This is a genomic window from Bacillus sp. AF23 (assembly GCF_020861455.1).
GTDB lineage: Bacteria > Bacillota > Bacilli > Bacillales > Bacillaceae > Bacillus > Bacillus halotolerans.
Map to the genome: position 1 here is coordinate 1 of NZ_JAJHVY010000029.1, position 55,605 is coordinate 55,605.

A 55,605-nucleotide genomic window follows, 5' to 3' on the forward strand; every position below is an offset into this window, starting at 1 on the left:
TAAAACTTGAATTAACAGGTACGTTTTGTCTTGTTTAGTTTTCAAAGATCATTTATGCCGCTTAACGAAGCAGCTTTATTACTATAACATTCAGCTTCTTTTAAGTCAACACTTTTTTTAAAAGGGTTAATGAAGCTTTTATTTGTTGTCAGCTGTTCATCAGCGACGAATAATAATATAACACGGATATTATCAAATGGTCAATAACTAATTTAATCAGTTTTAAAGAGACTTTTTATCAGTTATATTCATTTGGCCAGGCACATAAGATGTAACACAAGAATGATGGACAAGATAAGGAGGCATCATCAGTGAATCACTTCTATGTGTGGCACATAAAACGCGTTAAACAATTTATCATTATACTTATCGCCGCATTTGCTGCAGCCAGCTTTTTTTATATCCAAAGAGCTGTCCCGCTCCCTGTATTTTCGACTGATAGCGGACCGAAAGCCATTTATAAAGGAGAAACAGATTCAAAAGACATTGCTCTTACCTTTGATATCAGCTGGGGGGATGAAAAAGCCCAGCCTATTCTTAATACCCTGAAAGCCAACGGTATCAAAAACGCTACCTTTTTCCTTTCCGCTTCTTGGGCCGAGCGCCACCCGGACACGGTGGCTCGAATTGTAAAGGACGGCCATCAAATAGGGAGTATGGGTTATGCTTATAAAAACTATGCAAATCTAGAGGATAGTGAAATGAAAAAGGACATTAACCGTGCGAGGACTGCCTTTGAAAAATTAGGAATCAAAGACATACGGCTCCTAAGACCTCCTACTGGTCAGTTCAATAAAAATGTCCTATCAATCGCAAAGCAGTATAACTATACAGTCGTTCACTATAGTGTGAATTCCCATGACTGGACGAATCCAGGCGTTGAAAAAATCGTCGATAATGTAAACCGTCAAGTTTCAGGAGGAGACATTATTCTTTTACACGCCTCAGACTCAGCTAAACAAACAGAAGAGGCCCTGCCTGAGATTATCCATCATATGAGAGAAAAAGGTTTAAAAAATGTCAACGTGGGAGATCTCATTGCAAACACAGATGCTAAATCCGCCGAAGTAAAATAAATTATTTCGCTGCAAACTTCGGCAGCATCAGCAATTGAAAAGCATTACACGCCATTAACGGAAAGAGCATTAAGTAAAGCCAGTCCTCATCATTTACTCTGAGCGCAGGAAACCATTCCAATGCAGTGATCACAACCATTAAAAATAAAGATGACACAAACGTTTTCTTTGAGGACTGCTTTTGTTTTATATACGCGGTAAGCAAACCGAAGATCAATAAAAATAACGGCAGCCAAGCATAGCCAGCCATTGACTCTCCTCTATCTCCGAAAAATAAAAACCGCACGTACATTAAATCAAAAGCGACAAACAGGATGAAAAACAGCTGCAGTAAATTCCATAAAGATGAAGATCTTAATATTTCGAGTGCAAACCGGTGAACTGTTAAAAACACGAAAAAGCCCATTTGACTGATGACACTAAAAATCATGCCGACACCGATAAACCAAAATAAAACAGAGAGAATCTGGCCCGCTTCAAAATTCAGAAACAGCTCCTTATATCCCCCCCATTTTAAAGCAAAACCCACAACACTCGTTACAACCGCTCCGACAGCTAAAATAGAAAAGAAAAAACGAACTAAGCCACGGCTTTTCATTTCTTTATTCAACCCCTCAAAAATCGCAGATCACGATATTTTGTTATGTATAATTCCAACCGGATGAATCATATTAAAAGTAAGATAAGTATGTGAAAGGAGCTTAAGCATGTCAAAAGCCAAAATGCTATTGATGGGCTGTTTTTTGATATTATCTGTAACAGCTTGCGCTCCAAAAGACCAAGCAGCGGATATGGATTATGATCAGACCAAAAAAATGGTTGTTGATATATTAAAAACAGATGATGGAAAGAAAGCAATTAAGGAATTATTAAACGATGATGCGATGAATGAAGCACTGGTGATTGATCAGGATGCCATTAAAGGAACAATAGAAAAAACACTCACCTCTAAAAAAGGTGCGGATTTTTGGAAAAACATCTTTGAAGACACTGAATTTGCGGAAAGCTTTGCTAAAACCCTTCAAACAGAACATGAAAAAGTAATTAAAAAGCTGATGAAGGATCCGGATTACCAGAAAATGCTGATGAGTGTTATGCAGGACCCGGGAATGAATAAAAAATACAGCGAACTGGCAAAAAGCCAAGAATTCCGCAGTTATTTAGAACAAGTAATTACCGAAACACTTTCTAGTCCGCTTTACAAAAAACAGTTCGAAGATGAACTGAAAAAAGCAGCAGCAGAAACCGCTAAAGAAGGTGAGTAAAGGGAAGCCGGGATCAAAAAATCCCGGTTCGCCTTTTTTATATTTGCACTTCCATTTTTTCAACGACTTTTTTTGCAATGTCATGATATATTTCACCGATTGGATGGCTTTCGTCATAAACAGACGGAGCAAATTGGTCTTTATCCCAATCAGGCTGTTTTAACGGTATTCTGCCGAGCAAAGGCACTTTAAGCTCCTCAGCAAGTTTATCTCCGCCGCCTTTGCCAAAGACATATTCTCTTTCCCCAGTCTTTGCACTTTCATAATAAGCCATGTTCTCTATGACGCCAACGACCTCATGATCTGTTTTAATAGCCATAGACCCCGCTCTGGCCGCAACAAAGGCTGCAGTCGGGTGCGGCGTTGATACGATAATTTCTTTACTGCTCGGAAGCATCGTATGTACATCAAGTGCGACGTCCCCTGTTCCAGGCGGAAGATCGAGAACGATATAGTCTACTTCTCCCCATTCTACTTCGTGGAAAAAGTTGTTGAGCATCTTGCCCAGCATTGGCCCTCTCCAGACGACAGGAGCATTTTCTTCAACGAAGAAACCCATCGACATGACCTTTACACCGAAGCGTTCAACAGGAAGCAGTTTGTCTCCTTCAATTGTTGGACGCACTGTAATGCCCATCATATCCGGCACACTAAAGCCGTAGATATCCGCGTCAATTAAACCGACCTTTTTCCCAAGCCTAGCCAGAGAAATAGCAAGGTTCACTGACACAGTTGATTTGCCTACTCCGCCTTTTCCGCTCGCTACAGCAAGGAAAACCGGCGGGTTATCCATATTTAACAATGTTTTGTTCTCTGTTGACGGCGCCCGAAATTTTGCAACTGTTTCTTCAGGCAGCTCTTCAAATCGAAGGCCTACCGTCTCAGCGCCTGCCCCTTTTAAGACATTTACGATTTCTTGCTGAACCTGCATTTGTTCTGCTGTTCCGGTTTTTGCAAGAGCCACTTTTACACTGACATGCCGTTTTTCAGGCTTTATTTTTACTTCCTTAACGGCATCCAATTCTCCCAGAGGTCTTTGAAGAAAAGGTTCGCGCATTTCACCGACTAGTTTTCTTACTTCATCTTCTCTTATCATCGAACCTCACCCTTTTGTGTATTCGTTTACAAACATTATTATATCATACATAAACAGCGGGTGTCTTTTGCTTAGAACCATGAGAAAACCCTCCTTTACTCCGGAGGGTCGCCTTTTTCTGTAAAGTATCTCAATATTCCTTTATATATGGAAGATGCCACTTTGTCCTGATATTTCGGTTTCCCCAGCATCTTTGCTTCTCCAGGATTGGATAAAAAACCGACTTCCACAAGCGCACCTGGTTTTGTGACGTTTTGCATTAAGTAAATACCATGAATTCGCTTTGCTTTTCGGGTTGTATTCTCCAGGTTTGTTCTCAACTCATCCTGAATGTATTTTGCAATTTTCTCGTTTTCCTCGTATTTTCCGTAATAAAAGCTTTGGGCTCCGCTCCATTTTTGTGACGGGATCGCATTAAGATGAATGCTAAGGTAGAGCTCAGCCTCTGAATTGTTAATTAAGTTCACTCGCTGTCTTAAGTCTTCCGCTTTTCGTTTACTATAGCCTCTTGTCCCTTCAGGAGCTAGATCGGTGTCACTTTCTCTAGTCATAATCACTAAGGCCCCTTGTTCCTGAAGATAATCCCTGACTCTGAAAGCCACTTCCAGGGTTATATCCTTCTCTAACAGCTTGCCGCCCACTGCCCCTCCATCCGGCCCGCCATGACCTGGATCAAGATAAATAATTTTCCCGCTTAAAGGCAGACTCCACGGATTCCAAGAATCGTTATTGCTGAATTGATACTTGAATAGAAACAGTAATACGATAAAGCCTAGCATAAAACTGAGCCATTTAAGCTTTTTCCTCATCCCTTCCCCTCCCGCTTGTCCGTTATTACATAAGTATGGGACAGGGTCGGGAAATATGATTAACGCATGCGAAGCTTACATTGTTTTTCTCTTTGGACAAACCCTTCTGTCCACCAGTCTTTGATGAATTTTCGCGCTGCTTCATATACTGTGTTTTTATCAAATGTTGCGTATTGCTCATGTGTCCAATGATAAAGATATTCAAAAAACTCCATACGAAGCTCTTCTTCTTCCCTTGCAGAGCGGGCACTAACACTTTGCATAGATTCTCCATAATACCCGAAAACCCCGAAACGCCCGCCTAACAAATAGGCTTCTATCGCAAAATCAATACAGCCTTCCGTAATAACGTCCCTTTCATCCTGCAAAAATGGGAATAATGGAGTAAGACATGCCTTTACAGACTGAATGATTTGTCTAAGTGAGAGTTCTTTGAGCAAGTTTTTTTCTAATTCAAAATCCTTTTGGCGTTTCACATCTATAAAAGACAGTACCTGTGCCATACAAATTCACTCTCCTTTTACCGGTTATTTTGAGGTTTGGGAGGTGAAACCATGCCCGAATTCGGTTGGAAATTCGCCCAAATGAAGGTGTCGATAACTTGAACATATTAAAATGAGTGTAAAAAAAGCAGCTTTCCACGGGGGTAAGAACGTACGTTTGTTCACAAGAGCAGAGGCAGCACAATAATAAAAGGCAGCTCCCTCTAATAGGTCGCTGCCTTCATACTTTAATGCTTCTTGTTGCAGAATATGTATTAATGTATTGATCCAATACAAAACCGCCTTTATCTTCGTAAAAACCAGTGACAATAAAACCGGCATCGAGCTGTCCCTTAATTTGGTCTTCTAAGGAGTGCCCGAATTCCAGAGCTTCATTATTTTCAATCAGCTTTTTCACCTTATGTTGTGGAAGGTCTTCTGAGTCGGCGTATGGAATGGAGTGCTTTACTTTTAAAACGCCCTGCTCTTCTAATTCAATGTCAAACAGAAAAACAACTGGATTAACAAATCCTGAAATTAAAACGCCATTTCTTTTCAGCACGCGGTTCGCTTCTTTCCAAACCGGAAGGATATCTTCAACAAAAACATTGGAAACCGGATGTACGATGAAATCAAATGATTCATCTTCAAATTGACTGAGATCATCCATACTTCCTTTCACGGTGCGTATGGTCAAGCCGTCGCGATCAGCAACCATTCTGTCCTGTCCCAGCTGCTGTTCTGAGTTATCTAAAACGGTGACTTCCGCTCCGGCTGCCGCTAAAACCGGGGCCTGCTGTCCGCCTCCTGAAGCCAAACAAAGCACCTTCAGGCCTTTTACAGGAGGAAACCAATCCTTTGGCACACTTTTCATAGGGGTTAACCTTATATCCCAATTCCCTTTTTTCGCTTGTTCAATGACATGCCGCTCTACAGCAACAGTCCATTCATTGCCTGTCTCTACTTTTTGATCCCAGGCTTTGCTATTATGATCTACTAACGCATTCATGAATCGTTCTCCTTACTTTAGTGTTTAGAGTATAACAAATATTTCTAGATTGATACCGCTTTCCCTTTGCATATTCAAAAAAAATTCATAAAACCGCAATAAATTAACAAAGGAGATATGTGATTTTATTGCTAATGATTATAATATCACTTTTTCAAATCAAATTAATGGAAAAGCACTTGATGCCGGCCTTACGCTTTTCATTGCCCTAAGGCATTTGAACACTGATGTAAGACTCACTTCAGCACTAGACGTTTCTTTCTGCGATGCGAATTGGTATTTGAACGGTTCCGTGTTTCCAAAAACGAGTTGAAAATCCTTCAATTTGTGATAACAAACCATTTTAGCGATAAATGCGTATGCCATTTGCAAAGGACGTTTGAATGCAGCACGCAGAGGCGCACTATTAATCAAGATGTTGATACACCAACCATAGGGTTTAAATTCATTGTTCGTTTACAGGGGCTCAACATAGATCATTGAAGCACTTGAAAGGTGACACATTTTGGGCTGGTAGCCTGAAAAGCTTAAGCTATTCGGAACCTTGTGGGAAAGACCAGCTTTTAAAGACGGTCGTTTTATAAAACAAAAAACGGATGCCTGTTTAATCGCTTCTGCTTTAATTCTTAAAAGAAAATAAAAAAAGCCCCCAACCCATGGTTGAGAGCTTTGAAACGTAAAATTAACGTTTTGAGAACTGAGGTGCACGACGAGCGCCTTTAAGACCGTATTTTTTACGTTCTTTCATACGAGCGTCACGAGTCAGAAGACCTGCACGCTTAAGTGTTGCACGGTATTCTGGATCTGCTTCAAGCAAAGCACGAGCGATACCATGACGGATTGCTCCAGCTTGACCAGATAAGCCGCCTCCATGTACGTTTACTAAAACATCATAAGTGCCAGCTGTTTCAGTCAAAGTTAATGGTTGTTTGATATCTTCGATTAGAGCTGGAGATGGGATGTGCTCGCTGATTTCACGATTATTAACGACGATACGACCTTCTCCTGGAACTAAGCGCACACGCGCTACAGAACTTTTACGACGGCCAGTACCGTAATATTGAACCTGTGCCAAATTGGTAACCTCCTTTTTAATTAACCGCGAAGTTCGTAAACTTCAGGTTTTTGTGCTTCATGTGGATGCTCAGAACCACGGTATACGTTCAATTTTTTGAACATTTGACGACCTAGAGAACCTTTTGGAAGCATGCCTTTGATAGCAAGCTCAAGCATTTTCTCAGGGTAGTTTGTACGCATTTCAAGAGCAGTTCTTGATTTTAATCCGCCTGGATGTTGAGTGTGACGGTAGTAGATTTTGTCAGTTAACTTTTTACCAGTTAACTCGATTTTTTCAGCGTTGATGATGATCACATGATCTCCAGTATCAACGTGTGGTGTGTAAGTTGGTTTGTGTTTTCCGCGAAGGATAGCTGCAACTTCTGAAGAAAGACGGCCTAAAGTCTTGCCAGCAGCATCAACAACTAACCACTTGCGTTCAATAGTACTTGCGTTAGCCATAGGTGTTGTACGCATTGAATTTCCCTCCTAAATGATCTGTCATTTTCAATAAACTTCGATTACGTTCTATTTCACAACACAATAAGTTCCGGGGCTTATCGTGGGGTTGAAATACATACCATATGATATCTTATAACTTTATGCAGACTCTGTCAAGAAAATATTATACACCTGGTTTAGTTGTCATAGTAAACGTTCCATAAGTACAGTCCGTGTCCCGGTGCTGTGCGCCCTGCTGCTTCGCGGTTCTTCGCTTCCAGCATGGATTTCACATCATCGGGAGAAATTTTTCCAATACCTGCATCCAGCAAAGTACCCGCAATAATTCTGACCATATTATATAGGAAGCCGCTGCCTGTGATCCGCATTTGCAGGCCGCCATCAGTCTCAGTCCACTCGAGTTCGTAAATCGTTCTCACTTTGTCCTGCACTTCCGTTTTAGCCGCACAAAAGCTTGTAAAATCATGTGTTCCTAAAAGATGCTTTGCCGCTTCTCTCATGTTCTGCACATTGAGGCGATATGAAAAATGGTAAGCGTAATGCCGTTTAAATACGTCCGGGTATTTCTCCGTGTATACAAAGTAGCGATATTCCTTTTTAACTGCGCTAAATCGTGCATGGAACCCATCATCCGCAATTTCTGCCGTTTTGACTGCAATATCGTCCGGAAGCAGTGCATTTAAAGCATATGGCCATCTCTCAGCCGGAATAGAGAGCGGTGTATCAAAATGAATCACCTGTCCGGCTGCATGAACCCCGCTGTCCGTCCTTCCAGAGGAAACGACCGGAATTCTGTCTTTTGACTTATGCAGGACAGCCAGCGCCTTCTCCAGCTCATCCTGAACCGTTCTTTTACCCGGCTGTACTTGATATCCTTTAAACAAATGTCCGTCATAAGAAATCGTGCATTTCAGTCTCATAAAGCACCTCTAAGCCCTTAAGAAAAATAACAGAGCAGCCAATATGAACAAGCTGACGATGACAGAAGTATCCTTTGCCGTCCATACAAGCTTTCTGTATTTAGTGCGTCCCTCTCCGCCTTGATAGCCTCTTGCTTCCATTGCAACCGCAAGCTCTTCAGCACGCTTAAACGCGCTGACAAAGAGTGGGACTAGCAGCGGCACAATTGCCTTCACTCTGTCTTTAAGCGGTCCGCTTGTAAAATCCACGCCTCTCGCCATCTGAGCCTTCATAATCTTATCTGTCTCCTCCATCAAGGTTGGGATAAACCGTAAAGAGATCGACATCATAAGAGCCAGCTCATGAACAGGAAGCTTCAATTTTTTAAATGGGTTGAGCAGCTGTTCCATCCCATCGGTAATCTCAATAGGTGTTGTTGTCAGCGTTAATAGAGTTGTCATTAAAATCAGATAGACGAACCTAAGGGAAATAAAAATCCCTTGTACCAAACCGCCCTCATAGATCTTGAAAAAGCCAAGTTCAAAAATGACTGGCCCTTCATGTGTCATGATAATATGAAGCAGGAACGTAAAAAGAACAATCCAGATGATCGGCTTTAGCCCTTTCATCAAAAAGGAAAAAGGAACTCTAGTTAAGGAAACAACGCCTGCTGTAAATAAACCAAGCAGCGCATATGTCTGCACATTATTGGCCAGGAAAACGATACAGACAAACAAAAAGATCGTAACCAATTTTGTTCTTGGGTCAAGCCGGTGCACAAGTGAAGAACCCGGTACATACTTGCCGATAATCATGCTGTCCATCATAAGGTTTTTCCCCCCTGAAAAAGAGCACGGATTTCAGCAGCGGCATCTTCTATTGTGAGCAGAGGTTCTTTAAATTTGACACCAAGTGCGGCTTCCAGCTGTCTTTGGAATTTAATCGTTTCTGGAAGATCCAGCCCCCAGCCGGCCATTTCTTCCCCTTTTGAGAACAGGTCTCGCGGACTGCCTGATGCCTGGATAGTTCCTTTATGCATCACGATCATTTTATCAGCATAGGCAGCCGCATCTTCCATGCTGTGGGTGACAAGAATTGTCGTCAGGTTTCCCCGTTGGTGGAGCTCATAAAACATATCCATGATCTCTTTTCGCCCTCTTGGATCCAGCCCTGCTGTCGGCTCATCGAGAACAAGCACTTCAGGATCCATTGCAAGCACCCCGGCAATTGCAACCCTGCGCATTTGTCCTCCGCTTAATTCAAAAGGTGATCTGTCCAGAAGCTCTTCAGATAAACCTACAAGCTTCAGCATCTCTCTCGCTTTTTGTTCAGCGTCTTCCTTTTTCACACCAAAGTTCATCGGTCCAAATGAAATATCTTTGAGAACTGTTTCTTCGAATAATTGATGTTCGGGAAATTGGAAAACGATTCCGACTTTTTTTCGGAGAGATTTAAGCTCTTTATTCTTTTTTCCTGCCTGTATAACGGTACTGCCTAATGAAATATGCCCCTTTGTAGGCTTCAGGAGACCATTCAGGTGCTGAAGAAGAGTGGATTTACCGGAGCCTGTATGCCCTATTACGGCCACATAGCTGCCTTCCTTAATCGATGCATTGATATCATACAGGGCAAGGCGCTCAAACGGCGTCTTTATCTGATAGCGATGCTCTACATCTTTGATTGTAATGTCCATAGCTCGTTCACCAGCCCTTCCTGAGTCAAATGATTTTCTTCCAAAGCCAGTCCATTTTCTCTTAAGAGCTGGCTGAGCTGGAATGAGAAGGGTAAATCAAGCCCGATTCGAACAAGTTCCTTATTCAATTTGAAAATTTCTTCAGGCGTACCCTCAGCATATTTCTTACCGCCATTCATGACAATGATTCTGTCAGCTTTTGCTGCCTCATTCAGATCATGTGTAATCGAGATGACAGTTGCCATGCCTTGCTCTTTTAAATGTCTTACCGTTTCAAGCACTTCTTCTCGCCCGATCGGGTCAAGCATGGATGTTGCTTCATCTAAGATAATAATATCAGGACGTGCGGCAATAATCCCTGCTATCGCAACTCTCTGCTTTTGGCCTCCGGAGAGATGGTGCGGCTCTTGATCAAGAAAATCCTGCATGTTGACCTGTTTGACAGCCCAATCTACTCTCTCAATCATTTCTTCCCGCGGTACACCATTGTTTTCTAAACCAAAAGCCACATCATCGCGAACTGTCGTTCCGACAAATTGGTTATCCGGATTTTGAAAGACCATTCCAATCTTCTTACGCACTTCCCACACTGACTCCTCTGTCAGTTGAATTCCAGCAACCTTTATGTCGCCTGATTCAGGAAGGATTAAACCATTCAATGCCCGGGCCAGTGTTGATTTCCCTGAACCGTTATGACCCACAATTGCAAGCCATTCACCCTCATACACCTGCAGGGAGACGCTATCTAGTGCTCGTCTTTCTGCGTCTTTCCGATATCGAAAAACGATATCCTCTACCGATATCAACTGATTTTGATTCACGGACAACCGGCCTCCTCTCAGCTCATACTCTGCTTGTCTCTCTATTGAAAAAGTTGCAGTATCTAAAAAAAGGGCATAGATCCAGTTAGAAACTGTCCCGCCCTTCTTTAGATACACAAAAATATGTGATTAAACCAATTCGATAATTGCCATTGGTGCTCCGTCACCACGGCGAGGACCAAGCTTCATAATACGTGTGTATCCACCTTGGCGCTCCTCGTAACGAGTTGCAATGTCAGAGAATAATTTTTGAAGTGCATCTTGGTTATTTTCTTCGTTAGCAACCTCGTTGCGGATGTATGCAGCAGCTTGACGGCGAGCGTGAAGATCACCGCGTTTGCCAAGCGTGATCATTTTTTCAACTACAGAGCGAAGTTCTTTCGCACGTGTTTCAGTTGTTTCGATTCTTTCGTTGATGATCAAATCAGTTGTAAGATCACGAAGCATAGCCTTACGCTGTGCACTCGTACGTCCTAGTTTTCTGTATGACATGTGATGTCCCCTCCTTTATTGGAATGCTTTTTCTGAATTATAAACACACGAAAATCCTAGTTCACAAGGGAAACTAGTCAATCGTCTTTGCGAAGTCCGAGTCCAAGTTCTTCTAGTTTCGCTTTCACTTCTTCAAGTGATTTACGTCCTAGATTACGAACTTTCATCATATCTTCTTCCGTCTTGTTCGCAAGCTCTTGAACCGTGTTGATACCCGCACGCTTTAAGCAGTTGTAAGAACGAACAGAAAGATCCAATTCTTCAATCGTCATTTCAAGAACTTTCTCTTTTTGATCTTCTTCTTTTTCAACCATGATTTCAGCATGCTGAGCTTCGTCAGTTAAACCAACGAATATATTAAGGTGTTCAGTTAAAATCTTTGAACCCAGCGCAATCGCTTCTTTAGGTCCAGTGCTTCCATCAGTCCAAACATCAAGTGTAAGTTTGTCATAGTTTGCAACCTGGCCTACACGAGTGTTCTCTACTTGATAAGATACACGAGAAACTGGCGTATAGATTGAATCGATCGGAATCACGCCGATAGGCTGATCGTCTCTTTTGTTTGCGTCAGCAGGCGTATACCCACGTCCTCTTTGAGCAGTAAGGCGAACTCGGAAACTCGCATTCTCACCAAGAGTCGCGATATGAAGATCAGGATTTAAGATCTCTACATCACTATCGTGTGTAATATCAGCTGCTGTTACAGTTCCATTACCCTGTACATCAATTTCTAGCGTCTTCTCTTCATCAGAGTAGATTTTCAATGCAAGCTTTTTAATGTTTAAGATAATCGTTGTAACATCTTCCACAACGCCTTCAATTGTCGAGAATTCGTGCAGTACACCATCTATCTGGATTGATGTTACAGCGGCACCAGGGAGTGAGGATAAGAGGATACGACGTAAGGAGTTACCCAGAGTTGTACCATATCCACGCTCAAGTGGCTCTACGACAAACTTACCAAATTTGGCATCGTCGCTGATTTCAACCGTTTCGATTTTTGGTTTTTCAATCTCGATCATTACTTAAAACCCTCCTTCAAAACGTCGAAACCTCGAATAGAATCATATGAGATTCCATCCGAAATTCCCCATTGTTTAGTCCCGTATGTGCTCAGGCAACGAGTCGGTGCATTCGTTTAATAAATAACTGTATCATAACCCATTATTGACAGGGACACAAAATCTATACAAACAAATTACACGCGGCGACGTTTTGGTGGACGGCATCCGTTATGAGGAACAGGAGTTACGTCTCTGATAGCAGTGACTTCTAATCCAGCAGCTTGAAGCGCACGGATAGCAGCTTCACGACCTGAACCAGGGCCTTTTACAGTAACCTCAAGAGTTTTAAGTCCATGTTCGATTGAACCTTTAGCAGCTGTTTCTGCAGCCATTTGTGCAGCAAAAGGAGTAGATTTACGAGAACCTCTGAATCCTAGAGCTCCGGCACTAGACCAAGAAAGAGCATTACCATGAGTGTCAGTGATCGTAACGATCGTGTTATTGAAAGTTGAACGAATATGAGCAATTCCAGACTCAATATTCTTTTTCACGCGACGTTTACGCGTGTTAGATTTACGAGCAGCAGCCATTGTTTAGGTACCTCCCTTACTTATTTTTTCTTGTTAGCTACAGTACGACGCGGACCTTTACGAGTACGCGCATTGTTTTTAGAGTTTTGTCCGCGAACAGGCAAACCTCTGCGATGACGGATTCCGCGGTAGCTTCCGATTTCGATCAGACGCTTAATGTTAAGAGAAACTTCACGGCGAAGGTCACCTTCTACTTTCAGTTTGTCAATAACATCACGGATTTTACCAAGTTCTTCTTCAGTAAGATCACGCACACGAGTATCTTCTGAAACACCAGCCTCTTTCAAGACTTGCTGAGCCGTTGTGCGGCCAATTCCGAAGACATATGTTAAAGAAATAACAACACGTTTGTCACGTGGGATATCTACACCAGCAATACGAGCCATTCTCTGGGCACCTCCTTATAAATTATCCTTGTTTTTGTTTATGCTTTGGATTTTCACAGATCACCATTACTTTTCCTTTTCTGCGAATAACTTTGCATTTTTCACAGATTGGTTTAACTGATGGTCTCACTTTCATGTGTTTCCAACCTCCTTCAGTTTCCGGAGTGCTTTATTTGTAACGGTACGTAATCCTGCCACGAGTTAAGTCATATGGAGATAATTCTACCGTAACTTTGTCTCCAGGTAAAATGCGAATGAAGTGCATGCGGATTTTACCAGATACGTGAGCCAAAACAGTGTGTCCATTTTCGAGTTCAACTTTGAACATCGCGTTTGGCAATGTTTCGACTATCGTACCTTCCACTTCAATTACATCGTCTTTCGCCATTCAAGTGTTCTCCCTTCTTCAAATCAGTAACTTGCTTTCTGACAAATTTCAAAAGAGAAAATCTCAGTTTTCCGTTTGTCACACGCCCTGTTTCGTTTATACTGTTCTGAACTTCCGGAGATACGCAATCATAAAGGGTTAAATGATTGATATTCTATTTCTTAGGAGAATGAAATGTACGCTTTTCTCCGTCTGCTATTAGTACATGATGATTACAATTCCACCGACAACGGCAAGATGAATTCGCTCCTGCCAATGTTAAACCGAACTTTCTGCCCTATCAAGCCGGAATTACATCTGCCTTCGGAATTAAGTCATCATCTAGACTTTTGTCAGTATATCAAAACCCGTTTCCGTAATCGCAATTGTATGTTCAAAATGAGCACACTTTTTCCCATCTACCGTTACAACCGTCCAGTTATCAGCCAAAGTTTTCACATAGCGGCTGCCAGCGTTCACCATAGGTTCAATAGCGAGAACCATGCCAGGTTTGAGTCGTGGTCCTTTGTTCGGCGGACCGTAATGAGGAATTTGCGGGTCCTCATGCAAGTCTTGACCAACACCATGTCCGACATACTCCCTAACAACTGAAAACTGCTCATTTTCGACATACGTTTGTATTGCGTGGGAAATATTCGACAAACGTTCACCTGGTTTTGCTTCCTGCAAGCCTTTATATAAAGATTCCTCTGTCACTTCCAGAAGTTTTTTATCATCATCACTGATGTTTCCTACCGGATATGTCCATGCAGAGTCACCATGATAACCATTTAATTTAGCACCGATATCAATACTGATGATGTCACCGTCACGCAGCACCCTGCTGCCAGGAATGCCGTGAACGAGCTCTTCATTCACTGATACGCAAATGCTCCCGCGAAACCCATTATACCCCTTAAAAGATGGGATTGCACCCTGCTTCTTAATAAAACGTTCGGCAATTTGATCCAATTCTTTTGTCGAGATTCCTGGTTTAATGTGCTTTTTTAACTCTTCGTGAGTCAAAGCCACGATTCGCCCTGCTTCCCGCATGATACCAAGTTCACGTGGGGTTTTACAGATAATCATTTTTTTAATCCTCCAAGAAGATCCTTCACATCTGCATAAACATCTTGAATGTCCTGCTGGCCATTCACGTTTACAAGATAACCTTTCTCAGAATAGAAATCGAGTAAAGGCTGAGTCTGCTTCATGTTTACCTCAAGCCGTTTAGAGACTGTTTCCTCATTATCATCTGCCCGTTGATAGAGTTCGCCTCCGTCTTTATCACAAACACCCGGCGTTTTCGGCGGATTAAAGACTAAATGATAGGTTGTGCCGCAAACACTGCAAATTCTGCGTCCAGTCAGACGTTCCATTAAAGAATCTTTATCAACTTTAATGTTAATGACATAATCAATCGGCTTGCCGTATTCTTCAAGAATTTCTTCAAGAGCTTCGGCTTGAGCGACTGTTCGCGGAAATCCGTCCAGAAGAAAACCTCTTTCACAATCATCTTTGCCAAGTCTTTCTTTGACAATTCCAATTGTGACTTCATCAGGTACGAGCTCACCCTTATCAATATAAGATTTTGCTTCGAGTCCGAGTGATGTTTCCTCTTTCATAGCAGCACGGAACATATCTCCTGTTGAGATGTGAGGTATTCCATAATCCTCAACAATTCGTTCGCCCTGTGTACCTTTACCGGCACCAGGAAGCCCCATTAAGACTAAGTTCATTCGGATTTCCCCCGTCCTCTCTTAATTAAGAGGGAATGGATAAATCCATTTCCTCTAGTTTTTCATAAATCCACGGTAGTTTCGTTTCACCAACTGGCTTTCTAGTTGTTTCATTGTCTCCAAGGCTACCCCGACAACAATTAACAAAGATGTTCCGCCAATTTGTGCACTTTGAGGCAATCCAGCGAATTGAATGAAAAAGATAGGAAGAATGGAAATCACGGCTAAGAATACAGCACCCACAAACGTAAGTCGATACAAAATGCTCGTAATTCTATCTTGAGTCATTTTCCCTGGACGAACCCCCGGGATATAGCCACCCTGTTTTTTAAGGTTATCAGCCATTTGTTCAGGATTAACCTGGACAAAAGCATAAAAGTACGTAAAGGCAATAATTAACGCAACATATATAGTCATCCCCACCGGATGTGTATTGTCAAAGTTGGCTTGAATCCACTTTGTCACATCGTTTGTTCCAAAGAATGACGCGATCGTACGCGGTGTTATTAAAAACGCAACCGCAAAGATTACTGGAATAACACCGGCTGGATTCACTTTCAATGGAAGGTGAGTAGACTGACCTCCGCCAGCAGGTGAACGACCTGTGCCTTTAGCATATTGAATCGCAATTTTCCGTACAGCTTGCTGAATGAAAATAACTCCAACAATAACTGCTAAAATCGCAATCACAAGAAGAGCGACTTTCACAATATGAATAAACAGCTGATCGTTGCTGCCGACAAATTGAGTCTCATATATTTGTCCAACCGTTTTCGGAATACTAGACACAATCCCCGCGAAGATAATGATCGATATTCCGTTGCCTACTCCATGAGATGTGATTTGTTCTCCAAGCCACATTAAAAAGGCAGTTCCGCCAGTGAGTACTAAAGCGATGATCAGATATGTGGATACGCCGGATTTTTCAATCAGCAATCCGTTAGCCAAATTGTTAAATCCGTATGACATACCCAACGCTTGGATAAATCCAAGGACAATCGTAAAGTATCTTGTGAACTGAGCCAATTTACGGCGGCCGACTTCACCCTGCTTAGACCACTCAGTAAACTTCGGCACAACATCCATCTGAAGCAGCTGGATGATGATTGAAGCTGTGATGTAAGGAGTAATCCCCATTGCGAAAATAGAGAATTGGTAAAGCGCACCGCCGCCAAATGTATTAAGAAGATCAAATACTCCCATTTGAGACTGTGCCTGTAACACATCAGCGTTAACATACGGCACAGGAATAAACGCACCTATGCGAAAGACGATAAGCATGAGTAAAGTGAATATGATTTTATTCCGGATATCACTCACACGCATAAAGTTGGAGATTGTTTTAAACAAGTTAGATCACCTCAGCTGTACCGCCAGCAGCTTCAACAGCTTCTTTCGCAGAAGCAGAGAATTTATTGGCTTTTACAGTTAATTTTTTCTCTAATTTACCGTTGCCAAGAATCTTTACTCCTGCATTAAGTTTGCTTATAACACCAGTCTCAAGAAGAAGTTCAGGAGTGACTTCCGTTCCTTCTGCAAAACCGTTCAATTTGTCTAGGTTGACTACAGCGTATTCCTTACGGTTAATGTTAGTAAAACCGCGTTTAGGAAGACGTTGGAATAAAGGCATTTGTCCCCCCTCGAACCCTGGGCGTACACCGCCGCCAGAACGAGCGTTTTGACCTTTGTGACCTTTACCAGCTGTTTTACCGTTGCCAGAACCAATACCACGACCTACGCGATTACGCGTTTTGCGTGAACCTTCTGAAGGTTTTAATTCATGAAGTTTCATTAGGACACCTCCTTATCCGATCAATTATTTTTATTGTTCTTTAACAGAAACTAAATGAGATACTTTATTAATCATACCACGAATCGCAGCGTTGTCTTCATGAACAACAGTTTGGTTTGTTTTCTTTAAACCAAGTGTTCTCACAGTAACGCGTTGATCTTCCGGGCGACCGATTACACTTCGTTTGAGGGTAATTTCTAATTTAGCCATTAATATTCCCTCCTTATCCTAACAGTTCTTCTACAGATTTTCCACGAAGCTTCGCAACCTCTTCAGCACGCTTAAGTTCACTTAAGCCTTGAAGTGTTGCACGAATCATGTTGATCGGTGTGTTAGAACCTAAAGACTTAGAAAGGATGTCAGCTACACCAGCAAGCTCAAGTACCGCACGTACAGGGCCTCCAGCGATAACTCCAGTACCTTCAGAAGCAGGTTTTAACAAGATGTTACCTGCACCGAAACGTCCGATGATTTCATGTGGAATTGTAGTTCCAACCATTGGTACTTCAATTAAATTCTTTTTCGCATCTTCAACAGCTTTGCGGATCGCTTCTGGTACTTCTTGTGCTTTACCAGTACCGAATCCTACGTGTCCGTTTTTGTCACCGACAACGACTAGAGCTGCGAAGCGGAAACGACGACCACCTTTAACAACTTTCGCTACGCGGTTAACCGTAACTAAGCGTTCTTCTAACTCTAATTTGCTTGGGTCAATACGACGCATAATCATGTGTCCCTCCTTCTTTTATTAAAATTTAAGTCCAGCTTCACGAGCGGCATCAGCCAAAGCTTTTACACGTCCATGGTATAAGTATCCGCCACGGTCAAATACTACGTCAGAAACGCCTTTTTCAGCAGCGCGTTTTGCAACTAATTCTCCAACTTTAGCAGCAGCTGAAGTATCTCCAGTGCTTTCAACGTTCAAGTCTTTATCGAGAGTAGATGCACTAGCAAGTGTTACACCATTTACATCATCGATGATTTGAGCGTAAATGTGCTTGTTTGAACGGAAAACGTTAAGACGCGGTCTTTCAGCAGTACCAGAAAGTTTAGCGCGAACACGAGCGTGTCTTTTAAGACGAGCAGCATTTTTGCTAGTTTTCGTAATCATCTAGGTCACTCCTTTCTTCACTTTAAGCGATCTTACTTAGCAGATTTACCTTCTTTACGGCGAACAACTTCACCTTCGTAGCGGATTCCTTTACCTTTGTAAGGCTCTGGAGAACGGACAGCGCGAATGTTAGCAGCAATAGCTCCTACACGTTCTTTGTCTGTACCTTTAACGACTACTTTAGTTTGAGAAGGAACTTCGATATCGATGCCTTCTTCAGGGACGATCTCAACAGGGTGAGAGTATCCAACGTTTAAAACAAGTTTATTTCCGGATTTAGACGCACGGTAACCGACACCGACTAATTCCAAACCTCTTTCAAATCCTTTAGATACGCCTTCCACCATGTTGCCAAGCAGACTGCGAGTCGTACCATGCAGGGCACGGTGCTCTTTTTGATCAGAAGGACGAGCGACTGTAAGCACATTGTCCTCTATTTTAATCTCCATATCAGGGTGAAACGTACGAGTTAATTCTCCTTTTGGTCCTTTCACAGCTACAGTATTGTTATCGTTTAACGTTACTGTAACATCAGAAGGAATCTCAAGTAGCTTCTTACCTACACGAGACATACCAAACACCTCCATTCATGTTAAACTTTTTACCAAACGTATGCTAATACTTCTCCACCAGCTTGTTTTGCACGGGCTTCTTTGTCCGTTAAAACGCCATGTGATGTAGAAAGAATTGCGATTCCTAGACCGTTAAGTACACGCGGTACTTCATTAGATTTAGCATAAACACGCAAACCAGGTTTGCTGATTCTTTTAAGACCAGTGATTACGCGCTCGTTATTTTGTCCGTATTTCAAGAAAACGCGGATGATACCTTGTTTACTGTCTTCTACGAACTCAACGTCACGAATGAAACCTTCACGCTTTAAAATTTCAGCAATTTCTCTTTTCAATTTAGAAGCAGGAATTTCAAGCTTCTCATGACGTACCATGTTTGCATTACGAATACGAGTCAGCATATCTGCAATTGGATCTGTCATAACCATTAATAATTACCTCCTTCCCTTTCTTGGGGATTACCAGCTGGCTTTTTTCACGCCAGGAATTTGTCCTTTATATGCAAGCTCACGGAAACAAATACGGCAAAGTTTAAATTTACGAATGACTGAATGCGGACGTCCGCAGCGTTCACAGCGAGTGTACTCTTGTACTTTAAACTTTGGTGTACGTTGTTGTTTCGCAATCATTGACTTCTTAGCCACGATTTCGCCTCCCTTTCATTGATTATTTCTGGAACGGCATACCTACTTGAGTTAATAGCTCACGAGCCTCTTCATCAGAATTAGCAGTCGTTACAATAACGATGTCCATTCCGCGAACCTTTGTTACTTTATCGTAGTCAATTTCAGGGAAGATTAACTGTTCTTTGATACCAAGTGTGTAGTTACCGCGACCGTCGAAAGATTTTTTAGAAACCCCGCGGAAGTCACGTACACGCGGTAAAGATACAGAAATAAGTTTATCAAGGAAATCATACATGCGCTCTCCGCGAAGAGTTACTTTCGCACCGATAGGCATTCCTTCACGAAGACGGAATCCAGCAATTGATTTCTTCGCACGAGTAACGACAGGTTTTTGACCTGCGATAAACGTTAATTCTTCAACAGCACTGTCGATTGCTTTTGCGTTTTGAACAGCGTCACCAACACCCATGTTGATTACGATTTTTTCAATTTTAGGCACTTGCATAACTGAGTCATAGTTGAACTTAGTCATTAAAGCAGGTGCAATTTCTTTATTGTACTTTTCTTTAAGGCGGTTCATGAGATAGACCTCCCTTCCTTTAATACTATTTATCTAGAACTTGCCCAGATTTTTTTGCTACACGAACTTTTTTGCCATCTTCCACTTTGTATCCTACGCGAGTCACTTCACCTGTTTTAGGATCGAGCGGCATAACGTTTGATACATGAATTGGCGCCTCTTGATTAGAAATACCGCCTTGAGGGTTAGCTTGAGTTGGTTTAGAGTGTTTCTTTACCATGTTAACACCTTCAACTAAAACGCGGTCCTTTTTAGGGAAAGCAGCAAGGATCGTTCCTTGTTTGCCTTTATCTTTACCAGAGATAACCATAACTTTATCGCCTTTTTTTACATGCATCCTGATCGCACCTCCTTGAATAAGGCATTTATTTCATTAGATAACTTCTGGAGCTAGAGAAACAATTTTCATAAAGTTGTTTTCACGCAATTCACGAGCAACTGGTCCGAAGATACGAGTTCCACGCGGGCTCTTGTCGTCACGGATGATAACACATGCATTCTCATCGAAGCTGATGTATGAACCGTCACTTCTGCGCGCTCCGCTTTTAGTGCGAACGATAACAGCTTTTACGACTTCACCTTTTTTGACAACGCCTCCTGGTGTTGCTTGTTTAACCGTGCAAACAATTACATCACCAATGTTAGCTGTTTTACGACCAGAACCACCAAGAACTTTAATAGTAAGTACTTCACGTGCGCCAGAGTTGTCAGCTACTTTTAAACGAGTCTCTTGTTGAATCATTATTTGTTACCTCCCTTCGGAAAAAAGAATTCCGAACTTTATTAGATAATAACAGCTTCTTCGACAACTTCAACTAGACGGAAACGCTTAGTTGCAGACAATGGACGAGTTTCCATGATCTTTACGATGTCACCGATTTTCGCTTGATTATTTTCATCATGTGCTTTGAATTTCTTTGAGTATTTTACGCGTTTACCGTAAAGTGAATGTTTCTTGTATGTTTCAACAACAACAGTGATGGTTTTATCCATTTTGTCAGAAACAACACGGCCTTGGTAAACTTTGCGTTGGTTACGTTCGCTCATGCTCACGACCTCCCCTCAGTGATTATTTATTAGCAGCAATTTCTCTTTCACGAATCACAGTTTTCATGCGCGCGATAGCTTTGCGCACTTCACGAATGCGAGCAGTATTTTCAAGTTGTCCTGTCGCTAATTGAAAGCGAAGATTGAAAAGTTCTTCTTTAAGAGACTTTACTTTTTGTTCAATTTCAGCAGTGGTAAGGTCACGAATTTCATTAGCTTTCATTTGATTCACCACCAATTTCTTCACGTTTTACGAACTTCGTTTTAATTGGCAATTTGTGAGATGCAAGACGAAGTGCTTCACGAGCAACCTCTTCAGACACACCAGAAATTTCAAATAAAACTTTGCCCGGTTTTACAACAGCTACCCAACCTTCTGGAGCCCCTTTACCGGATCCCATACGTACCTCAAGTGGTTTAGCAGTGTAAGGTTTAGAAGGGAAAATTTTGATCCAAACTTTACCGCCACGTTTCATGTAACGAGTCATCGCAATACGGGCAGCTTCGATTTGACGGTTAGTGATCCAAGAAGCTTCTAGAGCTTGGATACCGAACTCACCGAAATGTACTTCAGTACCGCCTTTCGCACGGCCACGCATTTTTCCGCGATGCTCTCTGCGATATTTAACGCGTTTAGGTAATAACATATTATTTTCCTCCTTCCTCAGTTTTCTTCTTAGTAGGAAGAACCTCTCCACGATAGATCCAGACTTTTACACCAAGCTTACCGTAAGTAGTGTCAGCTTCAGATGTTGCATAGTCAATGTCCGCACGTAATGTGTGCAATGGAACAGTTCCTTCACTGTAGTATTCAGAACGAGCGATATCCGCACCGCCAAGACGACCAGAAACCATTGTTTTCACACCTTGTGCTCCAGCACGCATTGTGCGTTGGATTTGTTGTTTCTGCGCACGGCGGAAAGAAACACGGTTTTCTAATTGACGAGCGATGTTGTCAGCAACTAGCTGTGCATCAAGATCTGCTCTTTTGATTTCAAGAATGTTAATGTGTACACGCTTGCCAGTAAGGCTGTTAAGGGCTTTACGAAGTGCTTCAACTTCAGAACCGCCTTTACCGATAACCATACCAGGCTTAGCTGTGTGGATCGTAATGTTAACACGATTTGCTGCGCGTTCGATTTCAACTTTAGAAACAGAAGCGTCAGAAAGTCGTTTGCTAATGTATTCACGAATTCTTAAATCTTCGTGCAGGAAGTCAGCGTAATCTTTACCAGCGTACCACTTAGATTCCCAATCACGAATGACTCCGATACGAAGACCGACTGGATTTACCTTTTGACCCACTACTTATCCCTCCTTCTTTTCTGATACAACGATTGTAATGTGGCTCGTACGTTTGTTGATTTGGCTCGCACGTCCCATAGCACGTGGGCGGAATCTTTTTAACGTAGGGCCTTCGTCAACGAATGCTTGAGAAATAACCAGGTTATTAGCGTCCATTTCATAGTTATGCTCAGCATTTGCAATAGCGGATTTTAATACTTTCTCGATAATTGGAGAAGCAGCTCTCGGTGTTAGGTTCAAGATTGACACTGCTTCACCTACTTGCTTGCCTCGAATCAGGTCCATTACTAGACGTGCTTTACGAGGAGCAATACGGACTGTTCTTGCAACAGCTTTAGCTTGCATTTAAAAGCCTCCTCTCTTAGCGTCTTGTTTTTTTGTCATCACTAGCATGGCCTTTGTACGTACGAGTTGGAGCGAATTCACCCAACTTATGCCCTACCATATCTTCAGAGATGAATACAGGCACGTGTTTACGTCCGTCATAGACTGCGATTGTGTGACCAATAAACTGTGGGAAAATAGTAGAACGACGAGACCAAGTTTTTACGACTTGTTTCTTGTCTGTTTCATTTAATTTCTCGATTTTTGTCATCAAGTGTCCATCGACAAATGGTCCTTTTTTCAAGCTGCGAGCCATTTTGGAACCTCCCTTCGTGATTGCACTACGGTCCGAAGTGAACCGTAGACAACCCCGTTATTTATTTTTGCGACGACGTACGATAAATTTATCAGATTTGTTCTTTTTCTTACGTGTCTTGAATCCAAGAGTTGGTTTGCCCCATGGAGACATTGGTGATTTACGTCCGATTGGCGCACGTCCTTCACCACCACCGTGTGGGTGATCGTTAGGGTTCATTACAGAACCACGAACTGTTGGACGGATGCCTTTCCAGCGAGAACGTCCAGCTTTACCAATGTTGATAAGTTCGTGCTGTTCGTTACCTACTTGACCGATAGAAGCACGGCAAGCAGAAAGAATCATGCGAACTTCTCCAGAGTTAAGACGTACAAGAACGTATTTACCTTCTTTACCAAGAACCTGAGCAGATGTACCAGCTGAACGTACAAGCTGTCCGCCTTTGCCAGGTTTTAATTCAATGTTATGCACAACTGTACCAACAGGGATGTTGATAAGTGGAAGTGCATTACCTACTTTGATGTCAGCTTCTGGACCTGACATGATTTCAGTACCCACTTGAATTCCTTTTGGAGCAAGAATGTAACGTTTTTCTCCGTCTGCATAGTTGATTAGAGCGATGTTAGCTGAACGGTTTGGATCGTATTCAACTGTAGCAACGCGTCCAGGTATACCATCTTTATCGCGTTTGAAGTCGATAACACGGTATTGGCGTTTATGTCCGCCACCTTGGTGACGTACAGTCAATTTACCTTGGTTGTTACGTCCGCCTTTTTTGTGAAGGGGAGCAAGCAAGGATTTTTCCGGCTTGTCAGTCGTGATTTCAGCAAAGTCTGAAGTTGTCATGCCACGACGTCCATTAGAGGTCGGTTTATACTTTTTAATCGCCATTTTGAATTTCCCTCCTTCTTTTTACAGATAATTAAGCTTCAAAAATTTCGATTTCTTTGCTGTCTGCAGTAAGTTTTACGATCGCTTTTCTGCGACGGCTAGTCATACCAGTATAGCGTCCGACACGTTTTGATTTACCTTTGTAGTTCATGATGTTGACTTTGTCAACCTTCACTCCAAAGATGCTTTCAACCGCGTCTTTCACTTCTGTTTTATTAGCTCTTACATCAACTTCAAAAGTATATTTCTTTTCAGCCATTAAATCAGCAGAACGTTCAGTAATGACGGGGCGCTTTAGAACATCACGAGGATCTTTCATTATGCAAGCACCTCCTCTACTTTTTCAACCGCTGCTTTTGTAATCAGAAGCTTCTCGTGGTTGACAACGTCTAAAACGTTGATTCCGTTAGCTTCAACTACAGTAACTCCAGGAATGTTGCGAGCAGATAAAGCTACTGCTTCGTTAGCATCTGCAGTTACGATTAAAGCTTTTTTCTCAACAGATAATCCTTTAAGGATAGCTGCCATTTCTTTTGTTTTAGCCGTATCAAGAGTAAGATCTTCAAGTACGATGATGTTGTTGTCGTTTACTTTAGAAGACAATACTGATTTGATTGCCAAGCGGCGAACTTTTTTAGGTAATTTATAAGAATAGCTGCGTGGTGTTGGGCCGAATACGACACCACCTCCGCGCCATTGCGGTGAACGGATAGAACCTTGACGGGCACGTCCAGTACCTTTTTGACGCCATGGTTTACGACCTCCGCCGCGTACTTCAGAACGATTTTTTACTTTGTGAGATCCTTGACGTAAGGAAGCTCTTTGCATAAGAATAGCGTCGAATACAACACTCTCATTTGGCTCGATACCAAATACAGAAGCGTTTAATTCGATGTCACCAGCAGTAGAACCGTTTTGGTTGTATAATGCTACTTTTGGCATGATCAATTTCCTCCTTTCCTAAGAGAGTTATTTAGATTTAACAGCACTTTTAACAGTGATTAAAGATTTTCTCGCACCAGGTACGTTACCTTTGATCAAAAGAAGATTGCGTTCCGCATCAACTTTTACAACTTCAAGGTTTTGAACAGTGATCTGCTCTCCGCCCATACGTCCAGGCAATAATTTACCTTTGAATACACGGTTAGGATCTACAGGTCCCATTGAACCAGGACGACGGTGGTAGCGTGAACCGTGAGACATAGGTCCGCGAGATTGTCCGTGGCGCTTGATCGCACCTTGGAAACCTTTACCTTTAGATACTCCTGTTACATCTACGATTTCTCCAGCAGAGAAAATTTCAACCTTGACTTCCTGACCAACTTCATACGCATCCATTTCCACTCCGCGTAATTCTTTTACGAAGCGCTTAGGAGCAGTTTCCGCTTTAGCAACGTGTCCTTGTTCAGGTTTGTTAGAAAGCTTTTCGCGCTTGTCGTCAAAACCAAGCTGGATTGCTTCGTAGCCGTCGTTTTCAGCTGTTTTCTTTTGAAGAACAACGTTCGGAGCAGCTTCAATAACAGTTACCGGAATAAGATCACCGTTTTCTGCGAATACTTGCGTCATACCAATTTTTCTTCCTAAGATTCCTTTGGTCATTCGTCACACCTCCTATTAAGATCATTCTATATTTTAGAATTAAAGTTTAATTTCGATATCGACACCAGATGGTAAGTCTAATCGCATGAGCGCATCAACAGTTTGTGGTGTTGGGTTCACAATGTCGATTAAACGTTTATGTGTACGCATTTCAAATTGCTCACGAGAATCTTTGTATTTGTGCACCGCACGAAGGATTGTGTAAACTGATTTTTCAGTTGGCAACGGAATCGGACCAGATACGCTGGCACCAGAACGTTTTGCCGTTTCAACAATCTTCTCTGCAGATTGATCAAGGATTCTATGATCATATGCTTTCAAACGAATACGAATTTTTTGTTTTGCCATTATTTTCCCTCCTTTTCGCCTACTTCACGTTAGACAGTTCTCCGTGAGAAAAACCTGAACACCTTGCCATGGCAAAGCGGCCGGGTGTGTCAGCAACCTCTCACTTCATCGCAGTCAAAGACCAACATACACCATTATACAGAAAATAGACGTATGTTGCAAGACTTATTTAGAATATGCATGATTTGCACACTTTTAGTATTATACAGGTGTTTTTCTTATTTATCAAGAATCGAGTGAATAAGGGAATTTTCTTCTATCATAAGTGGTACACTGCGTGTTTACTCAGAGTATTGGCAAATAATGAAGGCTCCTCGATATGCGGCGTGTGAGCGGAGTTTTTAAAATAATGCCAGCGTTTTTCAGGAGCATCCACAAACTGATAATACTGCTTCGATGTTTCAGCAGGAACAATCAAATCATGTCTCCCCGAAATAAAAAAGCTCGGTACTTTAATAGAAGAAACTGAATTAAATGCATCAAAACGAAATAAATCATCTGTTAAATACTTTGCGCTGAAGCGCTGTCCTCTGATGAAACGAGAGATGTTTTTTATTCCATACTCATTTCCAGCAAGTAACTGACACAATACTGTAAGAATGTGCCGGCGATGATGAGTGAATCCTCCCCTGCTCAGTTCAATACAGACTCGAAAGATGAAGTGCTGAATTTTCTTGTTCCAAGGTGGAGGGCCGAGTAAGCCTAAGGCTACTGAAAGAAAGCGATTTGTCTTGCGCAGAGAATCATAGGCCATTTTTTCTTCCAGCTGAGTATTAGTGACCTGACTGATTCCATAATAAGCGTGAAAAAGATCAGGCCTCTCTTGCAGTACATGAAGAGCCAGCAGCGAACCCCAAGAGTGACCTGCAAGGTACACTTTTGGTTTTGAGAAATGGTCTAAAAGCCATTCGGTTACTTGAATTGTATCTTTAATGATTTGACTGATTGTCATTGAACTCTGCGGAATCTGTTTAGTATAGGAAAGACCCGAACCCCTTTGATCCCAATTTACAACTGTAAAGTGCTGTTCCAGTTCCTTTTGATAGCTCCTGATAAATCCGATTTGGGATGCTCCGGGTCCACCATGTAAAAAAAGCAGCAATGGGTTTGCTTTATCATTTCCATTGATCATGAGCATTTGCTTCGTATTTTCGATCCAAAGTTTTTTCATGAAAGAAATTGATGTGTTTTCACTCATAACCCATAGCTCCTCAAATAAGATAAACCTTATTATACAAGCAAACAAAAAAGTACACAAAAAAACGAGACCCAATGGGTCTCGTTTTCAATATACTATTACTCAGTGATTGTAGAAACAACGCCTGAACCAACAGTACGTCCGCCTTCACGAATAGAGAAACGAGTTCCTTCTTCGATAGCGATTGTAGAGATAAGCTCAACGTTCATTTCAGTGTTGTCTCCAGGCATAACCATTTCTACGCCTTCTGGAAGATGGATGATACCAGTTACGTCAGTTGTACGGAAGTAGAACTGAGGACGGTAGTTAGAGAAGAATGGAGTATGACGTCCACCCTCTTCTTTAGAAAGAACGTAAACTTCAGCTTTGAATTTGCTGTGTGGAGTGATTGTACCTGGTTTAGCAAGTACTTGACCACGTTGGATATCTTCACGAGCTACACCGCGAAGAAGGGCTCCAATGTTGTCTCCAGCTTCAGCGTAATCAAGAAGCTTACGGAACATTTCAACACCAGTAACAGTTGTTTTGCTGTTTTCTTCTTGAAGACCGATGATTTCAACTTCGTCACCGACTTTAACTTGTCCACGCTCAACACGTCCAGTAGCAACTGTACCACGACCAGTGATTGAGAATACATCCTCAACTGGCATCATGAATGGTTTTTCAGTGTCACGTTCTGGAGTTGGGATGTACTCATCAACTGCATCCATAAGTTCGAAGATTTTAGCTTCGTACTCAGCATCTCCTTCAAGAGCTTTAAGAGCAGAACCTTTGATAACTGGTACATCATCACCAGGGAAGTCGTATTCGCTAAGAAGATCGCGAACTTCCATTTCAACTAGTTCAAGAAGCTCTTCGTCGTCTACCATGTCGCATTTGTTTAAGAATACAACGATGTATGGTACACCAACGTTTTTAGAAAGAAGGATGTGCTCACGAGTTTGTGGCATTGGGCCATCAGCAGCAGATACTACTAGGATAGCTCCGTCCATTTGCGCAGCACCAGTGATCATGTTTTTAACATAGTCAGCGTGTCCTGGGCAGTCAACGTGTGCATAGTGACGAGTTTCAGTTTCATACTCAACGTGTGCAGTAGAGATTGTGATACCGCGCTCACGTTCTTCTGGTGCACCATCAATTTGATCGTACGCCATAGCTGTACCTTTACCAGATTTCTTATGAAGTACTGTTGTGATAGCAGCAGTTAAAGTTGTTTTACCATGGTCAACGTGTCCAATTGTACCGATATTGGCATGTGATTTGGAACGGTCGAATTTTTCTTTAGCCATTCTAAAATCCTCCTTAAGAGCTTTTAATTAGTAATGTATAGAGTGATAGGAAGTGAAAGAAAGCTTTCACTTCCTCATCTTACAATAGTAGTTATACTTGAGTTAAGAGGCAAAATCAATTATTCGCCTTTATTTTTTTTGATAATTTCTTCAGCAATGCTCTTCGGCACTTCTTCGTAGTGATCCATGTGCATAGTGAACGTACCGCGACCTTGCGTGTTAGAACGAAGGGCAGTAGCGTAACCGAACATTTCAGCAAGAGGAACCATCGCACGAACAACTTGCGCGTTACCGCGAGCTTCCATACCTTCTACGCGTCCGCGACGAGAAGTAACATCACCCATGATGTCTCCCATGTATTCTTCAGGAATAACCACTTCTACTTTCATGATTGGTTCAAGAAGAACTGGGTTACATTTGCTGACTGCATTTTTCAATGCCATAGAAGCAGCAACTTTAAACGCCATTTCGTTTGAGTCAACATCATGGTAAGAGCCATCAAAAAGTTTTGCTTTAATGTCGATAAGCGGGAATCCAGCTAATACACCATTTTCAAGTGAATCTTCTAGACCTGCTTGAACAGCTGGGATGTATTCACGAGGAACAACCCCACCGACAATCGCATTTTCGAATTCAAAGCCAGCGCCTTCTTCGTTTGGTTCGAATTCAATCCAAACGTGACCGAACTGACCGCGTCCACCAGACTGACGTACGAATTTACCTTCAACTTTTGCACCGGAACGGAATGTTTCACGGTACGCAACTTGAGGAGCACCAACGTTAGCTTCTACTTTGAATTCACGCTTCATACGATCAACAATGATATCAAGGTGAAGCTCACCCATACCAGAGATGATTGTCTGACCAGTTTCCGGGTTTGTTTGAGTACGGAATGTTGGATCCTCTTCAGCAAGTTTTGCTAAAGCGATACCCATTTTATCTTGGTCAGCTTTTGATTTAGGCTCAATTGCAACGTCGATAACTGGTTCTGGGAATTCCATTGATTCAAGGATAACTAGATCCTTTTCATCACATAGAGTATCTCCAGTAGAAGTATCTTTTAGACCTACAGCAGCTGCGATATCGCCTGCATATACAGTAGCGATTTCTTCACGGCTGTTGGCGTGCATTTGAAGGATACGTCCAACACGCTCACGTTTGCCTTTAGTTGAGTTTTTCACGTATGAACCAGAATCAAGTGTTCCAGAGTACACACGGAAGAACGTCAGCTTACCAACGTAAGGGTCAGTCATAACTTTAAATGCTAGTGCAGAGAATGGCTCGTCATCAGAAGAATGACGCTCAATCTCTTCATTTGTATCAGGACGTATACCTTTGATTGCAGCAACGTCTGTTGGTGCAGGAAGGTAGTCAAGAACAGCATCAAGTACTAGTTGAACACCTTTGTTTTTGAAGGCAGAACCAACAAGAACTGGGTAGAATTCAACATTTAAAGTACCTTTACGGATACCTGCTTTTAACTCGTCAATAGTGATCTCTTCACCCTCAAGGTATTTGTCCATAAGATCTTCATCAAGCTCACATACAGCTTCAATGAGGCTGTTGCGAAGCTCTTCAGCTTGCTCTTTGTACTCTTCAGGGATTTCTTTCGCATCAGAACGAGTTCCAAGATCATCTTCGTAGAAATACGCAACGTTTTCTACTAGGTCAATGATACCTTCGAAGTTGTCTTCAGCACCGATCGGCAATTGAATTGCATGAGCGTTAGCTTGAAGACGATCTCTTAAAGTTCCTACAGAGTAAAGGAAGTCTGCACCGATTTTGTCCATTTTGTTGACGAAAACGATACGCGGTACTCCGTAAGTTGTTGCTTGACGCCAAACAGTTTCTGTTTGAGGCTCAACGCCAGACTGTGCGTCAAGTACAGCAACAGCACCATCAAGTACACGAAGAGAACGTTCAACTTCAACTGTGAAGTCTACGTGTCCTGGAGTATCGATGATGTTTACGCGGTATCCTTTCCACTGTGCAGTTGTCGCAGCGGAAGTGATTGTGATACCACGTTCTTGTTCCTGCTCCATCCAGTCCATTTGTGAAGCTCCTTCATGAGTTTCACCAATTTTGTGGATACGACCAGTATAGAACAAGATACGTTCTGTAGTAGTCGTTTTACCGGCATCAATGTGAGCCATGATCCCGATATTACGAGTTTTGTCTAAGGAGAACTCTCTTGCCATTGGGTAATTTCTCCTTCCTTATTGGGAAATTGTGTTTTTTAGTATATAAATCCTACCAACGATAGTGAGCAAATGCTTTGTTTGCTTCAGCCATCTTATGAGTATCTTCACGTTTCTTAACAGCAGCACCAGTGTTGTTAGCTGCGTCAAGGATTTCGTTAGCTAAACGCTCTTCCATCGTTTTTTCTCCGCGAAGACGAGCATAGTTAACTAACCAGCGAAGTCCAAGAGTAGTACGACGTTCAGGACGAACTTCTACAGGAACTTGGTAGTTCGCACCACCTACACGGCGTGCTTTTACTTCAAGTACAGGCATGATGTTTTTCAATGCTTGTTCGAAAACCTCCATTGCATCATTGCCAGTACGTTCTTTAATGATATCGAATGACTTGTATAGGATTGTTTGAGACTTACCTTTTTTACCGTCGATCATCATTTTGTTGATTAGACGAGATACAAGCTTAGAGTTGTAAATCGGATCAGGTAAAACGTCTCTTTTTGCTACAGGACCTTTACGTGGCATCTGAATATCCTCCCTTCATCAATTATACGTTTATACGTTTATTATTTTGCTTTAGGACGCTTAGTACCGTATTTAGAACGGCCTTGCGCACGGTTTTCAACTCCAGCAGTGTCAAGCGCACCACGAACGATGTGGTAACGTACCCCTGGTAAGTCTTTTACACGTCCGCCGCGGATAAGTACAACACTGTGCTCTTGCAGGTTGTGACCGATACCAGGAATGTAAGCAGTAACCTCAATTCCGTTAGTTAAACGAACACGAGCATATTTACGAAGTGCTGAGTTCGGTTTTTTCGGTGTCATTGTTCCAACACGAGTACATACCCCGCGTTTTTGTGGAGAAGATACATTAGTGTGCTCTTTTTTAAAGCTGTTGTATCCTTTGTTAAGTGCAGGAGACTTTGAGTTTTCTACTTTACTCACGCGTCCTTTGCGAATTAGCTGATTAATTGTAGGCATGTTTTGTTCCTCCCTTCATTACGTTTTATAACCCACATACCCAGGTGGTTCATCAATAGGCAAAAAACAATGTCTTTACACGAGAATAAATCTCACGCAAAAACAAAAAGTACGTTATAACATAATGGCAACAGCTGCTGCTCCTACTTCAATTCCGCAGGCTTTGCCGAGCTTTTTCATGGATTCAACCATTGAGACAGCAATCCCATTATCTTTCGCAAGTGTTATCACACCTGACGTAAGAATAGGATCCGCGTCTTTTGCAACGACTACTTCCTTTACTGAACCTCGTTTTAGAGCTTTCACTGTTTGCTTCGTACCAATAATAATTGATTTGGCCTGTGATACTTTATCATAAGACATAAACATATCCTCCAAAGTAACAGGTTTATTTCGAGCACCTTGGTTATATTATCATTCTAGGAGACGAATGTCAACAAGGTATGACATTTTTTAGTTTCTATCTTCTCATAGAGTGATTTTTTTATTTAAATATGACTGCTGAAAGACTGTTTTGCAGTCTCTCAGCAGCATGATATCAGTTATTCAACCGGAACCATGTCCTCAGTCGGCTGAACATTTGAAACAGGTTTTACTTTTCGGTATTTCATCATTCCAGTACCAGCCGGAACAAGCTTACCGATGATAACATTCTCTTTCAGACCGAGAAGTTCGTCACGCTTACCTTTGATCGCTGCGTCTGTAAGGACACGTGTTGTTTCCTGGAAGGAAGCAGCAGATAAGAATGAATCAGTTTCAAGAGAAGCTTTGGTAATACCGAGTAAGACAGGACGGCCTGTAGCAGGACGTTTGCCTTCCAGCAATACCTTTTTGTTCGCTTCAGTAAATTGGTGAATATCAAGTAATGAGCCAGGAAGCACATCAGTCTCACCAGCATCAATCACACGTACTTTGCGAAGCATTTGGCGAACCATTACTTCTACGTGTTTATCGCCGATTTCAACACCCTGCATACGGTAAACCTTTTGAACCTCATGAAGAAGATACTCTTGAACAGTAGTCAGGTCAGTCACTTTAAGAAGTTCTTTCGGATCGATTGAACCTTCTGTCAGCACTTGGCCTCGAGTAATTTTATCTCCTTCCGCTACTTTTAAGCGGGAGTTATATGGTGCCGTATAAGAGCGTGTTTCAACTGCGCCTTGAACCACAATTTCCTGCTGTTTGTCGCGAACTTCATTAATTTCAACGACTGTACCGTCGATTTCGGTAATTGTTGCCTGACCTTTTGGATTACGCGCTTCGAAAAGCTCTTGGATACGCGGAAGACCCTGTGTGATATCGTCTCCTGCAACCCCGCCTGTATGGAATGTACGCATTGTTAACTGTGTACCAGGCTCACCGATTGATTGGGCAGCGATGATTCCAACTGCTTCTCCGACTTCTACATCGGTACCAGTCGCAAGGTTTCGGCCATAGCATCGTTTACATACACCATGAGGCGTATTACATGTGAAGGCAGAACGGATCCACACTTCTTCAATGCCGGCTTCAACGATTTCAATCGCTTTATCTTCATCGATCAGTTCGTTTTCGTTTACAAGCACTTCACCTGTTTCAGGGTGTTTCACTTGTTTTCTTGCAAAACGGCCGATTAAGCGTTCTTCTAAGCGCTCAATGATTTCAGTGCCTTCTCTAAGCGGTTGAGCAAGGATTCCTCGGTCAGTTCCGCAATCAGTTTCACGGATGATAACATCCTGTGCAACGTCAACAAGACGGCGTGTAAGGTAACCTGAGTCAGCAGTTTTAAGGGCGGTATCGGCAAGACCTTTACGCGCACCGTGAGTGGAGATAAAGTACTCCAATACTGTCAGACCTTCACGGAAACTAGATTTGATCGGTAACTCAATGATACGTCCAGCCGGGTTGGCCATCAGACCGCGCATTCCGGCAAGCTGAGTAAAGTTAGACGCGTTACCACGGGCACCAGAGTCACTCATCATGTAGATCGGGTTGAGCTCATCAAGTGATTTCATCAGTTTGCCTTGGATAACGTCTTTTGCAGAACTCCAGATAGAGATAACTCTCTCATAACGTTCTTCTTCAGTGATCAGACCGCGGCGGAACTGCTTCATAACGTTATCAACTTTGCCTTGTGCTTCTTCAAGAATTTCTTGTTTATCATCGAGAACGACGATATCAGAAACCCCAACTGTAATACCAGCTTTTGTTGAATATCTGAAACCTAGGTTTTTCATGCGGTCAAGCATTTTAGACGTTTCCGTAATGTGGAATCGTTTAAAGATTTCCGCGATGATTTTACCCAGAATACCTTTTTTAAATGGTGCATTGATTGGCTGCTGTGCGATGGCAGCTTTTACATCGGCACCTTTTTCTAAGAAGAAACGGTCAGGTGTTTTCTCTTCAATGTTGCTCTTCGTTGGTTCATTCATGTAAGGGAATGATTCTGGAAGAATTTCATTGAAGACCAGTTTACCGACAGTTGTAATTAACAATTTTGAGCGCTGCTCTTCGGTAAATGTCACGTTCTTAAGGGAGTTCGCTGCAACAGCCACTCTCGTATGAAGGTGAACATATCCGTTTTGATAAGCAAGAAGCGCTTCATCCGTATTCTTGAAGACCATACCTTCACCGACAGCACCAGCACGCTCCAGAGTCAGGTAATAGTTACCCAGTACCATATCCTGAGACGGTGTAACAACCGGTTTACCATCTTTAGGGTTCAAGATGTTTTGAGCAGCAAGCATCAAGATGCGTGCTTCAGCTTGTGCTTCTGCAGATAATGGTACGTGAACCGCCATTTGGTCACCGTCAAAGTCAGCGTTATAAGCTGTACATACGAGCGGGTGAAGACGGATTGCGCGTCCTTCAACAAGTGTTGGTTCAAACGCTTGGATACCTAATCTGTGAAGCGTAGGGGCACGGTTCAGAAGGACCGGATGCTCCTTGATAACTGATTCTAGTACATCCCATACTTCAGGCTGTACGCGCTCAATTTTACGTTTCGCACTCTTAATGTTGTGAGCAAGACCCTTTTCAACAAGCTCTTTCATAACGAAAGGTTTGAAAAGTTCGAGCGCCATTTCCTTCGGTAATCCGCATTGGTACATTTTCAAATGAGGACCAACGACGATTACAGAACGTCCGGAGTAATCGACACGTTTACCAAGAAGGTTTTGACGGAAACGGCCTTGCTTCCCTTTCAGCATGTGAGAAAGAGATTTTAATGGTCTGTTACCAGGACCTGTTACAGGGCGTCCGCGACGGCCGTTGTCAATCAAAGCATCGACAGCCTCTTGAAGCATACGCTTTTCGTTTTGAACGATAATACTAGGCGCACCAAGGTCTAAAAGGCGTTTCAAACGATTGTTACGGTTGATAACACGACGATAAAGGTCGTTCAAATCAGAAGTCGCAAAACGTCCGCCATCAAGCTGAACCATCGGTCTGAGCTCAGGAGGAATAACAGGAAGCACATCAAGGATCATCCAAGAAGGCTTGTTTCCTGAGTTACGGAAGGCTTCCAAAACTTCAAGGCGTTTGATCGCACGAGTACGACGCTGTCCTTGAGATGTTTTCAGCTCTTCTTTTAACATATCAACTTCTTTTACAAGATCGATATCTTGAAGAAGTTTATGAATCGCTTCCGCACCCATAGATGCTTGGAACTTATTACCGTACTTATCAAGATACGCACGGTATTCCTTTTCTGATAGAAGCTGTTTCTTTTCAAGCGGTGTGTTTGCCGGATCAGTTACAACGTAAGAAGCAAAGTAAATAACTTCTTCCAGTGCACGAGGCGACATATCTAACACTAGACCCATACGGCTTGGGATACCTTTGAAATACCAAATGTGGGAAACTGGGGCAGCCAGTTCAATGTGCCCCATTCTCTCACGACGGACTTTAGCCCGTGTTACTTCAACTCCGCAGCGGTCACAAACTACGCCTTTATAACGAACTCGCTTGTACTTCCCGCAATGACATTCCCAGTCCTTAGTCGGTCCGAAAATGCGTTCGCAGAATAGACCGTCCTTTTCAGGTTTTAACGTACGATAGTTTATCGTTTCAGGCTTTTTCACTTCACCAAAAGACCATGAACGGATTTTATCCGGTGAAGCAAGACCGATGTTCATATACTCAAAATTGTTCACATCTAGCAAGGGGCCTACCTCCCTTTTTATCTTCGGATTAACCGATGTCACTTGCCTTTATAACTAGAGATTATTCTTTTGTTACTACATCGCGTTCAACGTCTGCAGATGCTGTTTCTTCCGGCTCTTCATCACCTGATAACGCCAGGCCGTCAGCTTGTTTTGCATCTTCTTCGTCTTCTAAATCTCTCATTTCTATTTCTTCTTCATCGCTAGAAAGGATTTTCACATCCATACCTAAACTTTGAAGTTCTTTAATTAATACTTTGAATGATTCCGGAACACCAGGTTCAGGAACGTTGTCGCCTTTAACGATGGCTTCGTATGTTTTCACACGTCCAACCACGTCATCAGACTTAACAGTCAGAATCTCTTGAAGAGTGTAAGCTGCACCGTAAGCTTCAAGTGCCCAAACCTCCATCTCACCAAAACGCTGTCCGCCAAATTGAGCTTTACCGCCAAGAGGCTGCTGCGTAACAAGTGAGTAAGGACCTGTAGAGCGTGCATGAAGTTTATCGTCAACCATGTGAGCCAGTTTAATCATGTACATGATGCCGACAGATACACGGTTATCAAACGGCTCTCCGGTACGTCCGTCGTAAAGAACGGTTTTAGCGTCACGAGACATTCCGGCTTCTTCAAGTGTTTCCCAAACATCCTCTTCACGCGCTCCGTCAAATACCGGTGACGCAATGTGGATGCCAAGGTAACGAGCGGCCATACCCATATGAAGCTCTAATACCTGCCCGATATTCATACGTGATGGTACGCCCAGCGGGTTAAGCATGATATCAATTGGTGTGCCGTCAGGAAGATAAGGCATATCCTCTTCAGGAAGAATCTTAGAGATAACACCTTTGTTACCGTGACGACCGGCCATTTTATCCCCTTCAGAAATTTTACGTTTCTGAACGATATATACGCGTACTAACTGGTTTACACCTGGAGGAAGTTCGTCTCCGTCCTCACGGTTGAAGACTTTAACATCGTGAATAATTCCGCCGCCGCCGTGAGGCACACGAAGAGAAGTATCACGAACCTCGCGGGCTTTTTCACCAAAGATAGCGTGAAGAAGGCGTTCTTCTGCAGTAAGTTCTGTTACACCCTTAGGCGTTACTTTACCAACAAGAAGATCTCCGTCTTTTACTTCTGCCCCGATACGGATAATTCCGCGGTCATCAAGATTGCGAAGCGCATCTTCACCGACGTTCGGAATATCGCGAGTGATTTCTTCAGGCCCGAGTTTAGTATCACGTGCTTCTGATTCATATTCTTCAATGTGAATAGATGTATAAACATCATCTTTCACAAGACGTTCACTCATGATGATGGCATCCTCATAGTTGTAGCCATCCCATGTCATGAAGCCGACCATTACGTTACGGCCAAGCGCAAGTTCACCAAGCTCCATAGAAGGACCGTCAGCAAGGATTTCTCCTTTTACCACTTCATCGCCGACACTTACGATCGGACGCTGGTTGTAGCAAGTACCTTGGTTAGAGCGGACAAATTTCAGCAAGCTGTATTTATCCAGGTTTCCTTTTACTTTTTGACCGGCTACTTCTTCATAGCGGCGAACCCAAACGTTTTTCGCTTCTACGCGTTCAACGATACCAGGGTGTTTACAAATCACAGCGGCACCAGAGTCTTTACCTGATACGTATTCCATACCAGTTCCTACAAATGGCGCTTCCGGCTGCATCAAAGGCACAGCCTGACGCTGCATGTTCGCTCCCATTAGGGCACGGTTCGAGTCATCGTTTTCCAAGAACGGGATACATGCTGTCGCAGCAGATACTACCTGCTTAGGCGATACATCCATGTAATCAACACGGTTTCTAGGAACAACAGTGTTCTCTCCGCGGAAACGGGCTACAATGCTGTCATCCACAAACGCACCTTCGTCATCGAGTCGTGCATTTGCCTGAGCGACAACGTAGTTATCTTCTTCATCAGCAGTTAAGTAATCAATTCTTGGCGTCACTTTTCCTGTTTCAGGATCAACGCGGCGATATGGCGTTTCAATAAAGCCAAAACGGTTTACTTTTGCATATGATGATAGTGAGTTGATCAAACCGATGTTCGGTCCCTCTGGCGTTTCAATCGGACACATACGGCCATAGTGGGAGTAGTGAACGTCACGCACTTCCATTCCGGCACGCTCACGTGTCAATCCGCCCGGTCCAAGAGCCGACAGACGGCGCTTATGTGTTAATTCAGCAAGCGGGTTCGTCTGGTCCATGAATTGAGATAGCTGAGAGCTTCCAAAGAACTCTTTAATGGACGCAATAACTGGACGAATATTGATCAGCTGCTGAGGTGTAATTGTATTCGTATCTTGAATTGACATTCTCTCACGAACCACACGCTCCATACGGCTTAAACCGATACGGAATTGGTTCTGGAGAAGTTCACCTACAGAACGTAAACGGCGGTTTCCAAGATGGTCAATATCATCTGTGTCGCCTACTCCGTGCAGCAAGTTGAAGAAGTAGCTGATAGAAGAAATGATATCAGCAGGTGTAATGTTTTTAATCTCTTCTTCAACGTAAGCATTGCCGATGACATTAATAACCTGTTCTCCTTCTTGATCAGTAGGAGCAAAGATTTTAATGGATTGAAGCGTTACTTCGTCCTCAACAACACCGCCGTTCGGATACAGCTTTCTGAAACCGATTCCGTTTTCTAAGTATGGCAGTACTTTATCAAGTGTTCTTCTATCAAGAATCTGACCTTTTTCAGCCAGGATTTCTCCTGTTTGAGGATCAACAAGCGTTTCAGCAAGTCTCTGATTAAAGAGGCGATTTTTAATATGAAGCTTTTTATTAATTTTATAGCGTCCTACATTGGCAAGATCGTATCGTTTCGGATCAAAGAAACGAGAATCAAGCAAGCTTTTCGCATTTTCCACTGTAGGCGGCTCTCCAGGACGGAGGCGCTCGTAGATTTCGAGCAGCGCTTTATCGCTGTTTTCTGTGTTATCTTTATCAAGCGTATTTCGCAGGTATTCGTTTTCTCCTACAAGATCAAGAATCTCTTGATCGGAGCCGAAGCCGAGAGCACGCAAAAGAACCGTAACCGGCAACTTACGTGTGCGATCAATGCGTACATAAACAACATCTTTCGCATCAGTTTCGTATTCTAACCATGCGCCACGGTTTGGAATGACAGTTGCGGTAAAACCTTTTTTACCGTTTTTGTCTACTTTACCACTGAAATATACACTTGGAGACCGAACAAGCTGGGAAACGATAACGCGTTCCGCACCGTTAATGATAAAAGTACCTGTATCTGTCATAATAGGGAAATCCCCCATGAAGACATCTTGGTCTTTTACCTCTCCAGTTTCTTTGTTAATTAAACGAACCTTCACTCTTAGCGGAGCTGAGTAAGTCACATCACGTTCTTTTGATTCCTCTACAGGATATTTAGGCTCCCCTAAACTGTAATCAATGAACTCAAGAGAGAGGTTACCAGTGAAATCCTCAATTGGCGATATGTCTTGAAACATCTCTCTAAGACCCTCATCAAGAAACCACTGATAAGAAGAGGTTTGAATTTCAATGAGATTTGGTAATTCTAACACTTCGCTAATGCGAGCATAGCTTCTGCGCTGGCGGTGTCGTCCATACTGAACTAGTTGACCTGTCAACTGATTCACCCCTCAAATCATGCGTATTATATGTGTAATAAGCATTTCTTCCAAACAAAGAAAGAAAACACTTTTACAAGACAAAAGAAAAAAGGGTTTCTAATTAAGAAAACCACATCCAAAAACAAATACCGATTTTATTAGCATTTCCATACTTGTATAATTTATACATAGATATTGACATTTCATCATATCAATCTAAATATATACATTGGCATTTTATAATATTAACATAGCCAAAATACCGAGTCAAACTTTTTTTGCTTTTATGATATAATAGCCTTTCTTTTTTTGAACGACAGAAACTTCTTCGAACAGTTCCTCAAGCTTTTCAATGGCAGAAGGCGCACCTTGTTTTTTCTGTATGACGATCCACAATTCACCTGAAGCTTTTAAGTGTTCAGCGCTTTTCTCAAAGATAGCATGGACAACTTTTTTTCCGGCTCGGATTGGGGGATTTGTAAGAATAGAAGCAAATGTTTGAGCAGAGTCAACGTTTGAAAACAAATCGCTTTGGTAAATCTCAGCGTTTGTTATTCCGTTTTGTTCTGCATTTTCATTTGATAACTCTACGGCTCTTTCATTAACATCAATCATGTGGATGGTCCGGTCTTTAAAGTCACTGGCCAGCGATAATCCAATCGGGCCATAGCCGCAGCCTACATCTAGAAAGCTGCCCTCAACTTCAGGCTCTTCAAAAGATTCGACCAGCAGGCGCGAGCCAAAATCGACTTCCTTTTTAGAAAAAACACCGCTGTCGCTGGTAAACGTAAACTCCTTGTTTCGAAGCCTAAAAGACCATGTTTGTTTGTTGCTTTTTACTGAAGGTTTTTCTGAATAATAGTGCTCACTCATTATTAGAACCTCCTTTTTTTCATAACTTAAAGAATGGCAAAGAAAAAGCCCGCCTCATAAAAGCGAGCTTCCCCTACAGGCAAGTAAAGATTACTTAACTTCTACAGAAGCGCCAACTTCTTCAAGTTTAGCTTTAAGCTCTTCAGCTTCTTCTTTAGCAATACCTTCTTTAAGTGGTTTTGGAGTGTTGTCAACAAGTTCTTTAGCTTCTTTCAAGCCAAGACCAGTGATTTCACGTACAACTTTGATAACTTTGATTTTTTGAGAACCTGCACCAGCAAGGATAAGGTCGAATTCGCTTTGCTCTTCAGCAGCTCCGCCTGCAGCAGCTCCGCCAGCTACAGCTACAGGAGCAGCAGCAGTTACGCCAAATTCTTCTTCGATTGCTTTTACTAGGTCGTTCAATTCAAGTACAGTTGCTTCTTTAACGGAAGCAATGATTTCTTCGATATTTAAAGCCATTTGTAATTCCTCCATTTGTTTTGATTTTTAAAAACTGATTAGATTAAGCGCCTTGTTCTTCCTTTTGATCTGCCACAGCTTTTGCAGCAAGAGCAAGGTTGCGAACTGGAGCTTGAAGTACGCTAAGCAACATAGAAAGCAAGCCTTCGCGTGATGGAAGTTCAGCAAGAGCTTTCACTTCTTCAACAGTAGAAACTTTACCTTCGATAACGCCAGCTTTGATTTCAAGAGCTTCATGCTGTTTAGCAAACTCGTTAAGAACTTTAGCTGGAGCGACAACATCCTCAGTACTGAATGCAATTGCATTCGGTCCAGTTAAGACATCATTCAAACCATCAAGTTCAGCTTGTTCAACCGCACGGCGAGTCATTGTGTTTTTGTAAACTTTGAACTCAACGTTAGCTTCACGAAGCTGTTTACGAAGTTCTGTTACTTCAGAAACGTTAAGTCCGCGGTAATCAACGATGATCGTTGATTTGCTTTCTTTTAATTTAGAAGCAATTTCTTCAACAACAACTTTTTTTGTTTCAATTGCGCTGCTCATGGTTACACCTCCTGTAGATTCTTGTGTAACACTTATACCGTCAGGTGATCACGACTGAGAAACGGATTCCATATAAAAAGCCTCCATGAGACATGGAGGCTGTATATACAAGCATACGTAACGTAATAGCTGTGATAATATACACCTCGGTAGGATATTAAGCCGTTAAGCCCCTACTGTCTACGGTATAAATGATATATTATATTTTACAACATTTTGAATCATATCAGAATGTTGAATTCATGTCAATATTATTTTACGTTGAAAGTTGAAGCGTCTACTTTGACACCAGGTCCCATAGTAGAAGTGACAGCAACGTTTTTCACGTAAACACCTTTTGCTGCAGCAGGTTTTGCTTTCAGGATTGTATCATACATTGTTGTGAAGTTCTCAACAAGTTTTTCATCCTCGAAAGAAACTTTACCGATAGGAACATGGATGTTTCCAGCTTTATCAACGCGGTATTCAACTTTACCAGCTTTGATTTCGCCGATTGCTTTTTCAACTTCGAAAGTAACTGTACCAGTTTTAGGGTTAGGCATTAAACCTTTTGGTCCAAGCACACGACCGATTTTACCAACTTCACCCATCATGTCAGGTGTAGCTACGATTACATCGAAATCGAACCAGCCTTGTTGAATTTTGTTGATGTAGTCAGTATCTCCAACGTAATCTGCACCAGCAGCTTCAGCTTCTTTCGCTTTTTCGCCTTTCGCGAAAACGAGAACGCGCTGAGTTTTACCAGTTCCGTTTGGAAGCACAACTGCTCCGCGGATTTGCTGGTCGTTTTTACGAGGGTCAACCCCTAGACGGAATGCAACTTCAACTGTAGCGTCGAATTTAGCTGTATTTGTTTTTTTAACGAGAGCTACTGCTTCAGAAACATCGTAAGCTTTCGCACGATCTACAAGCTTAGCAGCTTCTGCGTACTTTTTACCTTTTTTAGCCATTTTAAAATTTCCTCCTTATGTGGTTATAGCGGAATAACCTCCCACGAATAAGGGTTGCGAACTTGTGAAAACTCGCAACCCGACAAGAAACAAATTAATCCTCGATTACAATACCCATACTGCGTGCAGTACCTTCAACCATGCGCATTGCCGCTTCAACGTCTGCTGCGTTTAAGTCAGGCATTTTCGTTTCAGCGATTTCGCGTACTTTATCGCGCTTAACGGTTGCCACTTTATTACGGTTTGGTTCACCAGAACCAGACTCAATTCCAGCTGCTTTTTTAAGCAATACTGCAGCAGGCGGAGTTTTTGTAATAAATGTAAATGAACGGTCTTCGTAAACCGAAATTTCAACAGGAATGATTAAACCAGCTTGGTCAGCTGTACGAGCGTTAAACTCCTTACAGAATCCCATGATATTAACACCGGCTTGACCTAGTGCAGGTCCAACTGGCGGCGCTGGGTTAGCTTTTCCAGCAGGAATTTGCAATTTTACAACTTTTACTACTTTTTTAGCCACGAGACACACCTCCTTAAGTCCGTGATGTGGTAATAGGGTAAACCCTCCCACTCAAGGTTTCATTCTTTATATGAATGACGAAATATCAAGCTAGCTGCCTTGGATAAGTCCAAGACGTACCTTTGCTATATTATCATTTATATATAGCAATTTCAAGTTTTTTCACATTACAATTTGTCGATCTGGGTAAATTCCAGCTCAACCGGCGTTTCACGGCCGAACATATTAACGAAAACTTTAACCTTGCTTTTATCGTAGTCAATCTCTTCAATTGATCCCGTAAAGTTGGCAAAAGGTCCGTCTATCACTTTCACTGTCTCTTTTAATTCAAAGTCAATGTCAGTTTTGCGTTCGTCCATACCCATTCTCTTCAGAATGGTTTCTGCTTCGCCAGGAAGAAGCGCCGTCGGTTTTGAACCAGAGCCGGCAGAACCTACGAATCCAGTAACACCTGGTGTATTGCGGACAACATACCAAGAATCATCCGTCATTACGATTTCAACAAGGACGTAACCAGGGAATACTTTCTTTTTAACGACTTTTTTCTTGCCGTTTTTGATATCCGTCTCTTCTTCTTCAGGTACGACTACACGAAAAATCTTATCCTGCATCCCCATTGATTCAACACGTTTTTCCAAGTTGGCTTTTACTTTGTTCTCATAACCAGAGTACGTGTGAACAACATACCAATTCTTTTCCATTCTCTTCAGGACTGTCCAGTCCTTCCCTCCCCGCATTTGGTTTTAGTGTACTACCATAACGCTTCATGCAAAAAATAGGCGGTAAGCCTATGATAACTTTCATTTTTAACCCACAATAAAAAACCCGCTGAACGGGTTTTGGCAAGTGATATTATGATCTATTATAGCACGTATTGCTGATCATTATTCAACTATTAAACGAATTAATTGAGAAATTCCTGTGTCAAGGAGGGCAAAAAAGATAATAAAAAAGATAACTGTTGAAATAACCGTGATGGTATAGCGAGTTAACTCTTTTCCTTTAGGCCAGCTTACCTTTTTCATTTCTTTCCCAACATCTTTAAAGAATCTCATAATACGCATGTAAAAGACCTCCACAATTTAAAAGCGCAAACACTATTTTGTTTCAAGATGAGATGTATGTGAATTGCAAGTACTGCAGTATTTCTTTACTTCTAATCGCTCAGCCGCTGATGCAGAGCTCTTCATTGTCGTATAGTTACGGTTTCCGCATGTTTTGCATGCTAACGTAATCTTTTTTCTCATGTCATTACACCTTTTTCTAAATAGACATTAGTTCTTATCTTAAGTAACATATCATAGTCAGAAAAATACTGTCAATATACCATAAATCCCTATTACAAACTGATCTCGCGAATTTCCAGGTACTTCTCCAGCTTGCGTTTGACTCGCTGAAGGGCGTTATCGATCGATTTGACATGGCGGTTCAGCTCATCTGAAATCTCTTGGTAGCTTCTTCCGTCTAGATATAATACAAGTACTTTTCTCTCTAAATCACTTAAAAGTTCTCCCATTTTCATTTCAATATCATCAAATTCTTCCTGATTGATAATCATTTCTTCTGGGTTTAACGTTTTCGCTCCCGAAATGACATCAAGCAGCGTTCGATCTGATTCTTCATCAAAAATCGGTTTATCTAATGAGACGTAGGAATTCAAAGGAATGTGCTTCTGGCGAGTAGCTGTCTTTATTGCGGTAATAATTTGGCGGGTAATACATAATTCTGCGAAAGCTTTGAAAGAGGTAAGCTTGTCCTCTTTGAAGTCACGAATAGACTTATAGAGGCCTATCATTCCTTCCTGAACAATATCTTCTCTGTCCGCACCTATTAAAAAATAGGATCTTGCTTTTGCACGAACAAAGTTTCGGTACTTCGTAATCAAGTAATCTAACGCATCACTGTCCCCAACATGAACCTTTTCAATGACCTGCTCGTCCTCCAACTGGCAAAACTGCTCTTTGTTGAATTTTCCCTTGTTGTTCTGTAGATTCACTCCGATCCCCCCGGCGCACGTAGATAGAAATATTATACATTACTGGACAAAAAAGCGTCAACTTAATCTAAGTCGCCCCTCCGCCATTTTTCAAACGTTTTCAAAACCTCTTCCGATAAAGCAATTTTACCCGCTGGCTTTTCAGAAGTGATCTTTCTTACCCGCCTTTCAATTCGCCTTTCTATCGCTTCTACCTCTCTCAAGAGCTCCCGGGCCGATTTTCGCAATGCCCCCTGTCCGAAAATCGCCCACTGCTCAGTGTAGTCAGAGGTCGCAACGTGAATTTGAGTCGCAATGTTATTCAGATCCTGTGCCAGCTTTTCTATCCGCTCATCCGCAGTCTCATTTTCTTTTGTGAAAATCACTTCAACTCTGTGGTTAGTCTGTTTTTTCTCAATTCCCTTCACAAGATGCGCGTCAAATACGACAATAACCCTGTTTCCTGTATACGATTGATATTCCGCCATTTTCTGAATCAGTACGTCTCTCGCCTCTTCAAAACTGTTCGCTTTTAAATCCTTCAGCTGCGGCCAGGCTCCAATCATGTTGTATCCGTCTACTAACAGGATATCCATTGATCATTATTCTCCCAGAGGGTTTCGCTTCCGGTAGACTTCATACATCAAAAGCCCCGCCGCTACAGATGCATTGAGTGAAGTAACTTTACCTGCCATCGGGAGTTTAATAAGAAAATCACATTTTTCTTTAATCAGGCGTCCCATTCCTTTTCCTTCACTTCCGATGACGAGAGCCAAAGGCATGCTGCCGTCCATTGTGCGGTAATCCTCCCGCGCGGATGCATCCGTTCCGACAACCCAGATTCCCCGCTCTTTCATTTCCTCTAGCGTTCGCGCCAAATTGGTGACCTTCGCCACTGGAATATGCTCAATTGCGCCTGTTGAAGCCTTTGCCACTGTAGTTGTCAGACCGACAGCTCTGCGTTTTGGAATTACAATGCCATGGGCGCCGACTGCATCAGCTGTTCTCATAATTGAACCGAGATTATGAGGGTCCTCAAGCTCGTCCAGAATGAGAAAGAAAGGATGTTCATTTCTTTCCTCTGCCGCTTTATATAAGTCGTCCAGTTCCGCGTACTCATACGCTGCGACCTGCGCCACTACACCTTGGTGCTGCCCCGTCACCATTTGGTCAAGTTTTTTTCTAGGGACGTATTGAATGGTGATGCCCTGCTTTTTCGCGAGCTCAATCACCTGCTGTGCTTGTCCCTTTACGGTGTTTTCCGCCATCCACAGCTTATACAGCTTGCGATCTGATTTTAACGTCTCGATCACTGCATTTTTTCCTATGACGTAATCATGTTGCTGACTCATTTGTTTTCCTCCCTGACCGTTCCGAATTGTATAGCTTCAGCAACAAGCTGATTCAGTCTTTCTTCTTTTTTCTCAAGAAAAAGATAGCCCAGCAGTGCTTCAAATGCTGTACTGTAGCGGTACGTCTGCACATCTGTATTTTTAGGTATCGTTCCCGACTTGGCATTTCTGCCTCTTTTCAGCACCGCTTCCTCTTCTTCCGTGAAAAATGATTGATTCCGCAGAAAGAAAAGGATCTCAGCCTGTGACTTTGCCGATACGATCCGGCTTGATTTCTTGTGAAGATCATTTGGTTTGGTAAATCCCTGCTTAAGCAGGTGATGCCTCACATAAACTTCAAAAATGGCATCACCTATATAAGCAAGCGCAAGGCCGTTAAGCTGCTTTGAATCTTTTATCGTTTCAAAATCAAGCATCCGTTATTCTCCTCGTTTCCAGCGAGTGCCTTGAGCTGTATCTTCAAGAATGATATCCATGCTTTTCAGCTGGTCGCGGATCTGATCAGACAGAGCAAAATCACGATTGCGGCGCGCTTCATTTCTTTTTTCAATCAAATCTTCAATCTCTTGATCCAGAAGCTCCTGCTCACCCAATGAGAAACCGAGGACAGAAACAATTCGGTCAAACATGTCAATAAACGCTGTAATAACGTGATCTGCCGTATGATCTTCCTGAAGATAATAGTTCGCATTCTTCGCCAAATCGAATAAAACAGAAATGGCATTCGCTGTATTAAAATCATCATCCATTGCTTCTTCAAATGCTGTTCGATGTTCTTCAATCTTTGCAAGCCATTTATCATCATCTTCTGTTAAATTCGTGCTGCTGTTTAAACGGTGCTGAAGGTTGCTGTACGCTGTTTTCAACCGGTTAAACGCGCTCTTTGTGTTCTCCAGAAGCTCTTCTGAATAGTTAATTGGGTGACGATAGTGAACAGACAGCATAAAGAATCTGAGCAGCTGCGGATCATGCTGTTTAATAATGTCATGCACAAGCACAAAGTTGCCGAGTGATTTTGACATTTTTTCATTATCGATATTGATATAGCCGTTATGAAGCCAGTATTTCGCAAATGTTTTGCCAGTCAGCGCTTCTGATTGAGCAATTTCATTTTCATGGTGAGGGAATGTTAAATCCTGGCCGCCTGCATGGATATCAATTTGATCACCTAAGTACTTTTTCACCATCGCAGAGCATTCGATGTGCCAGCCCGGACGTCCTTTCCCCCAAGGGCTATCCCAAGAGATTTCTCCTTCTTTAGCCGCTTTCCACAGAGCGAAATCAAGAGCATCTTCTTTTTTCTCGCCAACTCGGATGCGCGCGCCAGATCTCAATTCATCAATCGATTGCTGCGAGAGCTTTCCGTATCCCTCAAATGCTCTTGTTTTGAAATAAACGTCACCTTCAGATTCATAAGCATAGCCCTTTTTTACCAGCTGATCTATGAAATCAATAATCGCGTCCATGTTTTCCATGACGCGCGGATGAAGGTCCGCTTTTCTGCAGCCAAGAGCGCCCACATCTTCAAAGTATGCCTTAATAAAACGCTCAGAAATGGTCGGAACATCTTCACCAAGTTCATTTGCCGCTTTAATTAATTTATCATCTACATCTGTGAAATTAGAGACATATTGGACATCGTAGCCTTTATACTCCAAATAGTTTCGAACCGTGTCATAAACGATGGCCGGACGGGCATTTCCAATATGAATATAATTGTAAACCGTCGGTCCGCACACGTACATTTTCACTTTTCCCTCTTCAAGAGGAACAAATGTTTCCTTCTGTCTAGTCAATGTATTATAAAGAGTGATTGTCATTTTTGATTAATCCTTTCTTTTCTGTCTTCAAGTTCCGTCTTCAGCTCTAAAATCTGCTGTTCCAAAGACTTAAACCGGTCAGCAACCGGATCGGGTAAATCCTGGTGGTTTAAATCCCGTTTGATTTTCTTGCCGTTTTGCACGACAACCCTTCCCGGGATGCCGACAACTGTAGAGTAGTCCGGAACATCGTGCAGCACAACTGAACCAGCCCCTATTTTAGAGCCTTCACCGACAGTTATTGAACCGAGCACTTTAGCACCTGTCGCTATCAATGCGTCATCTTTAATTGTCGGATGCCTTTTGCCCCTTTCTTTCCCCGTTCCTCCGAGGGTAACCCCCTGAAAAACGGTTACGTTATTGCCGATTTCACATGTCTCCCCAATGACAACCCCCATCCCATGGTCTATGAAAAATCTTCTTCCGATCGTAGCCCCTGGATGGATTTCAATTCCTGTAAAAAATCGGCTCACCTGAGATATAAGGCGTGCAAGGAAATAAAATTTTCGTTTATATAAAGCATGTGCAATCCGATGCGCCCATATAGCATGTAAACCGGAATAAGTTAAAATCACTTCAAAATAACTTCGTGCTGCAGGATCTTGATCGAACACCGTATCAATGTCTTCTTTGAGCATTTTAAAAAACACATGCTTCCCCCCATTCTACCCGCTATCATCTATCTATTTCCTCTAGGCCCAATAAAAAAAGCGCCTCTGCATGTAAACATGACAGAGACGCTTTGACCGCGCGGTTCCACTCTGTTTGAAAAGCAGACTCCTGCTCTCCCAACTTCAGCCTGTAACGGCGGCGGCCGCCTTTGAATACTGATTTCAAAAAACGTTCTTCAAAGGTCTTAAGGGCGCACTTCTAAAACCCGACTCCTGGATCTCTCTCAGCCAATGAAGATCCTTTCTGTATTGGTCTAAAGCTTTATACTCTTCCCTGTCAACAATCATCTATTTAGATATTTTTCAACCGCTGAATTGCAGATTCTTTTCCAATCAGTTCAATTGATTGCGGAAGCTCAGGACCGTGAGTTTGGCCTGTTACAGCAACACGGATCGGCATAAACAGTTTTTTCCCTTTATGACCTGTTTCTTTCTGCACTGCTTTGATAGAAGCTTTGATCTGGTCCGGAGTGAACTCCTCCAGCTCTTCAAGCTTCGCAGCAAATGTGCTGAGCACTTCAGGCACCTGTTCTTCTTCTAAAACAGCTTTTGCTTCTTGATTATACTCGATCTCATCCGTAAAGAACAAATCAGTCAGCTCAACAATTTCCGCACCGTAGCTCAATTGCTCATGATATAGAGAAATCAGTTTACGAACCCATTCTTGTTCTTCAGGAGATAGTTCATTGCCAACTTTACCGGCTTTTTGAAGATGCGGAAGCGTAAGCTCAACAACCTGATCAAGATCCAATTTTTTCACATATTGGTTGTTGACCCATTTCAGCTTATGCATATCAAACAAAGCTGGTGATTTAGATAAACGATTCACATCAAAAATTTCAATAAACTCTTCTTTTGTGAAAAGCTCTTCTTCTCCCACCGGCGACCAGCCCAGCAGGCCGATAAAGTTGAACAGCGCCTCCGGCAAGTAGCCAAGCTCTTTATATTGCTCAATGAATTGAATAATTGATTCATCACGTTTGCTGAGCTTTTTACGGCTTTCATTTACAATCAGCGTCATGTGGCCGAACTGAGGAATATCCCAGCCGAACGCTTGAAAGATCATGATCTGTTTTGGTGTATTCGAAATATGGTCCTCACCGCGCAGCACGTGCGTCATTTTCATTAGATAGTCATCCACAGCTACTGCAAAGTTATAAGTCGGCGTTCCGTCTTTTTTCACAATAACAAAGTCGCCGATGCCATCAGATTCGAAAGAAATTTCACCTTTTACAATATCATTGAACGCAATGATTTTTCCTTCAGGGACGCGGAAACGAATACTCGGCTTTCTGCCCTCTGCAAGGAATTTTTCCTGTTCTTCCTGAGTCAGATCTCTGTGCTTTCCGGAATAACGCGGCATCTCTCCGCGGGCAATCTGCTCTTCACGTTCTTTTTCAAGTTCTTCTTCCGTACAGAAACATTTATAAGCAAGCCCTTTTTCAAGCAGCTCTTCATAGTAAACCTTATAGATATCATTACGCTCGGACTGACGGTATGGGCCGTAATCTCCGCCGACATCCACACTCTCATCCCAGTCGATGCCAAGCCATTTTAAATAGTTGAGCTGGCTTTGTTCTCCGCCCTCAATGTTGCGTTTTTTATCAGTGTCCTCAACACGGATAATAAACTTGCCGCCTTGGTTGCGGGCAAATAAATAATTAAAAAGCGCCGTTCTGGCATTTCCAATATGCAAATGTCCTGTTGGACTCGGTGCATAACGGACGCGTACTTCGTTTCCCATTTCATATACTTCCTTTCATCTCATGTATGGCCTCAGGCTAAATGTATGCATCTATTCTACCACCAAATAGACCGGGCATCAAAACAAGTTAGCCTTTTTGTATCAGCACTGTGGCTTGAGCGGCTATTCCTTCCGCCCTTCCTGTAAATCCAAGCTTTTCGGTTGTGGTCGCTTTAACATTCACTTGGGAGACCTCTGCCTCAAGCCCTTCGGCGATTCTTTTTCTCATGCCTTCTATGTACGGCGCCATCTTCGGCTTCTGTGCAATGATCGTACAGTCAATATTTCCAAGTACATACCCTTTCTGTTTCACAATCCCCCAGACATGCTGAAGTAATTTAAACGAATCAGCATCCTTGAACTCCGAATCTGTATCAGGGAAATGCTTGCCGATGTCGCCCTCCCCGACAGCTCCGAGGCATGCGTCAGCAACGGTGTGCAATAATACATCCGCGTCAGAATGTCCGAGCAATCCTTTTTCATACGGGATTTCAACTCCGCCGATAATGAGAGGCCGGCCCTCTACTAATTGGTGCACATCAAAACCTTGTCCGATTCTAAACATGATTATTCCCACTTTCTGCTTCCATGATAGCTTCAGCTGACGTTAAATCATCAGGAGTCGTCAGCTTAATATTTGTATAGTTACCTTCTACAACACGAACCGAACGGCCCTCAAGCTGTTCGACGAGACTGGCGTCATCCGTTCCTAAAAACCCTCTGCGCTCTGCCTCAGCGTGAGCCTCCATCAATAAAGAAAGACGAAAAGCTTGTGGCGTTTGGACAGCCCACAAGCTTGAACGTTCAATCGTCTCACTGACTTCTAAATCTTGAACGCGTTTAATCGTATCTTTTACCGGAACAGCCAGGATGGCCGCTCCGGTCTGCTCCGCTTCAGCAATCAGTTCGTCAATCTGGTCATGCTTTATAAAAGGGCGAGCGCCGTCGTGAACGAGGACAATCTTTTCTTGTTTAACGGCTTTGAGCCCTTTATAAACACTGTGCTGGCGTTCATCTCCGCCTGCTACAAGCTCGATAGCGGTTTGAAACGGATATTGATTCAGCAATTGCTGAAAGTCGTCCCGTTCGCGCTCGTTAATCACCAAAATGATTCTGCCGCACGAACGATGGCTGTCAAACACCCGTAAAGTGTGAATGATCACCGGGTCTCCTTTCAGCTCGATAAACAGTTTATTTCTCCCTGCCTTCATCCGTTTCCCCTGTCCGGCCGCAAGAATTACCACATCATAATTCATTGTTTTTTCTCCCTTTACAGCGCCTTCTCCAACAGCTTAGGCTTGGCAAAAATCATTCGTCCCGCTGCTGTCTGCAGCACGCTTGTGACGAGAACATCAATGTGTTTGCCGATATAATTCCGTCCTTCTTCAACGACAATCATAGTGCCGTCATCCAAGTAAGCGACTCCCTGATTATGCTCTTTGCCGTCTTTAATGACCTGAACATTCATTTCCTCACCCGGAAGCACAACAGGCTTGACCGCGTTGGCAAGGTCATTAATGTTTAACACTGCTACCTTCTGAAGCTCGCACACTTTATTTAAATTAAAATCATTCGTCACAACGACTCCGGATGTCAGCTTAGCGAGTTTGACCAGCTTGCTGTCAACCTCCTGAATATCTTCAAAGTCACCTTCATAAATTTCAACTTTAATATCTAATTCTTTCTGAATGCGGTTCAGGATATCAAGACCGCGGCGCCCTCTGTTGCGTTTTAACACATCTGAGGAGTCAGCGATATGCTGCAATTCCTCAAGGACAAACTGCGGAATCACGATAATTCCCTCTAAAAAACCAGTCTGGCAAATATCCGCAATTCTCCCATCAATAATAACACTTGTGTCCAGGATTTTCAGCTTTTTGTCTTGGACCTCGTTCTCTTCATCGGCAGTTCCTTTTTTCTTTTGCATTCTGGCGGAAATGGAGAATAGGCTGATCAATTCATCCTTTTTCTTAAAGCCCACCTGAAAGCCAAGATAACCGAGAAAGAATGCTAAAAACACAGGGATGATTGTGCTGAGTATGCGGTAAGGTATATTGTCTAAAGGAATAACGTTTACGATAAGATAAGCAATTATAAGTCCAAATACTAAGCCAAGACTTCCAAATAACAAATCTGGAACCGGCGCTTTTAATAATGAATCCTCTATCCACTTCACCCAGTTCACAACGTAATCTGTACCCCATATACTGATGAGAAAAAAGATAATTGCACCTATTGCCGCAGACGTATATGCGTTTGTTATTAAAGGTATGTCCTGTAAACTTAACAGTACAAACAATTCAGGTATTAAAAATATACCAACAACGCCGCCGAAGATAATGAAGAACGCCTGAACTATTCGTTTTAACATACCCCCACCTCCTTTAAAGAAAATTGTTGTATTTCACAAGATTTTACGCAACCTACGAATATCAGAATAAACAAAAACCAACAATAATATACCCGTAAAGATATGGTTTTAACCGAAAATCATAGCTGCCTGTCTAAATAATGCTTCTCTTGAAGGCGTTTTAAGCCCTTTTTGATTTTTTGGGCTCGTACTTCACCGATACCCTCTACTTCATCTAATTCTTCTGCACTGGCCTCAATAATTCTCGGCAGGACGCCAAATGCCTCCACCACATTCTCCACAATCGGCATCGGAAGGCGCGGAATCTTATTTAGCAGCCTGTATCCTCTAGGCAGAACATAGTCATCAAGATTTGTAGAAGCCGGATAACCAAGCAGCTTATAAACAATGGAATCGTCAAGCAAATCATAGCTGGACATATCCTGCAGCTCTTTTAAAAGGACAAATGGATCTTTAATTTTTTCTTTCACATAATCCTTAATAAATAAAGCAGCCTCTTCTTCCATATCAGTAATCAGTTCGATGACCTGCAGCTTAATCAAATGACCTTCTGTTCCCAGTTCCCTGATATACATGTTGATTTCATTTTTGATTCGCAGCACCATTTCATAACGGTGCATCACAGACAGAACATCGCTGAATGTAACGAGTTCCTCAAACTCTAATGCGTTTAGTGCATTAATCGTTTTGTCCAGAATTGTTTTATATTTTTCTAGAGTTTGAATGGCTTGATTCGCTTTTGTTAAAATAAACCCTATGTCTTTTAGTGTATACTTCATACTTTCCTGATATAACGTTATGACATTTCTTCTCTCAGAAATTGCGATAACGAGACAGCCGGTTTGCTTAGCTACTCTTTCGGCGGTGCGGTGCCGCATTCCTGTTTCTGACGAAGAAATTGTGGCTTCTGGCATCAATTGTGTATTGGCATATAGGATCTTTTGACCAGAATCACTTAAAATAATCGCACCATCCATTTTAGCCAGTTCATATAAATGCGCCGGAGAAAAAGCAGTGTTAATGTGGAAACCGCCATCCACCACTTCTTTTACTTTATCATTATATCCAACAACAATCAGACCGCCTGTATTTGCTCTCAGTACATTTTCTATCCCCGCTCTAAGCGGTGTTCCAGGAGCAACAAACTGCAAAATAGAAGACAGGTCTAACTCATGTTTCGCCCCTTTTTTCTCTTTTTCCATCTATTATCCTCCTAATGAAGTACGAAGTGCCTCTGCAACATTTGCTACTCCGATGACCTCAATCCCTTTTGGTTTCGTCCATCCATCCAGATTTGCCGCAGGTATGATCATGCGTTTAAAACCAAGCTTTGCCGCTTCTTTTACACGCTGTTCAATCCTTGATACCCGACGGACTTCTCCGGTTAATCCCACTTCTCCTATAAAGCAATCTGCAGGATTTGGAGGTGTGTCTCTAAAGCTTGATGCGATACTGACCGCTATAGCAAGATCAATCGCAGGTTCATCAAGTTTGACGCCGCCCGCTACCTTCAAATATGCATCCTGATTTTGCAGCAGCAGACCTACTCTTTTTTCTAACACAGCCATTAACAGTGACACCCTGTTATGATCTATCCCTGTTGCCATGCGCCGCGGATTGCCAAAGCTTGTTGGCGAGATGAGCGCCTGAATTTCAACAAGAATCGGCCTTGTACCTTCCATAGAAGCCGTTATGCTCGACCCCGCAGATCCCGCCGAACGCTCTTCTAAGAAGATCTCTGAAGGATTCAGTACCTCAGTGAGCCCTTCTTCCCGCATTTCAAAAATACCCATTTCGTTTGTAGAACCAAAGCGGTTTTTTACAGCCCGTAAGATTCGGAAAGTATGGTGACGTTCTCCTTCAAAGTATAAAACAGTGTCAACCATATGCTCCAGCAGTCTCGGCCCCGCTATGGATCCTTCTTTCGTTACGTGACCTACAATAAATATCGGAATACCTTTTGTCTTTGCAATTTTCATCAGCTCGGCTGTACATTCTCTTACCTGTGACACACTGCCGGGAGCCGATGTGATATCGCTTTGATAAACCGTTTGAATAGAGTCAACAACCACAAACGCTGGATTCATCTCTTCTATAGCAGACGAAATATACTCCATATCGGTTTCGGATAAAACATGCAGTGAGGGATTATTTATGCCCAGGCGGTCTGCTCTTAATTTCGTTTGTTTTACCGATTCTTCTCCTGAAATGTACAGAACATGACGTGTTGAACCAGATAACTGAGCGGATACTTGCAGTAATAAGGTCGATTTTCCGATGCCGGGGTCCCCGCCAATTAAAACAAGTGAGCCCTTCACCACACCGCCGCCGAGCACTCTGTTAAACTCGCCAAGCTGTGTTTTAACCCGGGGTTCTTCTGATGTTTCGATTGATGTTATCGGGGAAGGTTTCTGTACGGTTTGAACAGAATGAGAAAAAGCCGCTCTCCGATTGGCCGGTGCTTTTTTAATCATTTCTTCCACCATTGTATTCCAAGCACCGCAGCCCGGACATTTCCCCATCCATTTTGGAGACTCGTAGCCGCAGGATTGGCAGATGAATTTAGATTTTGTTTTAGCCATAAATAGTGTAAGACCTCTCCCTTGTTCTATTTCTTGATACGAAATTGAGGCATACACTTACATGCTGTATGCCTCATTTTCATCTTCTATATTAATTCGTTTTAGCAGTCGTTTTTACGACAAATTCGCCATCTTCTACATCAAGAACGATATGGTGTCCTTTATGAATGTTACCTCTGAGCAGCTCTTCAGATAATCGGTCCTCCACATGTTTTTGAATGGCTCTTCTGAGCGGGCGGGCACCGTATTCAAGGTCTACGCCCTCTTCCGCGACTTTTGCTTTCGCAGCTTCCGTCAATTCAATAGAAAGGTCCTGTTCTTTAAGACGTTTCGTTAATTGATCAGACATCAATGACACGATTTCAGCCAGATGTTTTTTCTCGAGTGAATGGAAGACGATAATTTCATCAATACGGTTGATGAATTCCGGTCTGAACGCACGTTTCAGCTCACCCATCACTTTATCCTTCATGTCTTTATGATTTTGCGTCTCATCCTGAACGTTGAAGCCGACATATTTGTTGCGTTTCAGCTCACTTGCTCCGACGTT

The 55,605-nt window shown here is 42.5% G+C and carries 71 protein-coding genes, 2 pseudogenes and 2 other annotated features (1 of these 75 only partly in view); of the genes and pseudogenes, 2 read left to right on the top strand and 71 right to left on the bottom strand.

Annotated elements, in window-relative coordinates:
- Positions 1 to 311: 311 nt before the first annotated feature.
- A complete protein-coding gene (gene pdaB / locus LNN34_RS15430; protein WP_229043773.1) occupies positions 312 to 1,076 on the top strand; it encodes a polysaccharide deacetylase family sporulation protein PdaB in 765 nt (254 codons plus the stop codon).
- 1 nt (position 1,077) lies between these two features.
- Here pdaB and kbaA read toward each other — a convergent pair whose 3' ends face one another.
- On the bottom strand, positions 1,078 to 1,674 hold the full coding sequence (gene kbaA / locus LNN34_RS15435) for a KinB-signaling pathway activation protein (protein WP_229043775.1): 597 nt from the start codon (positions 1,672 to 1,674) through the stop codon (positions 1,078 to 1,080).
- 109 nt (positions 1,675 to 1,783) lie between these two features.
- Here kbaA and gerD point away from each other — a divergent pair, with 109 nt between their 5' ends.
- Positions 1,784 to 2,341: a spore germination lipoprotein GerD gene (gerD, locus tag LNN34_RS15440; RefSeq protein ID WP_044153393.1), complete on the top strand. Its 558-nt coding sequence runs from the start codon at positions 1,784 to 1,786 to the stop codon at positions 2,339 to 2,341.
- A 37-nt stretch (positions 2,342 to 2,378) separates the two neighbouring features.
- Here gerD and salA read toward each other — a convergent pair whose 3' ends face one another.
- The 70 genes and pseudogenes from salA to clpC all read right to left on the bottom strand — a co-directional run.
- On the bottom strand, positions 2,379 to 3,437 hold the full coding sequence (salA, locus tag LNN34_RS15445) for an iron-sulfur carrier protein/transcriptional regulator SalA (RefSeq protein WP_059291705.1): 1,059 nt from the start codon (positions 3,435 to 3,437) through the stop codon (positions 2,379 to 2,381).
- Positions 3,438 to 3,532: 95 nt separating this feature from the next.
- Positions 3,533 to 4,246 (bottom strand): N-acetylmuramoyl-L-alanine amidase CwlD, encoded by a 714-nt coding sequence (gene cwlD, locus LNN34_RS15450; RefSeq protein WP_044153395.1) that lies wholly within the window; start codon positions 4,244 to 4,246, stop codon positions 3,533 to 3,535.
- Positions 4,247 to 4,305: 59 nt separating this feature from the next.
- Positions 4,306 to 4,749 carry a YbaK family protein gene (locus LNN34_RS15455; protein WP_059336706.1) on the bottom strand — a complete coding sequence of 148 codons (444 nt, stop codon included), beginning with the start codon at positions 4,747 to 4,749 and terminating at the stop codon, positions 4,306 to 4,308.
- 220 nt (positions 4,750 to 4,969) lie between these two features.
- Positions 4,970 to 5,737 (bottom strand): class I SAM-dependent methyltransferase, encoded by a 768-nt coding sequence (locus tag LNN34_RS15460; protein WP_229043777.1) that lies wholly within the window; start codon positions 5,735 to 5,737, stop codon positions 4,970 to 4,972.
- Positions 5,738 to 6,419: 682 nt separating this feature from the next.
- Positions 6,420 to 6,812, bottom strand: a complete 393-nt coding sequence (gene rpsI, locus LNN34_RS15465; protein ID WP_003225846.1) for a 30S ribosomal protein S9 — start codon at positions 6,810 to 6,812, stop codon at positions 6,420 to 6,422.
- A 20-nt stretch (positions 6,813 to 6,832) separates the two neighbouring features.
- Positions 6,833 to 7,270 (bottom strand): 50S ribosomal protein L13, encoded by a 438-nt coding sequence (gene rplM, locus LNN34_RS15470; RefSeq protein WP_003241966.1) that lies wholly within the window; start codon positions 7,268 to 7,270, stop codon positions 6,833 to 6,835.
- A gap of 161 nt (positions 7,271 to 7,431) precedes the next feature.
- Positions 7,432 to 8,175 carry a tRNA pseudouridine(38-40) synthase TruA gene (gene truA / locus LNN34_RS15475; protein WP_229043779.1) on the bottom strand — a complete coding sequence of 248 codons (744 nt, stop codon included), beginning with the start codon at positions 8,173 to 8,175 and terminating at the stop codon, positions 7,432 to 7,434.
- Between the two features lie 9 nt (positions 8,176 to 8,184).
- Entirely contained in the window at positions 8,185 to 8,982 is a 798-nt protein-coding gene (locus tag LNN34_RS15480) for an energy-coupling factor transporter transmembrane component T family protein (protein ID WP_059291701.1), read from the bottom strand.
- Positions 8,979 to 9,848, bottom strand: coding sequence for an energy-coupling factor ABC transporter ATP-binding protein (locus LNN34_RS15485; protein WP_217827255.1), 870 nt, complete (start codon positions 9,846 to 9,848; stop codon positions 8,979 to 8,981). Before LNN34_RS15485 ends, LNN34_RS15480 begins: the two co-directional genes overlap by 4 nt.
- Positions 9,824 to 10,669: an energy-coupling factor ABC transporter ATP-binding protein gene (locus LNN34_RS15490; RefSeq protein ID WP_010332784.1), complete on the bottom strand. Its 846-nt coding sequence runs from the start codon at positions 10,667 to 10,669 to the stop codon at positions 9,824 to 9,826. The genes LNN34_RS15485 and LNN34_RS15490 overlap by 25 nt, the downstream gene beginning before the upstream one ends.
- Before the next feature lie 129 nt (positions 10,670 to 10,798).
- Positions 10,799 to 11,161 carry a 50S ribosomal protein L17 gene (rplQ, locus tag LNN34_RS15495; RefSeq protein ID WP_003225836.1) on the bottom strand — a complete coding sequence of 121 codons (363 nt, stop codon included), beginning with the start codon at positions 11,159 to 11,161 and terminating at the stop codon, positions 10,799 to 10,801.
- Positions 11,162 to 11,238: 77 nt separating this feature from the next.
- Complete coding sequence (locus tag LNN34_RS15500) at positions 11,239 to 12,183, bottom strand: DNA-directed RNA polymerase subunit alpha (RefSeq protein ID WP_059291699.1); 945 nt, start codon at positions 12,181 to 12,183, stop codon at positions 11,239 to 11,241.
- A 176-nt stretch (positions 12,184 to 12,359) separates the two neighbouring features.
- A complete protein-coding gene (gene rpsK, locus LNN34_RS15505; RefSeq protein ID WP_010332782.1) occupies positions 12,360 to 12,755 on the bottom strand; it encodes a 30S ribosomal protein S11 in 396 nt (131 codons plus the stop codon).
- Positions 12,756 to 12,775: 20 nt separating this feature from the next.
- A complete protein-coding gene (gene rpsM / locus LNN34_RS15510) occupies positions 12,776 to 13,141 on the bottom strand; it encodes a 30S ribosomal protein S13 (protein ID WP_003156545.1) in 366 nt (121 codons plus the stop codon).
- A gap of 22 nt (positions 13,142 to 13,163) precedes the next feature.
- Positions 13,164 to 13,277 (bottom strand): 50S ribosomal protein L36, encoded by a 114-nt coding sequence (gene rpmJ / locus LNN34_RS15515; protein ID WP_003156543.1) that lies wholly within the window; start codon positions 13,275 to 13,277, stop codon positions 13,164 to 13,166.
- Between the two features lie 33 nt (positions 13,278 to 13,310).
- Positions 13,311 to 13,529: a translation initiation factor IF-1 gene (gene infA / locus LNN34_RS15520; RefSeq protein WP_003156508.1), complete on the bottom strand. Its 219-nt coding sequence runs from the start codon at positions 13,527 to 13,529 to the stop codon at positions 13,311 to 13,313.
- Positions 13,507 to 13,743: pseudogene (locus tag LNN34_RS15525) on the bottom strand (RNA-binding protein); the annotation flags it as partial. The pseudogene LNN34_RS15525 and the gene infA, both read right to left, overlap by 23 nt.
- Before the next feature lie 107 nt (positions 13,744 to 13,850).
- A complete protein-coding gene (gene map, locus LNN34_RS15530) occupies positions 13,851 to 14,597 on the bottom strand; it encodes a type I methionyl aminopeptidase (protein WP_044153406.1) in 747 nt (248 codons plus the stop codon).
- A complete protein-coding gene (locus LNN34_RS15535) occupies positions 14,594 to 15,247 on the bottom strand; it encodes an adenylate kinase (protein ID WP_010332780.1) in 654 nt (217 codons plus the stop codon). The genes map and LNN34_RS15535 overlap by 4 nt, the downstream gene beginning before the upstream one ends.
- 54 nt (positions 15,248 to 15,301) lie before the next feature.
- Entirely contained in the window at positions 15,302 to 16,597 is a 1,296-nt protein-coding gene (secY, locus tag LNN34_RS15540; protein ID WP_059352665.1) for a preprotein translocase subunit SecY, read from the bottom strand.
- A 1-nt stretch (position 16,598) separates the two neighbouring features.
- Positions 16,599 to 17,039: a 50S ribosomal protein L15 gene (rplO, locus tag LNN34_RS15545; RefSeq protein ID WP_003225819.1), complete on the bottom strand. Its 441-nt coding sequence runs from the start codon at positions 17,037 to 17,039 to the stop codon at positions 16,599 to 16,601.
- A 30-nt stretch (positions 17,040 to 17,069) separates the two neighbouring features.
- A complete protein-coding gene (gene rpmD / locus LNN34_RS15550; protein WP_003156497.1) occupies positions 17,070 to 17,249 on the bottom strand; it encodes a 50S ribosomal protein L30 in 180 nt (59 codons plus the stop codon).
- A 13-nt stretch (positions 17,250 to 17,262) separates the two neighbouring features.
- The gene (rpsE, locus tag LNN34_RS15555) at positions 17,263 to 17,763 is read right to left on the bottom strand and encodes a 30S ribosomal protein S5 (RefSeq protein WP_003156493.1); all 501 of its coding nucleotides are present in this window, start codon (positions 17,761 to 17,763) and stop codon (positions 17,263 to 17,265) included.
- Between the two features lie 24 nt (positions 17,764 to 17,787).
- Complete coding sequence (gene rplR / locus LNN34_RS15560; protein ID WP_044153410.1) at positions 17,788 to 18,150, bottom strand: 50S ribosomal protein L18; 363 nt, start codon at positions 18,148 to 18,150, stop codon at positions 17,788 to 17,790.
- Positions 18,151 to 18,182: 32 nt separating this feature from the next.
- Positions 18,183 to 18,722, bottom strand: a complete 540-nt coding sequence (gene rplF / locus LNN34_RS15565; protein WP_010332777.1) for a 50S ribosomal protein L6 — start codon at positions 18,720 to 18,722, stop codon at positions 18,183 to 18,185.
- A gap of 29 nt (positions 18,723 to 18,751) precedes the next feature.
- Complete coding sequence (gene rpsH / locus LNN34_RS15570) at positions 18,752 to 19,150, bottom strand: 30S ribosomal protein S8 (protein WP_010332776.1); 399 nt, start codon at positions 19,148 to 19,150, stop codon at positions 18,752 to 18,754.
- Between the two features lie 30 nt (positions 19,151 to 19,180).
- Positions 19,181 to 19,366 carry a 30S ribosomal protein S14 gene (gene rpsN / locus LNN34_RS15575; protein WP_003156488.1) on the bottom strand — a complete coding sequence of 62 codons (186 nt, stop codon included), beginning with the start codon at positions 19,364 to 19,366 and terminating at the stop codon, positions 19,181 to 19,183.
- A 22-nt stretch (positions 19,367 to 19,388) separates the two neighbouring features.
- Entirely contained in the window at positions 19,389 to 19,928 is a 540-nt protein-coding gene (rplE, locus tag LNN34_RS15580) for a 50S ribosomal protein L5 (protein WP_044153413.1), read from the bottom strand.
- 25 nt (positions 19,929 to 19,953) lie between these two features.
- Positions 19,954 to 20,265 carry a 50S ribosomal protein L24 gene (gene rplX / locus LNN34_RS15585; RefSeq protein ID WP_003156486.1) on the bottom strand — a complete coding sequence of 104 codons (312 nt, stop codon included), beginning with the start codon at positions 20,263 to 20,265 and terminating at the stop codon, positions 19,954 to 19,956.
- 36 nt (positions 20,266 to 20,301) lie between these two features.
- Entirely contained in the window at positions 20,302 to 20,670 is a 369-nt protein-coding gene (gene rplN, locus LNN34_RS15590) for a 50S ribosomal protein L14 (RefSeq protein WP_003225805.1), read from the bottom strand.
- Between the two features lie 41 nt (positions 20,671 to 20,711).
- Positions 20,712 to 20,975: a 30S ribosomal protein S17 gene (gene rpsQ / locus LNN34_RS15595; RefSeq protein WP_003178345.1), complete on the bottom strand. Its 264-nt coding sequence runs from the start codon at positions 20,973 to 20,975 to the stop codon at positions 20,712 to 20,714.
- 22 nt (positions 20,976 to 20,997) lie between these two features.
- Positions 20,998 to 21,198 carry a 50S ribosomal protein L29 gene (rpmC, locus tag LNN34_RS15600; protein WP_003156482.1) on the bottom strand — a complete coding sequence of 67 codons (201 nt, stop codon included), beginning with the start codon at positions 21,196 to 21,198 and terminating at the stop codon, positions 20,998 to 21,000.
- Positions 21,188 to 21,622: a 50S ribosomal protein L16 gene (gene rplP, locus LNN34_RS15605; RefSeq protein WP_003225801.1), complete on the bottom strand. Its 435-nt coding sequence runs from the start codon at positions 21,620 to 21,622 to the stop codon at positions 21,188 to 21,190. The genes rpmC and rplP overlap by 11 nt, the downstream gene beginning before the upstream one ends.
- 1 nt (position 21,623) lies before the next feature.
- Positions 21,624 to 22,280, bottom strand: a complete 657-nt coding sequence (rpsC, locus tag LNN34_RS15610; protein ID WP_010332773.1) for a 30S ribosomal protein S3 — start codon at positions 22,278 to 22,280, stop codon at positions 21,624 to 21,626.
- 3 nt (positions 22,281 to 22,283) lie between these two features.
- On the bottom strand, positions 22,284 to 22,625 hold the full coding sequence (rplV, locus tag LNN34_RS15615) for a 50S ribosomal protein L22 (RefSeq protein WP_003156475.1): 342 nt from the start codon (positions 22,623 to 22,625) through the stop codon (positions 22,284 to 22,286).
- Between the two features lie 16 nt (positions 22,626 to 22,641).
- Entirely contained in the window at positions 22,642 to 22,920 is a 279-nt protein-coding gene (gene rpsS, locus LNN34_RS15620; RefSeq protein ID WP_003156472.1) for a 30S ribosomal protein S19, read from the bottom strand.
- Positions 22,921 to 22,977: 57 nt separating this feature from the next.
- Positions 22,978 to 23,811, bottom strand: coding sequence for a 50S ribosomal protein L2 (rplB, locus tag LNN34_RS15625; RefSeq protein ID WP_003225795.1), 834 nt, complete (start codon positions 23,809 to 23,811; stop codon positions 22,978 to 22,980).
- Between the two features lie 31 nt (positions 23,812 to 23,842).
- Positions 23,843 to 24,130, bottom strand: coding sequence for a 50S ribosomal protein L23 (gene rplW, locus LNN34_RS15630; protein WP_003225793.1), 288 nt, complete (start codon positions 24,128 to 24,130; stop codon positions 23,843 to 23,845).
- Positions 24,130 to 24,753, bottom strand: a complete 624-nt coding sequence (gene rplD / locus LNN34_RS15635) for a 50S ribosomal protein L4 (protein ID WP_003242004.1) — start codon at positions 24,751 to 24,753, stop codon at positions 24,130 to 24,132. The genes rplW and rplD overlap by 1 nt, the downstream gene beginning before the upstream one ends.
- Before the next feature lie 27 nt (positions 24,754 to 24,780).
- Positions 24,781 to 25,410 carry a 50S ribosomal protein L3 gene (gene rplC, locus LNN34_RS15640; RefSeq protein ID WP_059291697.1) on the bottom strand — a complete coding sequence of 210 codons (630 nt, stop codon included), beginning with the start codon at positions 25,408 to 25,410 and terminating at the stop codon, positions 24,781 to 24,783.
- 39 nt (positions 25,411 to 25,449) lie between these two features.
- Positions 25,450 to 25,758 carry a 30S ribosomal protein S10 gene (gene rpsJ, locus LNN34_RS15645; protein WP_003156464.1) on the bottom strand — a complete coding sequence of 103 codons (309 nt, stop codon included), beginning with the start codon at positions 25,756 to 25,758 and terminating at the stop codon, positions 25,450 to 25,452.
- Between the two features lie 259 nt (positions 25,759 to 26,017).
- Positions 26,018 to 26,956: an alpha/beta fold hydrolase gene (locus LNN34_RS15650; protein WP_229043781.1), complete on the bottom strand. Its 939-nt coding sequence runs from the start codon at positions 26,954 to 26,956 to the stop codon at positions 26,018 to 26,020.
- A 98-nt stretch (positions 26,957 to 27,054) separates the two neighbouring features.
- Positions 27,055 to 28,245 (bottom strand): elongation factor Tu, encoded by a 1,191-nt coding sequence (tuf, locus tag LNN34_RS15655; RefSeq protein ID WP_010332768.1) that lies wholly within the window; start codon positions 28,243 to 28,245, stop codon positions 27,055 to 27,057.
- A 119-nt stretch (positions 28,246 to 28,364) separates the two neighbouring features.
- Complete coding sequence (gene fusA, locus LNN34_RS15660; protein WP_044153418.1) at positions 28,365 to 30,443, bottom strand: elongation factor G; 2,079 nt, start codon at positions 30,441 to 30,443, stop codon at positions 28,365 to 28,367.
- Between the two features lie 52 nt (positions 30,444 to 30,495).
- Positions 30,496 to 30,966: a 30S ribosomal protein S7 gene (gene rpsG / locus LNN34_RS15665; RefSeq protein ID WP_003225784.1), complete on the bottom strand. Its 471-nt coding sequence runs from the start codon at positions 30,964 to 30,966 to the stop codon at positions 30,496 to 30,498.
- Between the two features lie 41 nt (positions 30,967 to 31,007).
- Positions 31,008 to 31,424: a 30S ribosomal protein S12 gene (gene rpsL / locus LNN34_RS15670; protein WP_003156445.1), complete on the bottom strand. Its 417-nt coding sequence runs from the start codon at positions 31,422 to 31,424 to the stop codon at positions 31,008 to 31,010.
- Positions 31,425 to 31,538: 114 nt separating this feature from the next.
- On the bottom strand, positions 31,539 to 31,787 hold the full coding sequence (locus LNN34_RS15675) for a 50S ribosomal protein L7ae-like protein (protein ID WP_217827254.1): 249 nt from the start codon (positions 31,785 to 31,787) through the stop codon (positions 31,539 to 31,541).
- A 179-nt stretch (positions 31,788 to 31,966) separates the two neighbouring features.
- Positions 31,967 to 35,566 (bottom strand): DNA-directed RNA polymerase subunit beta', encoded by a 3,600-nt coding sequence (gene rpoC / locus LNN34_RS15680; RefSeq protein ID WP_044153421.1) that lies wholly within the window; start codon positions 35,564 to 35,566, stop codon positions 31,967 to 31,969.
- Between the two features lie 61 nt (positions 35,567 to 35,627).
- Positions 35,628 to 39,209 (bottom strand): DNA-directed RNA polymerase subunit beta, encoded by a 3,582-nt coding sequence (gene rpoB / locus LNN34_RS15685; protein WP_229043783.1) that lies wholly within the window; start codon positions 39,207 to 39,209, stop codon positions 35,628 to 35,630.
- 249 nt (positions 39,210 to 39,458) lie between these two features.
- A complete protein-coding gene (locus tag LNN34_RS15690) occupies positions 39,459 to 40,064 on the bottom strand; it encodes a class I SAM-dependent methyltransferase (RefSeq protein WP_044153424.1) in 606 nt (201 codons plus the stop codon).
- Positions 40,065 to 40,154: 90 nt separating this feature from the next.
- Positions 40,155 to 40,526 (bottom strand): 50S ribosomal protein L7/L12, encoded by a 372-nt coding sequence (gene rplL, locus LNN34_RS15695; RefSeq protein ID WP_003156436.1) that lies wholly within the window; start codon positions 40,524 to 40,526, stop codon positions 40,155 to 40,157.
- A gap of 43 nt (positions 40,527 to 40,569) precedes the next feature.
- Positions 40,570 to 41,070, bottom strand: coding sequence for a 50S ribosomal protein L10 (gene rplJ, locus LNN34_RS15700; RefSeq protein WP_044153425.1), 501 nt, complete (start codon positions 41,068 to 41,070; stop codon positions 40,570 to 40,572).
- Positions 41,071 to 41,134: 64 nt separating this feature from the next.
- Positions 41,135 to 41,274: a sequence feature (ribosomal protein L10 leader region), on the bottom strand.
- Between the two features lie 47 nt (positions 41,275 to 41,321).
- Entirely contained in the window at positions 41,322 to 42,020 is a 699-nt protein-coding gene (rplA, locus tag LNN34_RS15705) for a 50S ribosomal protein L1 (protein ID WP_003225765.1), read from the bottom strand.
- A gap of 94 nt (positions 42,021 to 42,114) precedes the next feature.
- The gene (gene rplK / locus LNN34_RS15710) at positions 42,115 to 42,540 is read right to left on the bottom strand and encodes a 50S ribosomal protein L11 (protein ID WP_003156430.1); all 426 of its coding nucleotides are present in this window, start codon (positions 42,538 to 42,540) and stop codon (positions 42,115 to 42,117) included.
- A gap of 167 nt (positions 42,541 to 42,707) precedes the next feature.
- A complete protein-coding gene (gene nusG, locus LNN34_RS15715) occupies positions 42,708 to 43,241 on the bottom strand; it encodes a transcription termination/antitermination protein NusG (protein WP_010332761.1) in 534 nt (177 codons plus the stop codon).
- 183 nt (positions 43,242 to 43,424) lie between these two features.
- Positions 43,425 to 43,604, bottom strand: a complete 180-nt coding sequence (gene secE, locus LNN34_RS15720; protein WP_010327716.1) for a preprotein translocase subunit SecE — start codon at positions 43,602 to 43,604, stop codon at positions 43,425 to 43,427.
- Positions 43,605 to 43,637: 33 nt separating this feature from the next.
- Positions 43,638 to 43,787 (bottom strand): 50S ribosomal protein L33, encoded by a 150-nt coding sequence (rpmG, locus tag LNN34_RS15725; protein WP_044153430.1) that lies wholly within the window; start codon positions 43,785 to 43,787, stop codon positions 43,638 to 43,640.
- 92 nt (positions 43,788 to 43,879) lie between these two features.
- Entirely contained in the window at positions 43,880 to 44,536 is a 657-nt protein-coding gene (gene sigH, locus LNN34_RS15730; RefSeq protein WP_003225758.1) for an RNA polymerase sporulation sigma factor SigH, read from the bottom strand.
- A gap of 62 nt (positions 44,537 to 44,598) precedes the next feature.
- Entirely contained in the window at positions 44,599 to 45,111 is a 513-nt protein-coding gene (rae1, locus tag LNN34_RS15735) for a ribosome-dependent mRNA decay endonuclease Rae1/YacP (protein WP_044153431.1), read from the bottom strand.
- A gap of 6 nt (positions 45,112 to 45,117) precedes the next feature.
- The gene (gene rlmB, locus LNN34_RS15740; protein WP_044153433.1) at positions 45,118 to 45,867 is read right to left on the bottom strand and encodes a 23S rRNA (guanosine(2251)-2'-O)-methyltransferase RlmB; all 750 of its coding nucleotides are present in this window, start codon (positions 45,865 to 45,867) and stop codon (positions 45,118 to 45,120) included.
- A pseudogene (locus LNN34_RS15745) lies at positions 45,851 to 46,283 on the bottom strand (mini-ribonuclease 3). The gene rlmB and the pseudogene LNN34_RS15745 overlap by 17 nt, the downstream one beginning before the upstream one ends.
- A 3-nt stretch (positions 46,284 to 46,286) precedes the next feature.
- Positions 46,287 to 47,687, bottom strand: coding sequence for a cysteine--tRNA ligase (gene cysS / locus LNN34_RS15750; RefSeq protein ID WP_059291692.1), 1,401 nt, complete (start codon positions 47,685 to 47,687; stop codon positions 46,287 to 46,289).
- Positions 47,684 to 48,337 (bottom strand): serine O-acetyltransferase, encoded by a 654-nt coding sequence (gene cysE / locus LNN34_RS15755; protein WP_059336716.1) that lies wholly within the window; start codon positions 48,335 to 48,337, stop codon positions 47,684 to 47,686. The genes cysS and cysE overlap by 4 nt, the downstream gene beginning before the upstream one ends.
- An 80-nt stretch (positions 48,338 to 48,417) precedes the next feature.
- Positions 48,418 to 48,648: a binding site (T-box leader), on the bottom strand.
- A gap of 2 nt (positions 48,649 to 48,650) precedes the next feature.
- The gene (gltX, locus tag LNN34_RS15760) at positions 48,651 to 50,102 is read right to left on the bottom strand and encodes a glutamate--tRNA ligase (protein ID WP_229043785.1); all 1,452 of its coding nucleotides are present in this window, start codon (positions 50,100 to 50,102) and stop codon (positions 48,651 to 48,653) included.
- An 88-nt stretch (positions 50,103 to 50,190) separates the two neighbouring features.
- The gene (gene ispF, locus LNN34_RS15765; protein ID WP_229043787.1) at positions 50,191 to 50,667 is read right to left on the bottom strand and encodes a 2-C-methyl-D-erythritol 2,4-cyclodiphosphate synthase; all 477 of its coding nucleotides are present in this window, start codon (positions 50,665 to 50,667) and stop codon (positions 50,191 to 50,193) included.
- Entirely contained in the window at positions 50,660 to 51,358 is a 699-nt protein-coding gene (ispD, locus tag LNN34_RS15770; RefSeq protein ID WP_229043789.1) for a 2-C-methyl-D-erythritol 4-phosphate cytidylyltransferase, read from the bottom strand. Before ispD ends, ispF begins: the two co-directional genes overlap by 8 nt.
- A gap of 14 nt (positions 51,359 to 51,372) precedes the next feature.
- Complete coding sequence (locus tag LNN34_RS15775; RefSeq protein WP_044153446.1) at positions 51,373 to 52,473, bottom strand: PIN/TRAM domain-containing protein; 1,101 nt, start codon at positions 52,471 to 52,473, stop codon at positions 51,373 to 51,375.
- Positions 52,474 to 52,592: 119 nt separating this feature from the next.
- The gene (gene disA, locus LNN34_RS15780) at positions 52,593 to 53,675 is read right to left on the bottom strand and encodes a DNA integrity scanning diadenylate cyclase DisA (protein ID WP_003242042.1); all 1,083 of its coding nucleotides are present in this window, start codon (positions 53,673 to 53,675) and stop codon (positions 52,593 to 52,595) included.
- A 3-nt stretch (positions 53,676 to 53,678) separates the two neighbouring features.
- The gene (gene radA / locus LNN34_RS15785) at positions 53,679 to 55,055 is read right to left on the bottom strand and encodes a DNA repair protein RadA (RefSeq protein ID WP_044153447.1); all 1,377 of its coding nucleotides are present in this window, start codon (positions 55,053 to 55,055) and stop codon (positions 53,679 to 53,681) included.
- Positions 55,056 to 55,146: 91 nt separating this feature from the next.
- Positions 55,147 to 55,605, bottom strand: the final stretch of a protein-coding gene (gene clpC / locus LNN34_RS15790; protein WP_010332750.1) for an ATP-dependent protease ATP-binding subunit ClpC. 1,974 nt of this gene lie beyond the right edge of the window; 459 of the gene's 2,433 nt are visible here — the last part of the coding sequence; the start codon falls outside the window, past its right edge; its stop codon occupies positions 55,147 to 55,149.

Coding starts and splice junctions, on each gene's coding strand:
- gerD (WP_044153393.1), top strand. CDS start 1,784: ATGTCAAAAGCCAAAATGCTATTGATGGGCTGTTTTTTGATATTATCT.
- rpmC (WP_003156482.1), bottom strand. CDS start 21,198: ATGAAAGCTAATGAAATTCGTGACCTTACCACTGCTGAAATTGAACAA.
- LNN34_RS15650 (WP_229043781.1), bottom strand. CDS start 26,956: ATGAGTGAAAACACATCAATTTCTTTCATGAAAAAACTTTGGATCGAA.
- LNN34_RS15480 (WP_059291701.1), bottom strand. CDS start 8,982: ATGATGGACAGCATGATTATCGGCAAGTATGTACCGGGTTCTTCACTT.
- rplL (WP_003156436.1), bottom strand. CDS start 40,526: ATGGCTTTAAATATCGAAGAAATCATTGCTTCCGTTAAAGAAGCAACT.
- rpmJ (WP_003156543.1), bottom strand. CDS start 13,277: ATGAAAGTGAGACCATCAGTTAAACCAATCTGTGAAAAATGCAAAGTT.
- LNN34_RS15690 (WP_044153424.1), bottom strand. CDS start 40,064: ATGAGTGAGCACTATTATTCAGAAAAACCTTCAGTAAAAAGCAACAAA.
- truA (WP_229043779.1), bottom strand. CDS start 8,175: ATGAGACTGAAATGCACGATTTCTTATGACGGACATTTGTTTAAAGGA.
- map (WP_044153406.1), bottom strand. CDS start 14,597: ATGATTATCTGTAAAACCCCACGTGAACTTGGTATCATGCGGGAAGCA.
- gltX (WP_229043785.1), bottom strand. CDS start 50,102: ATGGGAAACGAAGTACGCGTCCGTTATGCACCGAGTCCAACAGGACAT.
- rplX (WP_003156486.1), bottom strand. CDS start 20,265: ATGCATGTAAAAAAAGGCGATAAAGTTATGGTTATCTCTGGTAAAGAT.
- LNN34_RS15675 (WP_217827254.1), bottom strand. CDS start 31,787: ATGTCTTATGATAAAGTATCACAGGCCAAATCAATTATTATTGGTACG.
- LNN34_RS15485 (WP_217827255.1), bottom strand. CDS start 9,848: ATGGACATTACAATCAAAGATGTAGAGCATCGCTATCAGATAAAGACG.
- rplA (WP_003225765.1), bottom strand. CDS start 42,020: ATGGCTAAAAAAGGTAAAAAGTACGCAGAAGCTGCTAAGCTTGTAGAT.
- rplR (WP_044153410.1), bottom strand. CDS start 18,150: ATGATTACGAAAACTAGCAAAAATGCTGCTCGTCTTAAAAGACACGCT.
- tuf (WP_010332768.1), bottom strand. CDS start 28,245: ATGGCTAAAGAAAAATTCGACCGTTCCAAATCACATGCCAATATCGGT.
- rpsE (WP_003156493.1), bottom strand. CDS start 17,763: ATGCGTCGTATTGACCCAAGCAAATTAGAGTTAGAAGAACGCTTAGTT.
- rplV (WP_003156475.1), bottom strand. CDS start 22,625: ATGCAAGCTAAAGCTGTTGCAAGAACAGTCCGTATTGCTCCTCGTAAA.
- rplW (WP_003225793.1), bottom strand. CDS start 24,130: ATGAAAGATCCTCGTGATGTTCTAAAGCGCCCCGTCATTACTGAACGT.
- rpsQ (WP_003178345.1), bottom strand. CDS start 20,975: ATGAGCGAACGTAACCAACGCAAAGTTTACCAAGGCCGTGTTGTTTCT.
- ispF (WP_229043787.1), bottom strand. CDS start 50,667: ATGTTTAGAATCGGACAAGGTTTTGATGTGCACCAATTAGTAGAGGGC.
- LNN34_RS15535 (WP_010332780.1), bottom strand. CDS start 15,247: ATGAACTTAGTCTTAATGGGGCTTCCTGGTGCCGGTAAAGGTACACAG.
- rplP (WP_003225801.1), bottom strand. CDS start 21,622: ATGTTATTACCTAAACGCGTTAAATATCGCAGAGAGCATCGCGGAAAA.
- cysS (WP_059291692.1), bottom strand. CDS start 47,687: ATGACAATCACTCTTTATAATACATTGACTAGACAGAAGGAAACATTT.
- rpsL (WP_003156445.1), bottom strand. CDS start 31,424: ATGCCTACAATTAATCAGCTAATTCGCAAAGGACGCGTGAGTAAAGTA.
- LNN34_RS15455 (WP_059336706.1), bottom strand. CDS start 4,749: ATGGCACAGGTACTGTCTTTTATAGATGTGAAACGCCAAAAGGATTTT.
- rpsM (WP_003156545.1), bottom strand. CDS start 13,141: ATGGCTCGTATTGCTGGTGTAGATATCCCACGTGACAAACGTGTTGTT.
- rpsS (WP_003156472.1), bottom strand. CDS start 22,920: ATGGCTCGCAGCTTGAAAAAAGGACCATTTGTCGATGGACACTTGATG.
- rpsG (WP_003225784.1), bottom strand. CDS start 30,966: ATGCCACGTAAAGGTCCTGTAGCAAAAAGAGACGTTTTACCTGATCCG.
- rpsH (WP_010332776.1), bottom strand. CDS start 19,150: ATGGTTATGACAGATCCAATTGCAGATATGCTGACTCGTATTCGTAAT.
- rplE (WP_044153413.1), bottom strand. CDS start 19,928: ATGAACCGCCTTAAAGAAAAGTACAATAAAGAAATTGCACCTGCTTTA.
- rae1 (WP_044153431.1), bottom strand. CDS start 45,111: ATGGATATCCTGTTAGTAGACGGATACAACATGATTGGAGCCTGGCCG.
- radA (WP_044153447.1), bottom strand. CDS start 55,055: ATGGCTAAAACAAAATCTAAATTCATCTGCCAATCCTGCGGCTACGAG.
- LNN34_RS15460 (WP_229043777.1), bottom strand. CDS start 5,737: ATGAATGCGTTAGTAGATCATAATAGCAAAGCCTGGGATCAAAAAGTA.
- salA (WP_059291705.1), bottom strand. CDS start 3,437: ATGATAAGAGAAGATGAAGTAAGAAAACTAGTCGGTGAAATGCGCGAA.
- rplF (WP_010332777.1), bottom strand. CDS start 18,722: ATGTCTCGTGTAGGTAAGAAGCTACTTGAGATTCCTTCTGATGTTACA.
- rplB (WP_003225795.1), bottom strand. CDS start 23,811: ATGGCGATTAAAAAGTATAAACCGACCTCTAATGGACGTCGTGGCATG.
- rpsK (WP_010332782.1), bottom strand. CDS start 12,755: ATGGCTGCTGCTCGTAAATCTAACACGCGTAAACGTCGCGTGAAAAAG.
- rpmD (WP_003156497.1), bottom strand. CDS start 17,249: ATGGCTAAATTAGAAATTACCCTCAAACGAAGTGTAATCGGTCGCCCG.
- rplO (WP_003225819.1), bottom strand. CDS start 17,039: ATGAAACTTCATGAATTAAAACCTTCAGAAGGTTCACGCAAAACGCGT.
- rplQ (WP_003225836.1), bottom strand. CDS start 11,161: ATGTCATACAGAAAACTAGGACGTACGAGTGCACAGCGTAAGGCTATG.
- rplM (WP_003241966.1), bottom strand. CDS start 7,270: ATGCGTACAACACCTATGGCTAACGCAAGTACTATTGAACGCAAGTGG.
- rplD (WP_003242004.1), bottom strand. CDS start 24,753: ATGCCAAAAGTAGCATTATACAACCAAAACGGTTCTACTGCTGGTGAC.
- LNN34_RS15500 (WP_059291699.1), bottom strand. CDS start 12,183: ATGATCGAGATTGAAAAACCAAAAATCGAAACGGTTGAAATCAGCGAC.
- rpsJ (WP_003156464.1), bottom strand. CDS start 25,758: ATGGCAAAACAAAAAATTCGTATTCGTTTGAAAGCATATGATCATAGA.
- infA (WP_003156508.1), bottom strand. CDS start 13,529: ATGGCGAAAGACGATGTAATTGAAGTGGAAGGTACGATAGTCGAAACA.
- rpmG (WP_044153430.1), bottom strand. CDS start 43,787: ATGAGAAAAAAGATTACGTTAGCATGCAAAACATGCGGAAACCGTAAC.
- cwlD (WP_044153395.1), bottom strand. CDS start 4,246: ATGAGGAAAAAGCTTAAATGGCTCAGTTTTATGCTAGGCTTTATCGTA.
- kbaA (WP_229043775.1), bottom strand. CDS start 1,674: ATGAAAAGCCGTGGCTTAGTTCGTTTTTTCTTTTCTATTTTAGCTGTC.
- rplC (WP_059291697.1), bottom strand. CDS start 25,410: ATGACCAAAGGAATCTTAGGAAGAAAAATTGGTATGACGCAAGTATTC.
- rlmB (WP_044153433.1), bottom strand. CDS start 45,867: ATGAGTCAGCAACATGATTACGTCATAGGAAAAAATGCAGTGATCGAG.
- secE (WP_010327716.1), bottom strand. CDS start 43,604: ATGCGTATTATGAGATTCTTTAAAGATGTTGGGAAAGAAATGAAAAAG.
- fusA (WP_044153418.1), bottom strand. CDS start 30,443: ATGGCAAGAGAGTTCTCCTTAGACAAAACTCGTAATATCGGGATCATG.
- rplJ (WP_044153425.1), bottom strand. CDS start 41,070: ATGAGCAGCGCAATTGAAACAAAAAAAGTTGTTGTTGAAGAAATTGCT.
- ispD (WP_229043789.1), bottom strand. CDS start 51,358: ATGAATTATGATGTGGTAATTCTTGCGGCCGGACAGGGGAAACGGATG.
- nusG (WP_010332761.1), bottom strand. CDS start 43,241: ATGGAAAAGAATTGGTATGTTGTTCACACGTACTCTGGTTATGAGAAC.
- LNN34_RS15775 (WP_044153446.1), bottom strand. CDS start 52,473: ATGTTAAAACGAATAGTTCAGGCGTTCTTCATTATCTTCGGCGGCGTT.
- disA (WP_003242042.1), bottom strand. CDS start 53,675: ATGGAAAAAGAGAAAAAAGGGGCGAAACATGAGTTAGACCTGTCTTCT.
- rplN (WP_003225805.1), bottom strand. CDS start 20,670: ATGATTCAACAAGAGACTCGTTTAAAAGTAGCTGACAACTCTGGCGCA.